At 34.2% G+C, this 56,182-nt stretch carries 68 protein-coding genes; 47 read left to right on the forward strand and 21 right to left on the reverse strand.

Going from position 1 to position 56,182, the window contains the following annotated elements; translation table 11 throughout:
- The first annotated feature begins 88 nt into the window (after positions 1-88).
- The 8 genes from HFD15_RS08845 to HFD15_RS08880 all read left to right on the forward strand — a co-directional run bounded on the left by HFD15_RS08845 (position 89) and on the right by HFD15_RS08880 (position 5,825).
- Complete coding sequence (locus HFD15_RS08845; protein WP_015427114.1) at positions 89-1,276, forward strand: acetate kinase; 1,188 nt, start codon at positions 89-91, stop codon at positions 1,274-1,276.
- A 133-nt stretch (positions 1,277-1,409) separates the two neighbouring features.
- Positions 1,410-1,862: a hypothetical protein gene (locus tag HFD15_RS08850; protein WP_012898517.1), complete on the forward strand. Its 453-nt coding sequence runs from the start codon at positions 1,410-1,412 to the stop codon at positions 1,860-1,862.
- Between the two features lie 84 nt (positions 1,863-1,946).
- The gene (pyrH, locus tag HFD15_RS08855; protein ID WP_004254608.1) at positions 1,947-2,663 is read left to right on the forward strand and encodes a UMP kinase; all 717 of its coding nucleotides are present in this window, start codon (positions 1,947-1,949) and stop codon (positions 2,661-2,663) included.
- A 212-nt stretch (positions 2,664-2,875) separates the two neighbouring features.
- Positions 2,876-3,433, forward strand: coding sequence for a ribosome recycling factor (frr, locus tag HFD15_RS08860; RefSeq protein WP_004254618.1), 558 nt, complete (start codon positions 2,876-2,878; stop codon positions 3,431-3,433).
- 92 nt (positions 3,434-3,525) lie between these two features.
- Positions 3,526-3,984, forward strand: a complete 459-nt coding sequence (locus tag HFD15_RS08865) for a GNAT family N-acetyltransferase (protein ID WP_010906262.1) — start codon at positions 3,526-3,528, stop codon at positions 3,982-3,984.
- 45 nt (positions 3,985-4,029) lie between these two features.
- The gene (locus tag HFD15_RS08870; protein WP_012898515.1) at positions 4,030-4,887 is read left to right on the forward strand and encodes a S1 RNA-binding domain-containing protein; all 858 of its coding nucleotides are present in this window, start codon (positions 4,030-4,032) and stop codon (positions 4,885-4,887) included.
- Between the two features lie 174 nt (positions 4,888-5,061).
- The gene (gene msrA, locus HFD15_RS08875) at positions 5,062-5,580 is read left to right on the forward strand and encodes a peptide-methionine (S)-S-oxide reductase MsrA (protein ID WP_012898514.1); all 519 of its coding nucleotides are present in this window, start codon (positions 5,062-5,064) and stop codon (positions 5,578-5,580) included.
- 35 nt (positions 5,581-5,615) lie between these two features.
- Positions 5,616-5,825 carry a YozE family protein gene (locus HFD15_RS08880; RefSeq protein ID WP_010906259.1) on the forward strand — a complete coding sequence of 70 codons (210 nt, stop codon included), beginning with the start codon at positions 5,616-5,618 and terminating at the stop codon, positions 5,823-5,825.
- 69 nt (positions 5,826-5,894) lie between these two features.
- Here the strand turns inward: HFD15_RS08880 and HFD15_RS08885 are convergent, their stop codons facing one another.
- Both HFD15_RS08885 and HFD15_RS08890 read right to left on the reverse strand, forming a co-directional pair.
- The gene (locus HFD15_RS08885) at positions 5,895-6,563 is read right to left on the reverse strand and encodes a Crp/Fnr family transcriptional regulator (protein WP_039116230.1); all 669 of its coding nucleotides are present in this window, start codon (positions 6,561-6,563) and stop codon (positions 5,895-5,897) included.
- Positions 6,564-6,626: 63 nt separating this feature from the next.
- The gene (locus tag HFD15_RS08890) at positions 6,627-8,504 is read right to left on the reverse strand and encodes a heavy metal translocating P-type ATPase (protein ID WP_058207940.1); all 1,878 of its coding nucleotides are present in this window, start codon (positions 8,502-8,504) and stop codon (positions 6,627-6,629) included.
- 224 nt (positions 8,505-8,728) lie between these two features.
- Between HFD15_RS08890 and rplK the strand changes: the two genes are divergently transcribed.
- The 3 genes from rplK to HFD15_RS08905 all read left to right on the forward strand — a co-directional run bounded on the left by rplK (position 8,729) and on the right by HFD15_RS08905 (position 10,604).
- On the forward strand, positions 8,729-9,154 hold the full coding sequence (gene rplK / locus HFD15_RS08895; RefSeq protein WP_004254643.1) for a 50S ribosomal protein L11: 426 nt from the start codon (positions 8,729-8,731) through the stop codon (positions 9,152-9,154).
- Positions 9,155-9,491: 337 nt separating this feature from the next.
- On the forward strand, positions 9,492-10,181 hold the full coding sequence (gene rplA, locus HFD15_RS08900) for a 50S ribosomal protein L1 (protein ID WP_004254644.1): 690 nt from the start codon (positions 9,492-9,494) through the stop codon (positions 10,179-10,181).
- Positions 10,182-10,259: 78 nt separating this feature from the next.
- Complete coding sequence (locus tag HFD15_RS08905; RefSeq protein WP_004254648.1) at positions 10,260-10,604, forward strand: hypothetical protein; 345 nt, start codon at positions 10,260-10,262, stop codon at positions 10,602-10,604.
- An 11-nt stretch (positions 10,605-10,615) separates the two neighbouring features.
- Here HFD15_RS08905 and HFD15_RS08910 read toward each other — a convergent pair whose 3' ends face one another.
- Complete coding sequence (locus HFD15_RS08910) at positions 10,616-10,837, reverse strand: hypothetical protein (protein ID WP_010906257.1); 222 nt, start codon at positions 10,835-10,837, stop codon at positions 10,616-10,618.
- Positions 10,838-10,849: 12 nt separating this feature from the next.
- The gene (locus HFD15_RS08915) at positions 10,850-11,251 is read right to left on the reverse strand and encodes an HIT family protein (RefSeq protein WP_004254651.1); all 402 of its coding nucleotides are present in this window, start codon (positions 11,249-11,251) and stop codon (positions 10,850-10,852) included.
- Positions 11,252-11,529: 278 nt separating this feature from the next.
- On the opposite strand from HFD15_RS08915, the gene HFD15_RS08920 reads away from it, so the two are divergent.
- Genes HFD15_RS08920 through HFD15_RS08930 form a run of 3 tightly spaced genes read left to right on the forward strand, consistent with a single transcriptional unit; the run spans position 11,530 to position 15,136 of the window.
- The gene (locus HFD15_RS08920; protein WP_058207939.1) at positions 11,530-13,335 is read left to right on the forward strand and encodes a glycerophosphoryl diester phosphodiesterase membrane domain-containing protein; all 1,806 of its coding nucleotides are present in this window, start codon (positions 11,530-11,532) and stop codon (positions 13,333-13,335) included.
- Between the two features lie 18 nt (positions 13,336-13,353).
- The gene (locus HFD15_RS08925; protein ID WP_004254655.1) at positions 13,354-14,124 is read left to right on the forward strand and encodes an ABC transporter ATP-binding protein; all 771 of its coding nucleotides are present in this window, start codon (positions 13,354-13,356) and stop codon (positions 14,122-14,124) included.
- The gene (locus HFD15_RS08930; RefSeq protein ID WP_004254656.1) at positions 14,117-15,136 is read left to right on the forward strand and encodes an ABC transporter permease; all 1,020 of its coding nucleotides are present in this window, start codon (positions 14,117-14,119) and stop codon (positions 15,134-15,136) included. Before HFD15_RS08925 ends, HFD15_RS08930 begins: the two co-directional genes overlap by 8 nt.
- A gap of 39 nt (positions 15,137-15,175) precedes the next feature.
- Here the strand turns inward: HFD15_RS08930 and HFD15_RS08935 are convergent, their stop codons facing one another.
- The 13 genes from HFD15_RS08935 to HFD15_RS08995 all read right to left on the reverse strand — a co-directional run bounded on the left by HFD15_RS08935 (position 15,176) and on the right by HFD15_RS08995 (position 24,425).
- Positions 15,176-15,802 carry a copper homeostasis protein CutC gene (locus HFD15_RS08935; RefSeq protein WP_017865091.1) on the reverse strand — a complete coding sequence of 209 codons (627 nt, stop codon included), beginning with the start codon at positions 15,800-15,802 and terminating at the stop codon, positions 15,176-15,178.
- 212 nt (positions 15,803-16,014) lie between these two features.
- Positions 16,015-17,196 carry a site-specific integrase gene (locus tag HFD15_RS08940; RefSeq protein WP_058207938.1) on the reverse strand — a complete coding sequence of 394 codons (1,182 nt, stop codon included), beginning with the start codon at positions 17,194-17,196 and terminating at the stop codon, positions 16,015-16,017.
- Between the two features lie 90 nt (positions 17,197-17,286).
- On the reverse strand, positions 17,287-17,592 hold the full coding sequence (locus tag HFD15_RS08945) for a bacteriocin immunity protein (protein WP_058207937.1): 306 nt from the start codon (positions 17,590-17,592) through the stop codon (positions 17,287-17,289).
- A gap of 44 nt (positions 17,593-17,636) precedes the next feature.
- On the reverse strand, positions 17,637-18,155 hold the full coding sequence (locus HFD15_RS08950) for a hypothetical protein (RefSeq protein ID WP_058207936.1): 519 nt from the start codon (positions 18,153-18,155) through the stop codon (positions 17,637-17,639).
- A 1,307-nt stretch (positions 18,156-19,462) separates the two neighbouring features.
- The gene (locus HFD15_RS08955; RefSeq protein ID WP_058207932.1) at positions 19,463-19,816 is read right to left on the reverse strand and encodes a DUF1648 domain-containing protein; all 354 of its coding nucleotides are present in this window, start codon (positions 19,814-19,816) and stop codon (positions 19,463-19,465) included.
- 79 nt (positions 19,817-19,895) lie between these two features.
- A complete protein-coding gene (locus HFD15_RS08960) occupies positions 19,896-20,255 on the reverse strand; it encodes a hypothetical protein (RefSeq protein ID WP_058207931.1) in 360 nt (119 codons plus the stop codon).
- 66 nt (positions 20,256-20,321) lie between these two features.
- Positions 20,322-20,756 (reverse strand): MepB family protein, encoded by a 435-nt coding sequence (locus tag HFD15_RS08965; RefSeq protein WP_058207930.1) that lies wholly within the window; start codon positions 20,754-20,756, stop codon positions 20,322-20,324.
- Between the two features lie 150 nt (positions 20,757-20,906).
- A complete protein-coding gene (locus HFD15_RS08970) occupies positions 20,907-21,110 on the reverse strand; it encodes a DUF6440 family protein (RefSeq protein ID WP_058207929.1) in 204 nt (67 codons plus the stop codon).
- Positions 21,111-21,224: 114 nt separating this feature from the next.
- Complete coding sequence (locus tag HFD15_RS08975) at positions 21,225-21,626, reverse strand: hypothetical protein (protein ID WP_058207928.1); 402 nt, start codon at positions 21,624-21,626, stop codon at positions 21,225-21,227.
- Between the two features lie 393 nt (positions 21,627-22,019).
- The gene (locus HFD15_RS08980) at positions 22,020-22,412 is read right to left on the reverse strand and encodes a tautomerase family protein (protein ID WP_058207927.1); all 393 of its coding nucleotides are present in this window, start codon (positions 22,410-22,412) and stop codon (positions 22,020-22,022) included.
- A gap of 58 nt (positions 22,413-22,470) precedes the next feature.
- On the reverse strand, positions 22,471-22,881 hold the full coding sequence (arr, locus tag HFD15_RS08985) for an NAD(+)--rifampin ADP-ribosyltransferase (RefSeq protein WP_058207926.1): 411 nt from the start codon (positions 22,879-22,881) through the stop codon (positions 22,471-22,473).
- Positions 22,882-23,207: 326 nt separating this feature from the next.
- Entirely contained in the window at positions 23,208-23,606 is a 399-nt protein-coding gene (locus HFD15_RS08990; protein ID WP_058207925.1) for a hypothetical protein, read from the reverse strand.
- Between the two features lie 156 nt (positions 23,607-23,762).
- Complete coding sequence (locus HFD15_RS08995; protein WP_058207924.1) at positions 23,763-24,425, reverse strand: helix-turn-helix transcriptional regulator; 663 nt, start codon at positions 24,423-24,425, stop codon at positions 23,763-23,765.
- Positions 24,426-24,585: 160 nt separating this feature from the next.
- On the opposite strand from HFD15_RS08995, the gene HFD15_RS09000 reads away from it, so the two are divergent.
- From HFD15_RS09000 to HFD15_RS09060, 13 genes are all read left to right on the forward strand, one after another.
- Positions 24,586-24,807 carry a helix-turn-helix transcriptional regulator gene (locus tag HFD15_RS09000; protein WP_054247270.1) on the forward strand — a complete coding sequence of 74 codons (222 nt, stop codon included), beginning with the start codon at positions 24,586-24,588 and terminating at the stop codon, positions 24,805-24,807.
- Between the two features lie 170 nt (positions 24,808-24,977).
- Positions 24,978-25,637, forward strand: a complete 660-nt coding sequence (locus HFD15_RS09005) for a Rha family transcriptional regulator (RefSeq protein ID WP_058207923.1) — start codon at positions 24,978-24,980, stop codon at positions 25,635-25,637.
- Between the two features lie 80 nt (positions 25,638-25,717).
- Positions 25,718-25,912 (forward strand): DUF1655 domain-containing protein, encoded by a 195-nt coding sequence (locus tag HFD15_RS09010; RefSeq protein ID WP_058207922.1) that lies wholly within the window; start codon positions 25,718-25,720, stop codon positions 25,910-25,912.
- A gap of 4 nt (positions 25,913-25,916) precedes the next feature.
- A complete protein-coding gene (locus HFD15_RS09015; RefSeq protein WP_058207921.1) occupies positions 25,917-26,522 on the forward strand; it encodes a hypothetical protein in 606 nt (201 codons plus the stop codon).
- Positions 26,519-26,728: a helix-turn-helix domain-containing protein gene (locus HFD15_RS09020; protein WP_058207920.1), complete on the forward strand. Its 210-nt coding sequence runs from the start codon at positions 26,519-26,521 to the stop codon at positions 26,726-26,728. The genes HFD15_RS09015 and HFD15_RS09020 overlap by 4 nt, the downstream gene beginning before the upstream one ends.
- Positions 26,721-26,999 (forward strand): hypothetical protein, encoded by a 279-nt coding sequence (locus HFD15_RS09025; protein WP_058207919.1) that lies wholly within the window; start codon positions 26,721-26,723, stop codon positions 26,997-26,999. The genes HFD15_RS09020 and HFD15_RS09025 overlap by 8 nt, the downstream gene beginning before the upstream one ends.
- Before the next feature lie 30 nt (positions 27,000-27,029).
- A complete protein-coding gene (locus HFD15_RS09030) occupies positions 27,030-27,272 on the forward strand; it encodes a hypothetical protein (RefSeq protein WP_098397334.1) in 243 nt (80 codons plus the stop codon).
- Complete coding sequence (locus HFD15_RS09035) at positions 27,269-27,520, forward strand: hypothetical protein (protein WP_058207918.1); 252 nt, start codon at positions 27,269-27,271, stop codon at positions 27,518-27,520. Before HFD15_RS09030 ends, HFD15_RS09035 begins: the two co-directional genes overlap by 4 nt.
- Positions 27,517-27,711 (forward strand): hypothetical protein, encoded by a 195-nt coding sequence (locus tag HFD15_RS09040; protein ID WP_058207917.1) that lies wholly within the window; start codon positions 27,517-27,519, stop codon positions 27,709-27,711. The genes HFD15_RS09035 and HFD15_RS09040 overlap by 4 nt, the downstream gene beginning before the upstream one ends.
- Positions 27,698-28,027, forward strand: a complete 330-nt coding sequence (locus HFD15_RS09045; RefSeq protein ID WP_058207916.1) for a hypothetical protein — start codon at positions 27,698-27,700, stop codon at positions 28,025-28,027. Before HFD15_RS09040 ends, HFD15_RS09045 begins: the two co-directional genes overlap by 14 nt.
- 108 nt (positions 28,028-28,135) lie before the next feature.
- The gene (locus tag HFD15_RS09050) at positions 28,136-29,809 is read left to right on the forward strand and encodes a hypothetical protein (RefSeq protein ID WP_238785345.1); all 1,674 of its coding nucleotides are present in this window, start codon (positions 28,136-28,138) and stop codon (positions 29,807-29,809) included.
- A gap of 464 nt (positions 29,810-30,273) precedes the next feature.
- On the forward strand, positions 30,274-30,855 hold the full coding sequence (locus HFD15_RS09055) for a hypothetical protein (RefSeq protein WP_167593402.1): 582 nt from the start codon (positions 30,274-30,276) through the stop codon (positions 30,853-30,855).
- Positions 30,856-31,426: 571 nt separating this feature from the next.
- Positions 31,427-31,735 carry a hypothetical protein gene (locus HFD15_RS09060; RefSeq protein WP_058207912.1) on the forward strand — a complete coding sequence of 103 codons (309 nt, stop codon included), beginning with the start codon at positions 31,427-31,429 and terminating at the stop codon, positions 31,733-31,735.
- 19 nt (positions 31,736-31,754) lie between these two features.
- Here the strand turns inward: HFD15_RS09060 and HFD15_RS09065 are convergent, their stop codons facing one another.
- Positions 31,755-32,606, reverse strand: coding sequence for a metallophosphoesterase (locus tag HFD15_RS09065; protein ID WP_058207911.1), 852 nt, complete (start codon positions 32,604-32,606; stop codon positions 31,755-31,757).
- Between the two features lie 198 nt (positions 32,607-32,804).
- Here HFD15_RS09065 and HFD15_RS09070 point away from each other — a divergent pair, with 198 nt between their 5' ends.
- The 5 genes from HFD15_RS09070 to HFD15_RS09090 all read left to right on the forward strand — a co-directional run bounded on the left by HFD15_RS09070 (position 32,805) and on the right by HFD15_RS09090 (position 36,363).
- On the forward strand, positions 32,805-33,344 hold the full coding sequence (locus tag HFD15_RS09070) for a GNAT family N-acetyltransferase (RefSeq protein ID WP_201012107.1): 540 nt from the start codon (positions 32,805-32,807) through the stop codon (positions 33,342-33,344).
- Between the two features lie 142 nt (positions 33,345-33,486).
- Complete coding sequence (locus tag HFD15_RS09075; protein ID WP_058207910.1) at positions 33,487-33,948, forward strand: N-acetyltransferase; 462 nt, start codon at positions 33,487-33,489, stop codon at positions 33,946-33,948.
- A gap of 47 nt (positions 33,949-33,995) precedes the next feature.
- Positions 33,996-34,319 carry a sigma factor-like helix-turn-helix DNA-binding protein gene (locus HFD15_RS09080; RefSeq protein ID WP_058207909.1) on the forward strand — a complete coding sequence of 108 codons (324 nt, stop codon included), beginning with the start codon at positions 33,996-33,998 and terminating at the stop codon, positions 34,317-34,319.
- Between the two features lie 456 nt (positions 34,320-34,775).
- On the forward strand, positions 34,776-35,240 hold the full coding sequence (locus tag HFD15_RS09085) for a hypothetical protein (protein WP_058207908.1): 465 nt from the start codon (positions 34,776-34,778) through the stop codon (positions 35,238-35,240).
- A gap of 301 nt (positions 35,241-35,541) precedes the next feature.
- Positions 35,542-36,363 carry a putative RNA methyltransferase gene (locus HFD15_RS09090; protein WP_012898508.1) on the forward strand — a complete coding sequence of 274 codons (822 nt, stop codon included), beginning with the start codon at positions 35,542-35,544 and terminating at the stop codon, positions 36,361-36,363.
- 22 nt (positions 36,364-36,385) lie between these two features.
- Here the strand turns inward: HFD15_RS09090 and HFD15_RS09095 are convergent, their stop codons facing one another.
- Positions 36,386-36,667, reverse strand: coding sequence for a DUF3270 domain-containing protein (locus HFD15_RS09095; protein ID WP_004254660.1), 282 nt, complete (start codon positions 36,665-36,667; stop codon positions 36,386-36,388).
- A gap of 220 nt (positions 36,668-36,887) precedes the next feature.
- Here HFD15_RS09095 and HFD15_RS09100 point away from each other — a divergent pair, with 220 nt between their 5' ends.
- The 5 genes from HFD15_RS09100 (at position 36,888) to HFD15_RS09120 (ending at position 41,964) form a co-directional block, all read left to right on the forward strand.
- Positions 36,888-37,811, forward strand: coding sequence for a peptidase U32 family protein (locus HFD15_RS09100; RefSeq protein ID WP_025016916.1), 924 nt, complete (start codon positions 36,888-36,890; stop codon positions 37,809-37,811).
- A gap of 135 nt (positions 37,812-37,946) precedes the next feature.
- Entirely contained in the window at positions 37,947-38,114 is a 168-nt protein-coding gene (locus tag HFD15_RS09105) for a hypothetical protein (protein ID WP_004254670.1), read from the forward strand.
- Positions 38,115-38,370: 256 nt separating this feature from the next.
- Positions 38,371-39,663 carry a U32 family peptidase gene (locus HFD15_RS09110; protein ID WP_023188646.1) on the forward strand — a complete coding sequence of 431 codons (1,293 nt, stop codon included), beginning with the start codon at positions 38,371-38,373 and terminating at the stop codon, positions 39,661-39,663.
- Positions 39,664-39,860: 197 nt separating this feature from the next.
- Entirely contained in the window at positions 39,861-40,838 is a 978-nt protein-coding gene (locus HFD15_RS09115; protein ID WP_010906252.1) for a D-2-hydroxyacid dehydrogenase, read from the forward strand.
- Complete coding sequence (locus HFD15_RS09120; RefSeq protein WP_058207907.1) at positions 40,825-41,964, forward strand: nicotinamide-nucleotide adenylyltransferase; 1,140 nt, start codon at positions 40,825-40,827, stop codon at positions 41,962-41,964. Before HFD15_RS09115 ends, HFD15_RS09120 begins: the two co-directional genes overlap by 14 nt.
- Positions 41,965-42,031: 67 nt before the next feature.
- On the opposite strand, the gene mgrA is transcribed toward HFD15_RS09120, so the two are convergent.
- Positions 42,032-43,036, reverse strand: coding sequence for an L-glyceraldehyde 3-phosphate reductase (mgrA, locus tag HFD15_RS09125; protein WP_058207906.1), 1,005 nt, complete (start codon positions 43,034-43,036; stop codon positions 42,032-42,034).
- 128 nt (positions 43,037-43,164) lie between these two features.
- Between mgrA and HFD15_RS09130 the strand changes: the two genes are divergently transcribed.
- From HFD15_RS09130 to HFD15_RS09170, 9 genes are all read left to right on the forward strand, one after another.
- Complete coding sequence (locus HFD15_RS09130) at positions 43,165-43,899, forward strand: MurR/RpiR family transcriptional regulator (RefSeq protein WP_004254700.1); 735 nt, start codon at positions 43,165-43,167, stop codon at positions 43,897-43,899.
- 279 nt (positions 43,900-44,178) lie between these two features.
- On the forward strand, positions 44,179-45,567 hold the full coding sequence (locus HFD15_RS09135) for a glycoside-pentoside-hexuronide (GPH):cation symporter (protein ID WP_004254704.1): 1,389 nt from the start codon (positions 44,179-44,181) through the stop codon (positions 45,565-45,567).
- Positions 45,568-45,696: 129 nt separating this feature from the next.
- On the forward strand, positions 45,697-46,716 hold the full coding sequence (gene galM, locus HFD15_RS09140; protein WP_023188648.1) for a galactose-1-epimerase: 1,020 nt from the start codon (positions 45,697-45,699) through the stop codon (positions 46,714-46,716).
- Positions 46,717-46,742: 26 nt separating this feature from the next.
- Entirely contained in the window at positions 46,743-47,942 is a 1,200-nt protein-coding gene (locus HFD15_RS09145) for a galactokinase (protein WP_167593401.1), read from the forward strand.
- A gap of 173 nt (positions 47,943-48,115) precedes the next feature.
- A complete protein-coding gene (locus HFD15_RS09150) occupies positions 48,116-49,597 on the forward strand; it encodes a UDP-glucose--hexose-1-phosphate uridylyltransferase (RefSeq protein ID WP_167593400.1) in 1,482 nt (493 codons plus the stop codon).
- Positions 49,598-49,637: 40 nt separating this feature from the next.
- Positions 49,638-50,261, forward strand: coding sequence for a sugar O-acetyltransferase (locus HFD15_RS09155; protein WP_023188650.1), 624 nt, complete (start codon positions 49,638-49,640; stop codon positions 50,259-50,261).
- Positions 50,262-50,266: 5 nt separating this feature from the next.
- Entirely contained in the window at positions 50,267-53,263 is a 2,997-nt protein-coding gene (locus HFD15_RS09160; protein WP_081040669.1) for a beta-galactosidase, read from the forward strand.
- A 51-nt stretch (positions 53,264-53,314) separates the two neighbouring features.
- Positions 53,315-54,295: a UDP-glucose 4-epimerase GalE gene (galE, locus tag HFD15_RS09165; RefSeq protein ID WP_017865083.1), complete on the forward strand. Its 981-nt coding sequence runs from the start codon at positions 53,315-53,317 to the stop codon at positions 54,293-54,295.
- A gap of 122 nt (positions 54,296-54,417) precedes the next feature.
- Positions 54,418-55,341: an alpha/beta hydrolase gene (locus tag HFD15_RS09170; protein WP_058220716.1), complete on the forward strand. Its 924-nt coding sequence runs from the start codon at positions 54,418-54,420 to the stop codon at positions 55,339-55,341.
- A gap of 12 nt (positions 55,342-55,353) precedes the next feature.
- Here the strand turns inward: HFD15_RS09170 and HFD15_RS09175 are convergent, their stop codons facing one another.
- Positions 55,354-55,731, reverse strand: coding sequence for a MerR family transcriptional regulator (locus HFD15_RS09175; RefSeq protein ID WP_015427093.1), 378 nt, complete (start codon positions 55,729-55,731; stop codon positions 55,354-55,356).
- An 81-nt stretch (positions 55,732-55,812) separates the two neighbouring features.
- Here HFD15_RS09175 and HFD15_RS09180 point away from each other — a divergent pair, with 81 nt between their 5' ends.
- Positions 55,813-56,178, forward strand: coding sequence for a carboxymuconolactone decarboxylase family protein (locus tag HFD15_RS09180; protein ID WP_167593417.1), 366 nt, complete (start codon positions 55,813-55,815; stop codon positions 56,176-56,178).
- Positions 56,179-56,182: the final 4 nt, after the last annotated feature.

Genomic DNA, 56,182 nt, shown 5'->3' on the forward strand with positions numbered 1-56,182 from the left:
TGGGAATCCTTGAGGGAGGAGAAATGAAATCAGACATAAAATATGATATAATTTTAAGAATAAAACGCATACATTAAGGAGAGTAAGTATGGAAAAAACGCTCGCTGTCAATGCAGGCTCCTCGTCATTAAAATGGCAACTTTACGAAATGCCGGAAGAAACCGTGATTGCTAAAGGAATTTTTGAACGTATTGGTTTGTCTGGCTCAATCTCAACAACTAAATTTAACAATGAAGAACACGTTAGAAAACAAGAAATTGTTGACCATCGTCAAGCTGTTTTGTTATTAATGGATGAATTAATTCACTTTAAATTAATTCATGAATTCCGCGAAATCACAGGAATTGGCCATCGTGTTGTTGCAGGTGGGGAATTTTTCAAAACTTCTACGGTTATTAGTCCTGAGGTTTTGGCTGAGATTAAAAATCTTTCAACTTTGGCTCCTTTACATAATCCTGCTAATGTTTTAGGGATTGAAGCTTTTCAACGTTTATTACCAGATGCACTTGCAGTTGCTGTTTTCGACACTGCTTTTCACAGTACTTTGCCAGAAAAGGCTTATCGTTATCCTATTCCAACAAAATATTATGAAGATTATTCAATCAGAAAATATGGAGCACATGGAACGTCACACATGTATGTCGCCCAAGAAGCGGCAAAAGTTTTAGGAAAACCATTGGAAGATTTGAAGCTAATTACGGCTCATATCGGAAATGGAGCTTCAATTACAGCAATTGAAGCTGGAAAATCTGTTGATACTTCAATGGGATTTACACCACTTGCTGGTGTAATGATGGGAACACGTGCAGGTGAAATGGACGCCTCAGTCATTCCTTATATGTTAGAGAGCGACCCAAGCCTTAGAAATGCTCAAGATGTGATTGACATTCTCAATAAAGAATCTGGAGTTCTTGGGGTGTCAGAACTCTCAAGTGATATGCGTGATCTTTCAGAAGCTGTGGCTAAAGGAAATCCTAAAGCGATTCTTGCTTATGAAATGTATGTTGACCGTCTCAAGAAATTTATTGCCCAATATTTTGGAGTACTAAATGGGGCTGATGCTCTTATTTTCACGGCTGGTGTTGGTGAAAATGATACAGCTGTTCGGACTGATGTAGTTAATGGACTTTCTTGGTTTGGCATGGAAATTGATGAAAGTAAAAATGTTCGTGGAGCATTTGGTATCATTTCTAAACCAGAGTCTAAAGTGAAAGTACTTGTTGTGCCAACAAACGAAGAATTGGTTATTGCTCGTGATGTTGAAGCTGCTAAATAATTAGATAAAATTTACTGACAGAAATTTGTCAGTAAATTTTTTTACTTATGAAAAAGCTGTCAGTAAAGTTTTGACAAATGGTTTGTCTTCTATAAAAGAAAGCGCTATAATTAGAGTAAATGGAGGGAAGGTTATGGAGGATTTACCAAAAGTTACAAAAGCTGAAATGTTGCCAGGAGTGCGTTTACGTTTAGAATTTGATAATGGACAAGTTCGATATTATCCTGTTCATGAGCAAATTGATTTGCTGATGAATCCTTTTGATGTGAGTAAGTTAAAAAAGACATATGGCGCAAATTTGTTTCTTGGGGGAATGGTTTCATGGATTGGAAATGAGATTAAGATTGAACCTAATGGAGATTTGTTACTTAATAAATCGGTGATTCCTGCTGAAATTCTTTGGAAACACAGTCTTAAACATGTTGACAGTCTGGACCCGGAAAAATTGAAAGAGTTAGAAGAAATCAAGCACCCAATTTGGCAAGGTTTTAAAAGTCTTAATTTAATCTTTTGGATTGCGGGGATTCTTTTTGTGATTTATTTACTTATTCAATTGTTGGGACACCTGGGTTTATTGACATCATGATAGTTTCTAAAAAGGCTTTGATTAGTCTTTTTTTCGTGAGCATTTTATGGTAAAATAGAGAAAATATAATAGAATAGGTGCAATATGGCTGAAATTAAATATAAACGCGTACTGTTAAAACTTTCGGGAGAGGCCCTCTCAGGCGAAAAAGGTTTCGGATTTGACCCTGAAACAGCAAAAGCTGTCGCTGAAGAACTCAAAGAAGTCCATGATTTGGGCGCAGAACTTGCGATTGTTTGCGGTGGTGGTAATGTTTGGCGTGGAGTTACTGGTGAGAAAGCCGGAATGGAACGTGCTCAGGCAGATTACATGGGAATGCTTGCAACAATTCAAAATGGGTTGTTCATTCAAAGTGCTCTTGAAAATATTGGGGTTGACACACGAGTGATGACAGCCATTGAGATGAAAGCTGTTGCTGAACCTTATATTCGTCGTCGTGCTGAACGCCATTTAGAAAAGGGACGTGTTGTCATTTTTGCTGGGGGAACTGGTTCGCCTTACTTCTCAACTGATACAACTTCTGCATTACGTGCTGCGGAAATTAATGCTGATGTCATTTTAATGGCTAAAAATGGTGTTGATGGTGTTTATAATGCTGACCCTAAATTAGTTGCTGATGCTATTAAATTTGAACATTTGACACATATGGATGTTATTACCAAAGGCTTGCAAGTAATGGACAGTACGGCTTCAACAATGTCAATGGATAATCATATTCCACTTGTTGTTTTCAACATGAATGAAGCTGGAAATATTACACGTGTCGTTCGTGGTGAAGAAATCGGAACAACGGTTGAATAAGATTTACTTACAAAAAAAGCTGTCAGTAAATTTATTCATTAAAAAATTACTGATGGAAATACTAGCATATTCGTAAACGCTGAAGCGTCAACGACTATCCTATGATGGAAATATTAGCATAACTGTAATCATTAAAATACTAACACTTATCTCTGACAAAATTTCTGTCAGTAAAATAAATAGAAGAATTAAAAGTAGAAAAAGGAAATAAAATGGCAAACGAAATTGTTACAACAGCTCAAGACCGGATGAAACAATCATTAGGAAGTTTACAACGTGATTTAGGACATATCCGAGCTGGTCGTGCCAACGCAAGTCTTCTTGACCGTGTTCAAGTTGTTTACTACGGCGCACCAACACCACTCAATCAATTAGCGTCCATCACAATTCCAGAAGCACGAGTATTAATGGTTACTCCTTTTGATAAATCAATCTTGAAAGATATTGAAAAAGCATTGTATGAATCAGATCTTGGGATTACACCAGCAAATGATGGTTCTGTGATTCGTTTAGTTATCCCAATGTTGACAGAAGAACGCCGTCGCGAACTTGTCAAAGAAATGGGTAAATATATTGAATCAGCAAAAGTAGCAATCCGTAATATCCGTCGTGATGCAATGGACACTGCTAAGAAATCAGAAAAAGCAAAAGAAATCACTGAAGATGATCTTAAAGATCTTGAAAACAACATTCAAAAAGTGACTGATGACGCGGTTAAAGAAGCAGACCGTCTTGCATCAATTAAAGAAAAAGAATTGTTGGATATCTAAGTAGAACAATCTAACAAATAAAGTAATCTGTAAAAGCATTAACGGCTCCATTGAGCCGTTTTTACATCAAAAATCTGTCAGGATGGATAAATTTGAGAGAACTAATCAAACTTAGAGAGCAACCGTCTTATCTCAAAGAAGCAATTCGATTTTTTCAGGAAAAATGGGGAAATACGGACAGTAACCCTGTATATGATGACTGTTTGAAGCATAGTTTAGAGAGTAACAAAAAGATTCCTCAGTGGTATCTGATTGTTGATGAAGGAAAAATTATTGCGGGTTGTGGACTGATTAGCAATGATTTTATTAGTCGAATGGACTTATACCCTTGGCTTTGTGCACTTTATGTTGAAGAAAAATTTCGAAATCAAGGTCTTGCTGGTCTGTTGATTGAAGCAGTAAAAGAAGATTGCAGAACTTTTGATATTGATAAACTTTATCTTGCAACGGATTTTGCTGATTTCTATGAGCACTTTGATTTTCATTATCTAGCTGACGGCTATCATCCTTGGGGTGAAAAATCACGGATTTACGAAGGAAATATCAATTAAACAGAGACAAATAGTCTCTCAATCACATTTTATAAAGAGGTACAAATGAGTATTATTGGACAAACAATCTCCGCGATAATCGTGGAAGAAAGTGAACGTTTCTATTTTCTCCAAAAGGGAGAAGATTTATTACGTTTAGATAAAACAGAAGGTGAACATACAGTTGGCGATGTGGTAACTGGTTTTGTTTATGCGGATAAAGATGACCATCGTCGTTTGACGACTTTGGAACAAAAAGCAACAAATGAGCATTATGGTTGGGGAACGGTAACAGCTGTACGTAAGGACCTTGGTGCCTTTGTTGACACAGGTTTACCAGGAAAAGATGTGGTCGTCTCTCTTGATGATTTGCCACTCGAAAAAGACCAATGGCCAAAAGTTGGTGACCAACTTTATGTGAAATTAATTATTGACAGAAAAGAGCGAATTTGGGGTCATTTAGCATGGCATGAAGATTTCTGGAATCTTGCAGGTCCTGGTTATGACAACATGCAAAACCAAGATTTACGAGCAATTGTTTATCGAAATAAAGAATCAGGAACATTTGTTTATTTGCCTGACAACAATATGCTAGGATTTATTCATCCAAATGAACGTTTCTCAGTTCCACGTGTCGGTCAAGAACTTCAAGTTCGTGTTATTGGTTTTAGAAAAGAAGACCGTAGTCTAAATCTGTCAGCAAAACCACGTGCTTATGAAATGCTTGATGCTGATAGCCAAATGATTTTAGCTTATCTTCAATCAATGGGCGGGAAAATGGCATTTAATGACAAATCAAATCCAGATGAAATAAAAGCAACTTTTGGAATCTCAAAAGGACAATTCAAAAAAGCGCTTGGTGGTTTGATGAAAGCTAAAAAAATCAAACAAAGTCCAGAGGGAACAGAATTAATCGGAGAATAATTTACTGACAGCTTCTTTAGAAATACTAAGCTTAATTTAAAAGCATTTGTCAGTAAATTCTGTCAGTCTTATGACTTATAAAAATTTCTGTCAGTAAAAAAGTAGCTTAATTGGCTACTTTTTTTTGAGCTATGCTATAATATTTCACAAGACAAACAAAGTGAAGGAGAAATAATGGCAACAGAAAGAGCAATATTTGCAGGTGGATGTTTTTGGTGTATGGTTCAACCTTTTGAAGAACGAGAAGGGATTTTATCTGTGATAAGTGGCTATACAGGTGGAAATGTTGAAAATCCAACTTATGAACAAGTAAAAAAACACTTGACTGGTCATACAGAAGCAGTAGAAATTATTTTTGATAATAGTAAAATTACTTATCAAAGTCTTGTTGAACTTTATTGGACACTCACGGACCCAACAGATGCTTTTGGTCAATTTGAAGACCGTGGGGATAACTATCGTCCAGTCATTTTTGTTGAAAACGAAGAACAAGAAAAAATTGCCAAAGAAAGCAAAGCGCAATTGCAAGCCAGCGGAAATTTTGATTCACCTATTGTGACAAGTATTGAAGCCGTTCAAAAATTCTGGCCAGCAGAAGACTACCATCAAGGATTTTACAAAAAAAATCCAGAAGATTATGCCCAATCAAGTAAAATTCGTCATGATTTTTTGGAAAAACAATGGGAAAAATAATTAATTTTTCGACTTAATGATAATAGAAAGAGAAAATGACTTTTTATAATTACCTTATGCGCCATCGCGCACCAGTAGAAAAAGATGATGCAACTCGTCTTGCAAATTTAGTTTTTCAAGACCCGCTTTTTCCAAAACAGTCTAAAGATTTCGATGAAATTTCGACTTATTTAGAAACCCAAGCCCCATTTTATTTTAATCTTACCCTGTTTGATAATATTTGGGAAAGTTATTTAGAAGCTTAAATTAAAGTAATTTGGAAATATGTTCTAAAAAAATAGGGTTGACTCACTCTATTTTTTTTTGTAAAATTTTTAAGCAAAATCATCTTCTAGTTTTTCCTTATCCAAAAGTTTAATCATTCGTCCTTGACGGCTAATAATTTTATTTTCTTCAAAAACCTTGATTTTACGTGAAATTGTTTCTGGACTGGTTCCGATATAATTGGCAAGCTCCTTGAGTTTCATTGGAATTTCAAAATAAATGCTATTAGAAGTGGCAGATAGATTCAAAAAGTAATGTGCAAGACGTGCTTCAACATCATCTAGTGCCAAAAATCCTGCTTGGTGCTCAGCAGCTAGATATTTTTTAGCATTAAGTTTTAAAAGTTGTAATGAAAGACTAGGATAAGTCGTTAATAATGTCTCAAAATCAGATTGACGCAAGAAACAAATCGTAGAATCAATCATGGCCTGACCGTAAAGTTGTCCGTTGGTCACGCCAAGTAAGGCTCCTTCGCCTTCATAATCACCTGCTTCGATGATTCTTAAAAGTTGCTCTTTACCACTTTGTGAAAGTTGTGAAATTTTAAGTGCACCTTGAGCTACAATGACTAATAAAGGTTCTTTGTCAGGGCTAATAATAATTTCACCTTTTTTAATTTTTTTGTGTTCAACAATTTTTTCGACCTTAGTTAAATCTTGTTCAGCAAGTTTTTCAAAGAGTGGAACTAATTGGACGCAATGATGATTATCTAAAGTCATTTTATTCTCCTTATTTGAGTAGATATTTTTCCTGAAAGATTTTCTTTAATTATAACCTTATTTTTAGTCATTTGCGACAGTGAAATTCTTGGATAGTATTTTTTTATGAGGAATTAAACGCATTGCGTTGAGAATAACCAATAAAATACTTGCTTCATGGACAAACATTCCAGTCGCCATATTGACATATTGTCCAATAAATCCTGAACTATTCCCCAAGATTAATCCGGAAAGAAGAAAGATTACAACAAAGAGAGCAATTAAAATATTTTGTCTCATATTTTTCCTTGTACTTTTTGCAAGGGAATGAGCATAAGAAAGGTTATCAAAATTAGAACTCATAAGGACAATATCCGAAGTTTCAATGGCGATGTCAGTCCCAGATGACATTGCGATTCCCACATCGGCAAGGGCAATACTAGGGCTATCATTAATACCGTCGCCTATAAATGCCACTTTTTTACCAGCTAGTTTATAGTCTTGCACGATTTTTGCCTTGTCTTCAGGTAGGAGATTAGCGTAAACCTGACTGATTCCCACTTGTTGTGCAATTGATTGAGCGGTACTTTCATTGTCGCCTGTCAGCATTATCAGCTCTTTAATCCCTTGTTTTTTGAGTCTGGTCAATGTTTCTTTTACATTTGGTCGGATTTCGTCAGTAATTCCATAAAGTAAACGCACCTTATCATCAGCAATTAATACTGTTGAAAGTCCATGTTTTTGAAGTTTCATTAAATCATTTTTTTGTTGAGCGTTTAAAAAAATTTGATGATTCTCAAGGAGTTTTTCGTTTCCAATCAATAAATGGTCAGCAGAAATCCCCTGTCCTTTTATGACTTCGATATTTTGAAGAGGTACTTTAGTAAATTCACCGATTTCATCAATGATTGCTTTAGCTAAAGGATGATCTGATTGACTTTCAAGCATAGCGACCTGGTTGATAAGTTCGGTAGAAGCGCCATAATTTTTAGTAATGGAGACCTGAGTCTTTCCTTTGGTAAGTGTTCCCGTTTTGTCAAAAAGAAGCAGGTCAGTCTGACTAAAATTAGTCATGATATTTCCACCTTTAATTAAAATTCCCTTTTTGGCTCCATTCCCTATCCCTGCGACATTACTGACAGGAGGTCCAATGACAAGGGCACCCGGACAACCTAAAACTAATAAAGTAATTGCCAACTTGATATCTTGACTGACAATGAAAATTAAAAAAGAGAGAACTAAAACACTAGGAGTATAATATTTTGCGAAACGGTCAATAAATTTTTCAGCAGAGGATTTTGTATCTTGAGCTTCTTCCACTAATTCAATAATTTTACCAAAGGTGGTATCCTCTCCTACCTTTTCAGCTTGAATCAAAAGACTTCCATTTTCAAGAAGTGTTCCAGCAAAAACCTTATCTCCGACTCCTTTTTTTATTTCAGCGGACTCCCCACTAATACTTGATTCATTGACAAAACCAGCCCCCTCATAAATAGAGCCATCTACAGGAATTTGAGCGCCAGTTTTTACTAATAATTCGTCATTAATCTTGACATCATCAATATCAATGACTTCTCCAGAAATCCGAAGAGCGGTCGAGGGAGTAATTTCTGTCAAAGATTTAATGGAAGAACGTGTTTTTTCTAAAGTTTTCTTTTCCAAAAAAGCTCCGAATGCGAAAAGAAAAGTAACAATTGCTGACTCCTCATACTCTTGAATAAAAAGAGCAGCAATAACAGCAATTGATACCAATAATTCAATTGAAACTTGTTTGAATTTAAGTGCTTGGACTGCTTGAAAAGCAATTGGGACAAGACCAATAAATGTAGCTAATAAGAGTGCAAAGGCCCAAAGAAAATAAGAATTCAAAAGATATTTTCCACTATAAGCGATTAAAATTAATAAGGCTGAAAGACCAGTTAATTGATTACTATATTTTTTTAGTAAAGCTTGAAGTTTCATGAATTAACCTTTCTTGGTTTGATAGTTCTATTATAGATTACTTGTAACTTAAAAAAATTGATAGCCATCAAGAAAATTAACCTTTCGTAAACAAAGAAAAGTTGACATCAGTCCTTTTTTTTGATAGAATACTCAGGTATGTGAATTTTCACATGCAAGGCGTGGAAGCTGTAAAATACAGCATCATACCACATCACGAAAACAAAATATAAGGAGAATTTATCGTGGCTAAACAAGTAGAAAAACTCGTTAAATTACAAATCCCTGCCGGTAAAGCAACACCAGCTCCACCAGTTGGACCAGCTTTGGGTCAAGCAGGTGTTAACATCATGGGATTCACAAAAGAATTCAACGCTCGTACAGCTGACCAAGCTGGTATGATCATCCCAGTTGTTATCTCAGTTTATGATGACAAATCATTTACATTCATCACAAAAACTCCTCCAGCAGCAGTTCTTTTGAAAAAAGCAGCAGGCGTTCAAAAAGGTTCTGGTGAACCTAACAAAACAAAAGTTGCTTCAGTTACAAAAGCACAAATCAAAGAAATTGCAGAACTCAAAATGCCTGACCTTAACGCGTCATCAGTTGAAACTGCAATGTCAATGATTGAAGGTACTGCAAAATCTATGGGATTCACTGTTACTGACTAAAAATTTAGACGAATTACTTCGTTGACAGAACCCTCACCTACTTAGGTAGGCTTCGGAACCTGTCGCCTCGTACTTCGACTAAATTTTCGAGATTTACATTTTGTAAATTCAGAAAAAGTCACACATGCAATCCACACATTTAGTGGAAGGCTGTTACTCTTGTTGTTATAAAAGAACTATTAGTTCATCTGAGCGGCGCGGAGCGAGAAAATAGCTTCCGACGTTTAGTATAAAGACCGTGTTTGGAGGGAATATTTTCCTTTGAGCGCAGCAGAGCGAATTTTCAGACGCAACAAGGAAGACAGACAACCGATATTACCACAAGGAGAAAATAGAAATGGCTAAAAAAAGTAAAGCATTGCGCGCAGCGATTGAAAAAATCGACGCAACTAAATTATACAGCGTAGAAGAAGCTGTAGCACTTGCAAAAGAAACTTCATTTGCAAAATTTGATGCAACTGTAGAAGTTGCTTACAACCTTAACATCGACGTTAAAAAATCTGACCAACAAATCCGTGGAGCAATGGTATTGCCAAACGGTACTGGTAAAACTGCTCGTGTTCTCGTTTTCGCTAAAGGTGCGAAAGCTGAAGAAGCTACAGCAGCTGGTGCAGACTTCGTTGGTTCTGATGAACTCGTTGCTAAAATCAACGGTGGATGGTTGGACTTCGACGTTGTTATCGCAACACCTGATATGATGGCTGTTGTTGGACGTCTTGGACGTGTCCTCGGACCACGTAACTTGATGCCAAACCCTAAAACTGGTACAGTTACTATGGATGTAACTAAAGCAGTTGAAGAATCAAAAGCTGGTAAAGTTAACTACCGTGCTGACAAAGCTGGTAACGTTCATGTTCCAATCGGTAAAGTTTCATTCGATACAGAAAAACTTGTTGAAAACTTTAAAGCTTTGAACTCTGTAATTGCAGCTGCTAAACCTGCTGCATCTAAGGGAGCTTACATCACAAACCTTTCTGTTACAACTACAATGGGTCCTGGTGTTAAAGTTGATTCTGCATCATTCTAATAACAATAAAAAAAGAGAAAAATATTTTTCTCTCTTTTTATTTATTGTAGAATATAAAAAAACATGCTAGAATGAGGTATGTTATTATTTCTATGGGCTTATACAACAATTATCTTTGCAATTGCCTATCTTTTTCAAGTTCTAAACCTGACGCTGATTGGATTAGAGGTCGTTACCATTCTCATTCTTTTTATCAGTTTTTGGGAAAGTACCAAAGGAAGACATTGGCGAATTATTGGAATGAATATTATTAATATTATATTCATAAGTATTCTATATTTTTCACAACATACCTTTACTTACATTCAACATCATGATGTCGAAAAAATGCTGGTCATAGTTGTTAGTTTTGTCTTGTCCCAATTATTGGGGATTTTCTGGGGGAGACAGTTTTATAAACATCAAGAAAAATCAAAAAAATAAAAGGGTTGAAATTATTCAACCCTTTTATTTATTTGATTAACAAGTTCATTAATTTTTTCAACTCTAGGTTGGATGGAAATTTGAAATTCATCTACTTTTTTTTGAATATCTTTTCCAACTTTTTCTGCTTTGATACCTTCTTCTTGAACGCGTTCCACATTTACTTTCATCGTGTTGACTTCTTCTGACAACTCGCCAATGATATTTTTTAAGTCTTTAAATAATTCAATCATAGTAATGTCCTTTTATTGGCCATTGATTTCTTTAGCAATTTCAGCTAAATCATAATCATGAGCAGTGAATTTTCCAACGAAACCATCATTTTCATCAAAACGAGGAATAAGGTGAATATGAGTATGGAAAACAGTTTGACCAGCGATTTCTTCATTATTTTGTAAAATATTCATCCCTTTAGCATGAAGATTATTAACAATTTTGTTGGCAATAAAAGGGACTTTGCTGAAAAGTTCAGCTGATTGTTCGCCTGTCATTGAAAGAATGTTACGATAATGTTTTTTGGGAACCACTAATGTATGCCCTTTAGTTGTTTGAGTGATATCAAGGAAGGCAAGAACATCATCATCTTCATAAATTTTGGTGCTAGGAATTTCACCAGCGATAATTTTGCAAAAAATACAATCTTCCATTTGATAGGTCCTCCAGTAGTAATAATGACTCTTTACTCAAAGTCAAAACTTATAATATACTTAGATTATATTATAAATAAGCTAAAAATCCCAGTAATAATGCTGAAACTTACTAAATCGTAAGGGAATTGCCGAAAAAGGGAAATTCAAATATGTTATAATAAATAAAACTTTTATTTATTATAACTTAAATTTAAGCATTTTTTATTTTATAAATTTGATATAATGTAATGAAAATTATTCTTCTGTTTAGAGAAAGTGTGGGGGAGTTTAGGAGTATGGTGAGAAAAAAAGCTAAGAAGAAAAAGAATGCTAATCAGCCACTTGGTTTGATTTTTAAATATTTGCGAGAGTTTTCTAAGTTTTGGTTTGAATATCTTTCGATTTTTGTTGGGGCAACTATAGTCATCACACTTGTTATTATTCCACTTTTAGAATCCATTTCTGAGCTTATTATGCGAGTTAGTGGAATTCCTTATGTTTCTTATAATAATCTTGGAAACTTGCTTCAGCAGCATTTCTTAGGAGTTTTGGGGCTCGTAGTTGTCTTATTTGTGCTCATCTTTTTGGTTTATCTGCAATTCATCGTTCAGTTTCAAGGAATTCGTTTGATTCAGGCGAGAACTTTTAGTTTAAAAAGTTTATTTAGGCAAGTTATTTCGGATCTTAAAAATGTCAGAATTCAACAATTAGTCTTTTTCGTATTTTATTTTCTATTAATTATTCCTTTTGGACGTTATGTCTTTAGTACGCCACTTTTGTCGAAAATTAAAATTCCTGTTTTTACATTTGAATTTTTCTTTAAAAGTTGGCAAAATATGCTAATTTTGTTCCTATTTTATGCTATAACATTTTGGATTAGTACCCGTTTAATTTTGACTCTTCCACTGATGATTTTAAAAGGTCAATCATTGAAAGTAGCAATAAAAGAAAGTTTAAAACGAACAAAAGGAGTTAGAAATTTTTTCAGACTATCTGTTTATTTTGGACTTATCGGTTTATTTAGTATAATAATGCAGGGGCTTCTTTTTATTGGCGGCTACTTTGCCCAAGATTATTTGGATAAAACTTCTTTTGCCCTTGTGGGAGCAGTGTCAATACTGGATTTGATTTGGTTGGGAAGCTCTATTATATCTACCTTGAGTTTGGTCATGCTTTTTAGTTACTTGATGAGAGAAGCTGACTTGGAAGCCTTTGAAATTTCAGAAGTAGTAAAAAAATCTCCGAAAGTTAGAAGAAAATATAAAATAATTTTTTCTACTTTAGCTGTTTTAATTTTTGCTTTAGTGAGCTGGACTTATGTTGAAGGATTTATGGATACTGTCCCTTTAACCATTTCACATCGGGGAGTTGATGAAGAAAATGGGGTGCAAAATACAATTCCAGCCATGGAAGCTACGGCTAAATCAAAACCAGATTATGTTGAAATGGATATTCAGGAAACAAAAGACCATCAATTTGTTGTTTTCCATGATCCAACTTTAAAAGATTTAGCCGGAATTGATATTCCGCCACAAAAACTTACCTTAGCAGAATTGACGAATACAGTTGTTTCGGAAAATGGGAAAAAGGCTTTAATCCCAAGTTTTGATGATTATTTAGCGGCTGCTGAAAAAGTTAACCAAAAATTACTGGTTGAGATTAAAGTTTCTCCATTTGATTCTCCAAAGATGGTTGAAAATTTTAGTAAAAAATATGGTGCACGTCTTTTAAAAGATAAGGCTATGATTCATTCTTTAGATTATAATGCTCTTTTAATTGAACAAAAAATTAATCCTAAGATTAAAGTGAGTTTCATCCTTCCGTTCAACTTACTTTTCCCACAAACTAAGATGTCGGCCTATACCATGGAGGCCACAACACTCAATAGTAGTTTTGTGGATAAAGCTCAGGCAAGAAAGCAGATGGTTTTTGCTTGGACGGTCAATGACGAAACGGATATGAGAGAACAGATGTTCAATGGAGTAGATGGAATTATTACAGATAATCTTGATGACTTAAAAGAAGTTATCGCCGAGGATGATGATAATCCGAGCTATGCGCAACGTATTTTAAGAATGACTTCAATAATAAATATAGAATAAGATTGAAAAGAGGAATGTATGTTAAAAGTAACAAATCTAACAGGTGGCTATTTGGGGCATCCTGTCTTAAAAGACCTTAATTTTGAAATTAAAGAAGGTGAGTTAGTTGGACTCATTGGTTTAAATGGTGCAGGAAAATCGACGACAATTCAAGAAATTATTGGACTTTTGACTCCTTATTCTGGACAAATTGAATTAGACGGCTTAACTTTACAACAAGATTTAGAAGGCTATCGTAGAAAAATTGGTTTCATTCCAGAAACACCAAGTTTGTATGAAGAATTGACTTTGCGTGAACATATTGAAGTGACAGCTTTAGCTTACGGGATTTCTGTTGACTTGGCTTTTGAACGTGCTGAAAAATTATTAGAAACTTTCCGCTTGAGTGATAAATTAGATTGGTTCCCTGTGAATTTTTCAAAAGGGATGAAACAAAAAGTGATGATTATCTGCGCATTCTTAGTGGAACCTTCGCTCTATATTGTTGATGAACCTTTTATGGGACTTGACCCGCTTGCGATTCAGGATTTGATTGACTTGATGATTGACATGAAAAAATCAGGAAGTTCGATTTTAATGAGTACACATATCTTGTCCACAGCTGAAAAATTCTGTGATAAATTTATTGTTTTGCATGAAGGTCAAGTTGTTGCTTTTGGAACAGTAGAAGAATTGCGTACTCAATTTAATCAGCCTAAGGCAAGTTTAGATGAAATTTATCTTGCCTTAACAAAAGGAAATATTCCAAACTCTAAAGAAGTTGTAGAGGCAGGAAAGTCAAATGAATGAAATTTTTAAAAAACGACGTAACCTTTGGTATAAGCAAAATATAAAATATCTTCGTTATGTTTTTAATGATCATTTTGTTTTGTTCCTGATGATTTTATTAGGAGCTTTGGTAGTTCAGTACATTAACTTTCTACAAATTCATCAGCTGAATTTATGGGGCAAAATTATTTTAGTTATTTTGATCAGTTTGGCTAGTCAAATTGTGGGACGTTTGGCAACATTTATTGAGAGTCCAGATAAAGTTTTTTTACTGACAAAAGAAATGGAAGTTCGGGCATATTTAGTAAAATGTTTAATCCGATCTTTGATTATTCCAGCAGTTGTGTCAGCACTTTTGGTTTTGATTGCTGCTCCATTATTAAGATTTAATCCTATTTTCTTAGTCCTTTGGTTCGTCTTACTTGTCGCAATCAAAGCGGCTTGGTTGGCTTACAAAATTTGGTCTTCTCAAAAAAGTGGACTTTTGGATTGGGCTTTCTTGATTGATTTAGAAGAAGGACGAAAAACAGGAACTTTAAGATTATTTTCACTGTTTACGAATGTTAAGGGACTTAAATCACACAGTCATCGTCGGAAATATCTTGATTTTCTACTGACGAAAACAAAAAGAACTTATGAGTATCTATTTACAAGAAGTTTTTTACGCTCAGGAGATTATCTTGGTTTAACGATTCGTTTACTTATTTTGTCAATTTTAGCGATGATTTTTATTAATAATGGAATTGTTGCCATTATTATGGTGGTTGTATTTAACTATTTGCTTATTTTTCAACTTTTATCATTACAAACGGCTTTTGATTATCAACTTTTAACAAGAATTTATCCACTGAAAAAAGCGGCTAAAACAGCTGGTTTACGGGTGCTTATTTTTAGAGTGATGATGTTTGTGACAATTGTTGAATTGATTCTGTCATTAATTTTTGTTCGACCATTTTTCTTGAGTTTGATTATATTACTTACGAACTTTTTACTGACAAAATTTTATGTTAGATTCCGACTTAAAAATAAATAAAAAAGTTACTGATAGAATATCTGTCAGTAACTTTTTTATTTATAATTTGATAATTTTTGTGCCATGAACATAATTTGTTCCGGTTAATTGAGCGAGGTTTTCAAAGTTTTCAGCATTGACACCCCCGCCAATAATAATGTTAATTTTTCCCTTAGCATAGTCAATGAGACTTTTAAGTTTGTCAGTATTTAAGGGTTGGTCAAGTGGCCCACCGTGCGTCAAAATTTTATCTACGCCAAATTCGACAAGTTGGTCAATTGCTTTTTCTTGATCAGTGACTTCATCAAAAGCCATGTGGAAAGTGATTGGGAGCCCTTGTGCGGCAATGCTCACTGTTTCAAGTGCGTCAGTATCTATTTCATTGTCAGGAGTAAGGGCACCAAATACAATGTTTTGGGCACCAGCTTCAACAGCTTTAAGGGTGTCAGTTTCAATAATTTTAAGTTCATGAGAATTATAAACAAAATTACCACCGCGAGGACGAATCATGACAGCAAGAGTTGTCTTACTTTCGGCAACATATTTGGCAGCTTCTTCAATGACACCATAAGAAGGAGTGGTTCCTCCAACGGCGAGGTTGTCGCAAAGTTCAATTCTCTCAACGCCGGCTTGAAGCGCTTGAGGAATTTTGGTAAAATTTTCAAGGCAAAGTTCTCGGATAATCATAATTTCTTCCTTTCATCTACTAAAATTATTATAACATGATTATCTTGTTTAACTTAAAAAAATTACAAGAATTATTTTAAATAAAAAGAATGAAAGTGATTATGCTAGAATAGAACTATGTTAAAATATAGAGCTTTAATCCTTGGTATATAAGGGTTGTGCTGATTATCAATATATTTTTTTACGCTTTTTACTACGTTCGACCCTAAAAGTCATAATGCTTTTAAGATATTGCTGAATTTTTCGGCAGTCTCTTTTTCTTTACTTTTCGCAAGGTGGCTATATGTGTTCATTGTGATAGAATAATCCGCATGACCTAATCGTCTTTGTATCTCTTTAGGGTTCACATCATTGTTCATTAACAAACTGGCGTGAGTATGACGGAAACCATGAAAGCCAATGTTAGGAACTCCAGCATGCTTGAAGTGACTAACTAACTTTAGCCTTTCTAATTCATAGGTCCTAGTTTTTTGATGATATGAAAATACCAAAGAATCATGTAAAGAGATAGCTCCGTCATTTTGGCTTTTTTGCCATACTTTTAAGAGCTGAATCGTCTCGCTATCTAAAAACAATATTCGATTACTTTCTTTCGTCTTTGTTCCTTCTTTTATCACGTTGCTTTGTTGAATCAATGTTTTTGTTATACTGACGGACTTATCACTAAAATTAATATCAGACCACGAGAGCGCCAAAGCCTCCCCAACACGTAACCCAGTGGCAAGAAGTAGCTTATATAAGGTTTTGCTTTTTTGATTGGTGACAGTCGGATCTAATGTATCAAGATACATTAAAAACTGCTTTAATTCCACGTTATCAAAATACTTGATTTTATTACTTGTCCTTGTTTTTAGCTTTGGAGGAAAGACCTTTGTGGCTGGATTGTCTTCAATTGCTCCTAGTTGCATGCCAAAATCAAGAATCCTTTTTATGAAATTAAGAAGTAGTTTATAATCTTTACATTTTCCTTTTTCACGTCTACCGTTTACTATTTCAGCCGTGTTGGCATTCTGAGCCCATTTATTGACAAGTTCCTGCAATAATACTGGCGTTATCTTAGAGAGCTTATATGAACCAAGAGGAGGTAGTATATAATTATGCAAGTAATTGTCAGCAACACTAACACTATTCTCTTTAACTGTCAGCTTATAACTCTCAAACCAACTCAAAGCCAAAGATTCAAAGTTATCAAAGACGACTTTTTCCCTTGCGATTGTTGATCCATTATTGATAAAATTATTTATAGATTGGTGTGCTTTGGTCTCACACATCTTACGACTTTTAGCAGTTACACTTGTTCGTACTTGCTTGCCAGTTAGACTATCTACACCCAAATAAACGTTTGTGCGGTACACTTTTGTACCGTCTTTTTTTGTATATTCTTTAATATTCATATTATTTCTTCCTTTCCATTTTGTACTAGTGTCAGGCAAGGCATGTACGAGGATTGAGAAATATTTTATATTAGAGATTACACAGATAAATTAGAGAGGAATTCCTAGACTTGAACCGGTACCTGGGAATGCTGGTAAAATCTCAGCAAGAGTTTTGGGCAATGTACTATAAAATTTACTCACACTTGAAGAGAGATTACTATTTATGGCATCTAACGTAAAATTTGTCTGCATACGCCTGATGACATTGGGGATATACTCTCCTTTTTCTATTAGATTCTTAGCTTTAGTCAGCACTCTACGTTCTTCTTCTGTTATACTTTCACTCAGTATAAGATCATAAAGTTCATTTAAAAATTGAGTCTTAATCCGAGAAGATTTTTCATTTTCTACCATATTATGCTCCTATCGTATCGTAATAGTCTTTACTATGGTTTTACTTATTCCGTTTTAGAATGATGTAACCCTTGTGCTAAAGCCTCACCTTCAGTCATCGAAATAACAGGATTTTTTGGTATAGGATGAATTGCAGTTTGACTGTACCAGTAAACATTAGTTGTCCCATTATTAACAACATAAACCGTTCTGCTATTTGGATCGCTCGCTGTGGTAGTCTCAGTATCTTGAGAGTTTCGTTCAAGAGCTATAGCTGCTTCTTGAGAGGATGAGGCCAACTCATTTGATTTAGAAATACTATCAGCCACACTAGCTGAACTTTCAGCAATTGATTTAGATTCTGACTCACTTTTAGCAATTGATATTGACGCAGATTGTCTCTCTATACTTTCTGACTCTGAAATAGAGTAACTTTTACTGAGAGATTCTGATTCTGATTGTAATGAAACTGATTCTTTAAAAGATTTGTCACTACTTGAGTTATCCTTTGTGGGTGATGTGGAACAAGCAGACAAAGAAACAACTGCTAATATAGTAATCATACACAACCAAATTTTTTTCATAAATACCTCCTATCAGCTTTTAACGTGGTTCAGGTTTGCACGAATTTAGCATTATTCACGCGCGTGATATGATATTTGTATTTTGTTGGGGCTATGTGACTATTCCAATCTATTCAGATTCGATAAAAATAATACACCTCCAATAATAGCTAAAATCCCACTAATTAATTTTCCTATAAAAGGAATAAAAAAGAGACCACTGGCAACAATAAATATTATAGGAGGAGATTTGTGTACATTTTCTAACGCATTATATTTTTTTTAAGATAATACCCCTATTACTAACAAAAGAATAACAACAGTGATATTAATAATAGCTATTCCAACAAGTAATGGAGCATGTCTTTGCACCATAAACTCTACTGTTTGCACGCTTGCTTCGGTTGAGGGAGAGTTATTAGAGGCAGAGGTTATTCTATGCCATAGGGCAAGATTAGTAACACTGGTAAATCCTCCGCCTATTATCCCGATTAGTCCGGAGTATTCTGTTAAGGTTCTAGTATCCATGAAAAGCACACAACTTCTTTCTTTAATGTAATGAGATTTTGACTAGGTAGAACTAGTAATGATTTACCTAATAGATAAGTATATCTTATAAGTTTGGTTTGTTCGGCCAAAAAGTTATGAAAAGAAATATTAAATAGATTAATATTGCTATTAAATATAAATAGGTTAAGTTACTTACTGCATAAACACCAAGTATTGTAAGAGGTAAATTTATCAATCCTTCATTTTTATTAGATGATTCAAAGATAAGAATGGGAGATATCGCTATTAACATCGTAGATATATAACCAGTAATGATAGATAATACACCAGTTAAAATAACTTTTTTCTTTGGTTTTAGTATTTTTTTCAATAGTAGTCTGTAAAAAATATTATGCATTATCATTATATCTATGAAAAATATTATGATAGTTATTAATGAGTAAGTAGACAATATTTAGCCTCCATTGTGGTTAGTTCAATCTTTAACTGACCTATAAACGGGATTAATCATAGGATTGTGAGTAGTATTTGGGATTGTAGGACTTATTAAAAAGGGAAACCCAAAGTTGTCGCACCCTTTGCAAGTCGCTAATTTGACGAATACAAAAATGAAAATTTCGGTGTCGCTCTTGTTCTGAACAATAGTTATACCAACATCACATAGGTTTTGAACAAAAATGTTCAACTGCTGTTTTGACCTAATGCAAGGATTATTTACGTCAGTTATCCTCAAATTGATGGGAATGAACATGCTAACTTCAAAGTTTCCTTATTAATTGTTGGCAAATGTTGGCATTGAATCGACTTGGTAAGACGTTTTAAATCATCTTAAAATAAAGATAGTAGGCTCCTATCATCATAATTAATATGACTGCAAGTACAATTAACATTATTATTTCCGTTGCTATTCTCCCAGTTATTGATTTCTCTTGTGAATTTATTGTTTTTTTTGACATGAAAGTTGGTACAAGCAATAAAACTATTGGAAATATAAAAATAGTTGCTTTGCTCCCCCAATTACTAGGAATTAATGTTATGCCCCATTGAATAGGTATAATATTTGGTAATTTCATATAAAGATATACAGATACCATAGCAAAAGGTATTGAAAGTAGTAAGAAAAAAATCACTATCTTAGAATAAACTTTATCAATGAATAACAAAAACTTCATAATTCATCTCCTACCAGTTTTTAGTGACTGGAAACACATAGATTTACAATATCATGTTTATAATCAATTGTTTGTTATATTAATACCAATAGAATACAATCAATGCAAAAATACAAGCCAAACTTAAAACTGTTGGAAACGTAAATTTGGTAAGCCAAGATATTTTTCCTTTAGTAGTACTTGGATTTACTGAATATCCTTTTTTTATTATTGATGGAACAGAAAAACTTATAGTATTGTCTTTATATTCTTTCTTTAGCGAAGTAAACTCAGATAAGTAGCTAGTTAATAATAGAATAGCTGTGAGAAGCATAGACATAAAACCTAATTTAAGGTTCATCATTAAAAAGCTGATGATTGTAATAGCACTAGAGATAAGCGAGCCTATTGTAGAACTCCAAAATAATGACTTATATTTTTTTATTTCTCCTTTATTCATTTATAATACGTTTCCCCTTCACGCGCCCAAGCGCTTTTTATTTTGCGTTCCTAAAAAATACATGCTTCAGTACTCTTTGAAATAGTTAAGTTGCCAGTTTTGAGTCTTTTGCGCAGTAGAGTTTAAATTCTTACACCAGGACGGGTAAAACCTCATAGCCATTTTTCCTTTTTGGTTTTCATTCGATAAAATCCTGTTTTTCACAGCGGCTTCTTTAGGAATTAAGAATATCCCTCGCTCATCTTCATCATTTATTAAAATCGCAAGCATCTCTATACTATCTAGTTCTGAAAATGGATGATTAACGTTTTGACTATCTTTTTCCCAAAATGCTACAAAGTATCCGTCTTTCTTAGGAGTTTTCTTAGCTAACCGAGAACGTACAATTTTGTTATTACTAGCAAGTTGAATAACCATGCCCTCATACTCGCTGTTTTGTTCCTCATAGTTAAGAATTTCAAAGTTTCCAATACTGTCTTTCAAAATGTTTATAGATTTCATAAAATCATACTCCTTCCAGCGCTTGTTTATTTTGTATTCCTAAAATTTAGAACTTGTTATATAGATTTGAACATTAGCATTTCTAAGCATGGATTTATACAAAAAAACAGATAAAAAGTAAGATAGAAATTGACAAATGTTACCACAAGGTTAATCGAAAGGAGTTTGATTTTCTGCATCAGTAAGTAAGGGTTTACCGTCTTTATCAACTATTACAGAGATACCACTATTATTTACAGCTAAATATTGAACACCCGTTTTGTTATCAGTAATAACAGAAATGCCTTGAGTTATTCCTCCAAGCTCAACATCAAAACGTTCTTTTACTCTTTTACTTTGTTGCACCGATTTCATTTTTCTCCTTGCCAGTTTTTAGTGACTGGAAACACATAGATTTACGAATTCACGCGACCAGGCGCTATTTATTTTGTACTCCTAAAATATAAGAATTGTATAATTCCAGTCAACTTATATTTTCTCTTCGTTATTCCATGGAATGCAAGCTAGTATAAGGATAAAATACCATAAGAAAACAATTGGAGATGAACGTAAAAAAGGGTAACACGCTAAATTTAAGACCACTAAAAAATAAGACAAGTAAGTCGCGCGGTCATCTCCTTCTTTATATTCTTCTTTAAATTTCTCCGGCAAGTCATCGCGTTTAGCCACACTTCGCCTCCCTAAGATATATATGACACTACCACCAAATACTAATATAAGCCATATCGTAACCCAAAATATGGAAGGAATCTCCAATTTATCTGTTAACAATAAATACAAAATATATCCAAATTCGATAAGTAGAGCAAGCCCAAGGAATAAATTTATTTTATTTTTAGCTTTGCGTTTCTGGACTCTCCTTTTTTTCATAAGTTTTTTACACTCCTAAATATTATTACAAATTTTTCTATGAACCTTAGCATTGCAAAGCATAAGTTGTCTGAAAAACACTAAAGTAATGCACAAAAAGTTACAGATACAGCTATTTTCAACTGTTTTAATATATCCGTCAGTCATTGATATTGCTGACTTTGCGCGTGTTTTATGATTTTTGGTAGTGTCACCTATTGCATTACCAGTACTAAATAATACTAAAGGTTTGAGCTTATAGTGAATTGCTATAAGCCTTTTGATGCGGGCAATTTTCCCTTGGTTACTTTTTGAAACTTTAGAGCTATGTTAAGAAATGTTAAGGTTCACATTATATATATAAATCTAAGCATTTCTAAGTATACTGGTGCTGGAACATTATAATTAAGCGTTTTATAAGTCTCCTGTAAGAAATTGCGCTTTTCCTCCAAAGAAACTCCAGTCTTCATCACTATTAACGGTCAGATTTATCATTATATCCTCTGGTCTTATTCCAAGATTTTCATTCAATCTAGAAACCAATTCTTTATAAAAATTAACTTTTTGTTCCACAGTTCGTGGGCGAGTGACTAAACTAAAAACTATTACTTTATCTGTGCGATTTACTCCCAAACCAGTATCAAGTATCTGCATTTCAAATATTTCATGTTGAGTTACAATTTGATAGCGGTCTCCCTCGGGTGCTTCAAAAGCTTCTAACATGACCCGATAAGAGATCTCAAGTATTTGCGTAATTTCATCAGTTGAATAGCTATCTTTAATCATATCAAGTTTCATTAATGGCATTTTTTCTCCTTTTAACCAGTTTTTAGTGACTGGGAACACATAATTAGATAGGTGGTAATCAGTTAATAATCTTTGATTGTTCATTAGCAATGCGTGAGGCTATCTTTTTCTGCAATGCTTCAATGTCTTCTTTGGGTCTTTTATTCCATTCTTTCACTTCTTCAATAACTTTTAAAGGAGAAGTGGAGCGATAGGAACGAGTAGGATTTCCCGGGAATTTTTTATCAGTAACATTTGGATCATCCTCAAATTCCCCCATAGGTTCAACTAAATAAACACGAGGAGGTTCACTACCAACAGCCATTTGAGCAGCAAAACCTGCACCATCTTTTATTGCTGTGAAATAAATATGGTTCATAACCACTCGTGAATCATAATTTGATACAAAACCAGGCTTCAAAAAAGCTCCTATACCTAGTTTTGCTTTTGTGCCATGATAAAACGGCCCACTATCAATAATACTTTTCAATTTCTTCCCCCTCTAATTTTTTCTTTTTGTCAAAATACCTAAAAATGTATACGATGTGAACCAAATCCAACTATCCATCCAATCACAATTAGAACTTTTAGCCAAAACATTATACGTTGATAATGCCTTTTTTCTTGAAGTTTAACTACTCTTCGCTTCATAAACATTTACTTTATCTCACCCCTTTTTATAGATACTTATTACTTTCTAAGTCTTTAGAGTTATATTAAAATCTATCGCAACTGTAACCTCTTAATATCCACTAATTTCCAGTGAATGTAACAGTGTAAACAAGACTTTCTTTTCTATAAAAATTTACATTGTATTCAATTCCAAACTCCTGTTTTTTTTACTTTACATTTATCGTAACCAGTTTCAGTATAAAAAGATTTAGCTAACCTCTCTATATCTTTATTAGAGGCGTATTTAAGTTTCTGTAAAGTTGAACCTTTCATATCCCACGATACAATCATGCTATTATCTTCTTTTTTGATTCTTGCTCCATGTTTAGAGGAGTCATCTATAATCTCAGTGATATTTTGGTGGGTATTAAGCTTATTACTCATGTTTTCTTGGGTTACTCCTACCCATATCACCGCAATAGGACTAAGGTAAATGACAAAAGCAATCAGAGGAATAATAAAAATTAAACAGCCAATAGTTATCCCAAATTTTGTATTTGATTTCGTTTTTACCAACTCAAGGTCATCTAAATCATCATTCATAATTTATCTTTTCCAATATTTCTAAACTTGCATACTTCCCCCACCAACTCAAACCAGCACAGCTCATACAGCAACGCACGCGCCTCGTCATAGGCGGTGTTGACTAATGAATTAAAATAAACTTTCTGCTAAATGATTATCACTTAATATTATTTTTTAAATATCAAAACCATTGAATGATAAATTAGTTTTCAGTCTTGAAATGATTTCTTTTTCAAGATTATTAGCATACCTTGTCATCTCGGTTGAACTGTCTACGATAAAGGCCATTTCTCTGATGTTCTCTTGCGCTTCATCTTTATAATAATCAAGCACAAAGTTATCAATTGCAGTTTTTACTTTTTGGAAAACCGTTTGTTTTATAGCAATCGAAATTGATGTAAAATCTTCTTTATCTACTTCTTTATTTAAATACTCAAGGAAATTTCTCATAGTTTCTGGAAAATCTAAGTTTAGAAATTCTTCTTTATGAAACGAATCATCATCATCTTGTATTGTTTCAAAATGTTTGGTTAGTTTCCCAACAAATTCGACTATCGTTACATTTGTATTGAATTTATTAATTTTTATATAAATTGATAATTCGCTATTTTCTACTTCTGTGGATATTTCAAAATCATAAGGAGTGTAATCAAAAAAGTCCTTAGGCTCTATTTGTAGTTGATTACATATTTTGTTTAAAGTATCATAGTCTATTTGAGACGAGGCGTTATTTGTTATTCTTGTTAAAGTGGATTGAGCTATTCCTGTTAAAAGGGATAGCTTTTTTGCTTTCATAGTTCTTTCAGCAAGTAATACATTGAGTCTATTTATTATCATTCTCAAATCTCCTTTTTTACAATATTAGCACATGCGCTAATTTAAGTCAATATATAATAATTAATTTTTACTATTGACTTATTAAATTAGTTTTGATATTATTGTTTCACGCTCAAATAATGAGCGGATGTGAAAATTAAAAACCAAAGGAGCTAACCAAATGCTTACAAATAATTTTTCTGTTTTACTAGCTAAAAATCAATTCAAAGCAAATTCATTTTCGAGTTGCACAGGTATATCTGAGAGCACGCTATCGTCTTTCGTAAATATTGCAGATAATGGAAAAGATATAAAATTATCAACTCTTATTAAGATATGCAACTATCTTGACTGTACTCTTTCAGAACTTATCGAATATATTCCAGAACCAAACTCAAAATAATCATCTTACTAAGAACAAACAGCACGGTTTGCGAAGCTTTCCGTAATGTGCTTACGCAACTATCCAGCCGTTGCAAGTATTGGTGGATGATTCTCACAGCCTACGCATGGCTATAAACTACTGTCCTAACATGACCGCGATGTCTTTAAACGAAGTAGAAATCGGGGAAAATGAAAGACTTAGCATTTTTAACCAGTCCAGATATGAGTAAAGCTGAGGTGGTAACTAACCATGTCGTGATTGCTCAATATGCAGGACTTAATAAAATTTCAGTTCGTAAACTGATTGATAACAATATTTCAGACCTTGAGGAACTCGGTAAAGTGTCATTTGAAATGACAAAAATAACCGAGGGGAGAGGACGGCAAACTAAGATTTATCAACTTAATCGTAACCAAGCAATGTTACTTATTACGTGGTTGGATAATACCGAACCAGTTCGAGCTTTTAAACTAGCTCTTGTAAAGCGTTTTGATGAGTTAGAGAAAACCATTCAAACCTGGACAAAAGAAAGAGCAGCCGAAAAGGCTACTACTCGAAGTTTAACAGACGCAGTTCAGAATTGGGAACATACCAACCCACACGCGCAAAGTAATTTCAGAAAGTTGTTAACCAAGTGTGCTACTGGCTTTCCTTATACCAAAGTGCAAGCACGAGGAGATAAAGGCGTTCCAATGGTTGACTTACTGACAGCCGAAGAATTACAGAAATATAAACGATTGAAAGCATTAGTCATTCCGCTACTAGATTTGGGAGAAGAATATAACGACATCAAAGCTACACTAGAAAAATACGCAACAAAAAAAGCCGTGAACGCTCCCCAGCAATAAACGACTTTAAAAAATTAGCATGATCACGCGCTAACGTGATTTCATGCTCTTATTTTACCATAATGGGAGGAATTTTCAACATGAACAAACCACTAAACAAAGAAACTTATATCCTAGACGATTCAATCGCTTTCGAACTCATGGACTTATTAAAAGCCAAAGCAAGACACTTTATACAGCTTAATGAGTACGTCTATCGCCTATTTGACGGTAAAAGCGTAGTGACATTTACAACTTTGTCAAATGACATTCAATTAGAAATAGTTCGAGGGTAAGGATATGACAACGATAGATATTACCGAACAAGCCCTAGGTACCCAATCATCTACTTTTAAAATAGAAGATTTAGAGAAAGCTCGAACTTTTGAAAATAAGCATTTTATGATTATGTCAGTAAAAATGAACTCTGAAACAGGTCATCAAGTAATTTTAAAAACTGAAAAAAATAAAAAACCTATTATATTTTTTAACCTAAATAAAGCCCCATTTCGTATTAAGATTACGCATGAATTTGCTGAAAACTGGAAAATCAGACGAGAGATTAAGCAATCTCAAATGAACAACAGAAGCCCAGAGGGGCTATATCCCCTAGTGGAACAAGTAGAAAACGGTATAGCGAAATTTTATGACCAAGAAGAAATTGAACATTGGGGAAACTGGCAACGTGCCTTTGCTTATGAGGATATTTACGAAGTAGCCTTTAATCGAGGTGTCCGTCACGAAAGAAAGCGAAGAAAAGCCAAAAACAACCCCCTAACTGCTTTTGACTTAATTAGCGCTGATGATGTTATAGAACTTTCTCATGATCTGGGAATTAGTGAAGATAAGCTAACTTATGCAGTTATGGAAGTTATTTCTAAAAGGAACAGTGGAGGCCAGCAATGAGGTTTGCGGAAAATATCCAGGCTTTAAGAAAATCGAAAAATATGACTCTTGAAGAATTAGGCGAGGTTTTAGGGAAAAGAAAATCTACTCTTTCAAATTGGGAAAATGGACACAGAACACCTAAATTAAGTGAACTACCAGCAATCGCCAAGTTTTTCAAAGTCATAATAAGTCAATTGTTAGAGGAGAAAATCAGCCATGAATGACGACACTCTAACGAAGCTTGTGGCGCGTGGCTTAGTAGATACTGTGATTACACTATTTAAAGTATATGCGCATAAATTACTTGACCTCAAAAAAGACCGCAAACTTCCTTACATTTCTAAACAACAAGTTATGAAAGAAATGGATATATCAGACGGAACACTTGATAATTGGGAAAAGCATGGCTTGAATCGATACAAACCGCGATATAAAACTTCACTTATTTACTATTTAATCGATGATATTTGTAAATTCATTGTATTAGATAACTAATTTTTCAGGCAAGGCAAAGAGGATTGAGGAATGAAAAATATTATTAGAGCTTGTTCTTATGTGACTGGAGTTGATAGTCCAGGTATGAGAAACTTAAAAGCCTATCATACAGAGCTGACAGACAAGCAGATTGAAGCATTAGACGCTTTAAACGTGAATCAAGGTATTTTATACGGTTATACTTATAAACCAAATAAAGCCAAAACTGGGACACGTTTTGAGGGAGAAAAAGAGGGCGGAGAAATTAGCCTATTTGACGAGGTAACGAAATGATAGAAAAATATCAGGGTTATACTGCAGTCAGAAAAGTTGGCCAAGGATTTCGGCCAGTAGGAAAACACTCATTTAAGATGATTTACAATGCACGAGCGGTCAAATATGACTTAATACAGCAGTTTGAAGCAAGTACAGGCATTCTCTTACCTAGCGGAGTGAAAAGCAACTTATGCACGCAACCAGTGCCGATTTTAGGTAAAGAGCTGGCTGTTATGAAATTACAGATAGAGGAAACTAAGCCATGAAAATTATGATTGATGTCCTTGAAAATGAAAGCAATAAGGACAATTTAGAGTATCTTATCAGCGATACAAGCAATGAAGCTATTACTGTTTTAATGTTTGCCTTGATTGGCGAAGCTAGACAGAGAGCAAGCTATGAGCAATTTTTGGAAACCATAACTAGAATTTGGGGGTATCTCAATGAAGATAACTGACTTACAAAAATTAGATCAAAACATTATTAAATTTCTTTCTGAACATCGAGGAATTGAGCAAGCTGTCAAAGGTAGAATTTTAGCACAAAACCTTAACATTGATTTTCGTACTTTGCAGAGCAGAATTGAGTACCTACATAAGCAAGGATGTGCAATTGGTTCAATTGATAATGGCTATTTTATCCCAGTGAATGAAGCAGAACGCAGAGCTGGAATCATCAAGAAACAACGGACAGGTATTGCGATTAATAATGCAGTCAATGGTTACATTCTTGCGGAGCTTGATTGGATTGACCAACTCTTTGAGGAGGACTGACACAATGAATTGTTATTTATGCGGTAAGCTCCTAAAAGAAAATGAGATTATCCCCTATCAAGAGCGACAAATTTGTGATGAATGCGAGTATCGTTTGGAGGTGGGTTATTGACAGAGTTAGAAGAACAACGTCAAGCGTGGGAACGACTAGAGAATAATCATAAGCGCGTGCTGGCGTTACCGTGGGAAGAGTTCGACCATATTGACAGTGCCAAAATACCAAGAGCGCTTGATTTTATCCATGTTTTACACCGTGATGAATTTGAATATCCTTATCTGTCAGTCAAAACAGCCGAGGGTAAAATCAGGATTAAACGCCCTACTTTTCATGTTAATAATGGGCTGAATCATTTCTCAGTCTTTTATGGCAGAACAAAAGCCAATAAAGACGAAACAGAAACATCAATCTCAGAAGAATCAAACGTGCCAAGATATATTCATGCCATTATGGACTATCTCGCAGGAACAATCTCCATTTATAAAGAGTGTTTCTATCTCGTTAATGATGAAGAACTTAATCTCCTTTCGCAAATGAAGCTGTCAGAGCGTTATCGACTGTCAAATCGCAGTACCTTTGATGTGGGCGCAGTTGAAGAAATGTTGTTATTTATTCATGAACACCTACAGCTTGAACCAATCAAAGCTATTAAAACAGCAGTCATTGCTTGTAATGATTTTCAAATGGATTTACATACTAAAAATATCTTAGTTGACACCCTACCAAATGAAAAAGAGTGCTATTTTAAACGCTATGAGTGTAATTATAATGATGTAATGAAGATTGTATCCACTTATGGCAATTACTTAGATATGGTTATTGATGATAAAGACAGCTTACACAATGCGAGCTTGCAGCCAATTTATACCATGTTAGTCGCTTGTCGTGAGGGAACAAAAGCAAAATTCTTTGTCAGTAAGTCCGCAGAGCGTACAGGTAAAGGATTAAGGCACAAGGTTATTTCAGCCCCATTCATCACGAAAGACATCTTACTTGATAACTTGGGCGGAGGTGGTTTTGAAGCCTTAAATGCTTGGGCGCAGTTAGACGGTGGCGAGTTCTTACTAGCAACTGAACAGGGCGATATTACAGGTAAAGCCATGGAGCGCGCTTTGAAAGTGATTGCGACAGAGGATACCCACCAAGCACGACAAACAGGAGGTAACACTAATAACGTCAATCTCACAGGGGTTCTCTCTATTGATAGTAATGCAAAGATTTTACTTGATGAGGGAATGAACTCACGCGCAGTCAATATCGCTTTTCGGAATCGCCCGGCACAAGAAAGTGATAACGAACGTGAACAGATTTTTTCTGAATACTGGGAGGCGTTTACCATACAGACAGCAACTAGTACCAGTAGAACAGCAAAAATAAGCGCAGGGGTGGCAAGTTTAGTCCATAGCTTTCTATATTGGAAGTCCGAGAAATTCAAGTTTAATTTTAAGATTGTAGAAATGAACAACTTACTCGATAACAGTATGCTCGATGACGTTCAGGAGCGGATTCTTGAAATATACACAAAAGCAAACCCGATTATCTACTTTGAGCATTTCCCCGACCTTGTTCAACTACTATCAGAAACTTACATAGGAGCAGGGAAAAAGGACAAGCGCAACAAGGCACTTGAATTTATCGGCTTTAAACAAGTTAATAAGACAGTTTTAAAAAAAGACGGTTCAGGATATACAAGTAAGAAAGCATTTGTCGTAAGAAACTCTAAACGAGTTCAACAGATTGTAACATCATACCTAGAAAACAAAATGGAAGATAACCAAATGTAGGTAAAAACAGTATTATGAATACCGTTTATATACCGTTTTGAGATATCTATAAACCCCAGTAATAAAGGAAACAATACCAATAATACAGATAATACTAATATATATAGGGTAATTATTTATAAATAACTAGAGTTAGAAATAATAGCTATACCAATTGTTAACTGGAAATATTATATATATTAGGGGTAGGCAAAAATCGTATTATTTGTATTTTCGGTATTAAAACGAGCAAAACAAAGGGTTTATAGGCGGTATTAAATTAGTATTGTTTTTAGTAAGAATTGTATTATTTCGCTTGTTTTTGATGAATCAGAAAACATTATAATCAAAAACCAGAGAAAACAGATACCAAAACCAACTATACCAGTTGTAAAAAGGAATAAAAACATGAAAAAAGCACGCTGTCCAACAAAATTTATTCACTGACAGAACCTAACATAAAAATAGAAATTGGAGAAAATCAAATGAGCCAAAATACAAAAACAATCTTATCTAACCTTTTTACACTAACCAGTGAACTTTCAGAACCCACTTCAAAACTTATCCATATTGAGGGAGCAAATGAAACGCCAGCCACTCAAAAAGACTTAGCGAAAGGATTGCATGAAAATCTTATTGATCTTACTGAAGTTTTGGGCTTATCTGTGGACGAACTGACAGAAGCGCAGGAAGATGAGCCACAAGAAACAGTAAAGTCAATTATTGAGGATATTAAGGAATTAGCTTTTAATCCTGATGAATTAGTTGGGGCAGATACTGAGGTTTTAGCTGACTTACTTACTGATAATGTTGAGCGGTTGATTAAAGTATTGGGCTTGACTGGCCTAAGTATAATAACAAATGATAAACAAGAATCAGAAGAAAATACACTCAAAGCACAAATACAAGAACTCTACTCGCTCAACGATTCAATGTTTAAAGATGATATTAACGAAGTGCCACGGTTCACAGACGCTACAGAAATCACAGCGAAAGATTTAGCAGATATGAATATAAACGCTTTAGATAATATCGCAGAATTAATCGGATTTGAACTAGAAGAATAAATAAAAATGCCTAGTCGAATGACTGGGCTTTTAGAGCTTTAGCCAAGTTGGCCATTCATATAAGCTTTTAATATAATAATTGCTAAACCGATAATTAAGAGAAGTGTACTAACTAGTAGCCACCCTTTATTTCGAGATTCATAGCGTCTAAACAAAAGACCATACCTAACCCGAGTATTGAGCATGAAAATTATTATACTTATAACAAATAGTACACATCCCACTAAAATAACTGGGTCACCGTTTAATATCTCTTTCACTCTATTTAATACCTTCTCTTTTTACTTTTGTAATAGTATAGCATATTGTTGTCTAAAAGAACTTACATTTTAGAAAGGTACGATATTGTCGATTCTGTCTCCCCTAAAAAAGAAAGTGTTAGGGAGATTTTGGGGAGGTAAACTGGTAAGGTTTTGGGGAGGTCATTCAATATGATAAGGTACGATATCTTACAAATCTTACACCCTAAAAAGGGTACGAATTGATGGAAAATGTTGGATATTATTTTATATAGATTGGGTACGAAAACCTGACAAAACTTGACATTTATTTTTAGTAGAAGGATAAAATTATGAGCAAAGCATTAATCACAGACGAGGAATACAGGCGGTTTGAAGATATTATCTTTAAAGTCTGGCGTATCTATGAGTTCGGAGAGAACGAGTTCACACAAACCGAGATGGAGCATATAAACAAAGTCTTTGGGCAACTCAATACGGAACATCATAGAGAGCATAAGATTATTGTCCGTCATCATCTTAAGCGTGTTTATTATACAACTATGGCGCGTGAACAAGGAGTGTCAGAGGGCTATATCAGAAAGTTGGTCAAGAACGGTGCTTACTATTTTTTACAGATCTATAATCACCAAAAATCTTAAAAAATAAATTCTAAACTTTTTATAACGACTTACTTATTTTCAGTTGTTCTAAAAAGTGTTTAACATCATTTTCATAATTGTTTTTCTGATTAATTGACTGTAATAACTCAATATCATGAGTATGGTTTATTCCTGTCTCTATCAGTTCTTTGTAGAGTTCAAAGTAAGGGAGGCTTTTTTGTTGAGCTAGCTCAATCTCGCACAAAGTATCATAAGTTACTTTTTTAAAATTTACATCCAATTTGCCAGAGTCATCTACTTCTAAAATAGCATATTGTGCTCTATTATCTGCTCTAAACTTATTCCAAAGCGAAAAAGGTTGTCCTACTGTTCCGGGATTGATAATTATTCTGTCATTGGTATCATATCTCATCATTTGGTGGTGAACATGTCCATAAATAGCTACATCAGTATCTTTATCAAATAGATGATCAAAGTTTATTTGTTCCGAACTAGGAATCAGTGCTCCTCCCCAATTTTTTTCAATTTGATTATGCGTTAAAGAAAAGTTCACTCCATTTATGGTATTTTTTACTCTTGTAGGCATATTTCTAAGAAACTCAATATCATCTTTTGATAAAGTTTCGCACAAATATTGACTTAATCGAGCCAAATAAATATCAGTTGCATCATCAATGTTAGAAACGTCTAATACTTCTAAAAAGCAGTCATCCCAATTACCCTTTATTTTTACAGTTATTGGGAGTTGATAGAGTAATTCAAGCAAATCCTTACTACCTGGACCAGGTAATAATATATCTCCCAACAACCAATACTCATGAACCCCTTGTTTTTCTGCATCAGAAATTACTGCTTTCAATGCATTAAAGTTCCCATGAATGTCTGATAATATAGCAATTTTCCTATTCATTTTATTCTCCTTTGAGTATATTATACAACTTCTAAATAGATTAATTAATTAATTAATTAATTAATTAATTATCTATTTACTTAATCTATTATCTACAGCATAACGACATATTAGTTCATTTTTTAGTATCAAGACTTTTCTTATTATTCAGAGTATGATATACTTTTTTAAAAAATAAGAAAGAAGATCATCAATTATATGAGCAAAGAAAAAATGAATAGAATAAAATTAGTTTTGCCAACACCAGATTTTAAAGAAAAGATAATGAATTACAAAAAAGAGTTTATAAAAAATGGGGATAGCTTAGATGGGACTGCAGATTTGGCAAATACTGAAAACTTAGAAGAATGGTACAGTGCACTTTATGATAATTCTAAAGAAGAAACTGTAAGAGAGGGTAGGGTTCCCGCAACAACTTATATGGCCCTTTCCACAACCGATAATCATTTGATAGGTATGATTGATATTAGGCATCGTTTAAATGATTATTTATTAAATTTTGGTGGACATATTGGATATAGCATTAGAAAATCAGAAAGAAGGCAAGGATATGCTACTGAAATGCTGTCATTAGCATTAAAAGAGTGTGAAAAATTAAATATTAACAAAGTTTTAGTCACTTGTGATAAAAATAATATCGGTTCTACAAAGACTATACAAAAAAATAACGGGAAACTAGAAAATGAAGTCTCAGAAGGAGACAGTATTACTCAAAGATATTGGATAAAATTAGTTTAAAACTCAGACCATTTAGGGTGGGTTAGTATGAATCTTACGTTTAGGAAAAGACATCTCTAACCAGAGGTATTTTTTGTTAATTTGATAAAATACAAGATTTATTGATACAATATAAAACATTATAAATAGAAGTGAGGAAATTATGGAAATAACTTTGAGAAAAGTTACTGATAAAAATTATCAAGCTATTTCAGATTTAAGTGTAGATCAATCGCAAAACCTTTGGGTAGCTCCAAATAGCAAAACTCTATTACAAGCTGCCTATGAACCTGAGCTTAATGTTATGGCAATTTATCAAGAAGAAAATCCAGTAGGATTACTCTTATATGACTATGATACGGATATGGGTGGTTGGACTCTAAGTCGTTTTATGATAGATAAGCACCACCAGCACAAAGGAATCGGGAGGATAGCATTAAATAAATTCTTGATTTTCTTTCATAATGAATATCCCATAGAAAAATTATACACGAGCGCAGAGACTGACAACTTGCCCGCTCAAACTTTATATGAGCAATTTGGTTTTGAAAAGAAAGAGGAATTTTCTTACATAAACGACGGCATCAATTTCTGTGAAGTTAAAATGGTCAAGGAACATTTTTAAAATAAAAAAGCTAACCTAGTTTATAGTTTAGATAAGGAATTAATACAATTAACGAGGTAGAGTTTAATATCAGATTATATCTTACAGGAATAATGAAGGCATGGACTGATAGGATAGACAGCACAGACCAAATCACACCGCAACGCTTTATATTAAATGCCATGACAGGGTTGTTTAATTCATTGAGCTCGGATGAGATAGAGATGATCAGGCTTAGATACTTGAAACGCTTGACACTATCAGAAGTCGCAAGTCGTTATCTGTTAAACGAACGTACTGTTAGAAATCATACCAACCCAACCGTTAAGCAAGTGAAAGAGATTATAAAAAAAGCCACAGAACAAGCACAGCACGCGCGTGAGGTTGATTGAATATAAATTATTATTGAACAATAAAAAAGCTCACAGTGATTAAACTGTGAGCTTATGTGATTGATTTATATCATTAATCTATAATGTCTTTTGACGCTCTCAAACTATTAGATTGTTTTTGAAACCCTCCCCCATACTTATACTAGGGAAAGCACACACATAGGTATTGTCTTGCGTGAAAACCCAATTTTGAAAATTTTTATATAGGGGGGGATAACATGAATAATAGCTCAATAGAGCCTTTTATCTTGCAAAAATCACAGTTTTTCTTCCCTTTCTTCCTTTTTTTAGAGTAGTTTAGAAAAGTTAACTGCTAATTATTGAATACTTTTAACAAATGGTTAGGGAAGTAATATAAGTATTGATTCATAATTTTGGTTTTCTTAGTATTATTAGTATATAATTTAGTTAGAAAGTTAAAATAATTATTCAAAAAATATTTATAGAGGAAATAAAGTGTTAAAAAAAGTTATCCATCATCCGGAGACTATTGGCTTAGTAATTATGGCTACAATGGTTTTTTTTATGTCAAATTATAATATGCTCTGGCGATTTGGTATTTATAACTATAGTGTAAAAAAGGAATTATTCATATTTCCTGTTATTTTTGTTGCAGTTTATATTGTAAAAAAAATATTTTCAGTCCCAGTTGTTAGATTACTTCATAATAAATCTCAGTGGTTATCTAATATTTCTAAAGACATCAGTTTCCCACTTCTTGTCATCATTTTCAATAGCACAATAATAATGGCTATTTCAACTTATTTAACACATAACTACATTGAAAATCACTTTTTCATAAGTTACTTAATAAATTGGTCTCGCTCAGCTATTGTAGCTATCCCTTTATTCTTTTTTGTGGTTCAACCCTTGATACATCGTTTATTTAATTGGCTAAAATCACATCATAAGTTTCAATAAAATTTTTACTTAAAAAATTGCATCGATAACGGTGTTTTTTTATAACAAATTTAAATATTAGGAGAAGTAACACTTAACAAAAATTAAAAGCCGTATATCGTGGATATACAGCCCCTTGCCTGACAAAAAATTATTCTTTTTTTATCGCTTTTTACTACGTTCGTGTTTTTTTACGTCTTTTACTCCGTTTAAAAAGTTGTATAATATGGTGTTTTGGGTTGCGTTTTTAGTGGATGATTGCATAAAGTGGGCTTTTTAGCCTCTATTTGCGCCTGCTGGGCTTATATGATAAAGTAGAACTATGTTAAAAAAAATTGAAAAAGCTTATTTACTTTTAGAAGAAAATGTGGAAATGTTGAGATGTCCAATTTGTCATGGTAAATTTCAATTGGCAGCCTATGCCTTAAAATGTGAAAATAATCATACTTATAATTTAAACAAGAAAGGTTATGTTAATTTTTTACAAACAAAAGCTGACACAGAGCATTATACGCGTAAAATGTTTGAACCACGTAGACGCCTAATTCAAGCAGGGATGTATCAAAATTTACTGACAGAAATTCAAAAATCATTTGTCAGTGGAAATTTACTTGATGTTGGAACAGGTGAAGGTTCATTTTTAGAACTCCTAGAGGGTGCGGGGGCGAAGTTTGCTTTTGATATTGCTAAAGATGGAATTGAAATGGCAACCGAATTAGATACGAAAAGTTTTCTGTCCTTAGCTGATTTAACTAATCTCCCTTTTGCTGACGAAAGTCTGTCAGTAATTTTGAATATTTTTACGCCTTCAAATTATGCAGAATTTCATCGAGTTCTGACAGAAAATGGCCGGGTTATTAAAATTATTCCTGACAGAAATTATTTACGTGAGTTGCGAGAAGTTTATCAACTTCCAGTTGATTATGATAATCAAGCAGTTATTGAGCGTTTTAAAGAAGAATTTCCTAAGAATACTCAACAAACAATTGATTATACTTTTGAAATTCCAGAAAATTTGCGTCAAGATTTCTTATTGATGAGTCCATTAGAATGGTCAGTTTCTGAGGAAAGAAAAAAATTTGCAAAGGAAAATCCGCCAAAAACAGCGAGAATTCATGTGCAAATTTTAATTGGAATAAAATAAAAAACTGTCTATTAGGCAGTTTTTATTTCATCATAAATTTAATCGCTTTAGCAATTCCTTTTTTCACGGAAATATAAAGAGCAAGCGAGAGAACAATAGAAACTGGAATAGCAATCCAGCTTGCCAATAAACTCACCAAAATGTAAGTAGTAAAAACAAGAAAAATTGAGAAAACAGCAATATTCGTGAAGAAGCTTAATTCTTCAATTCTTTTGTTGACTTGTCTTTGCTCAAAATTTTTACTTTCGTTATAATCGACATATTCTTGCTTCTCATAAAAATCTTTTAAATTCTTTAATTCCATAATTTTCTAGCACTTTCCTATATTATGTAATCAATTATAGTATAAAAAGCAAAGGTTTACGTTACTCGAAATTTAAATGCATTACTATTTAGTTTCGTTTGGGTTAAAATAAAATTAACCTATACTTTTTTATGAATAAATATCATTTTGAGTAGTAAATTTTAGTAAGAGGATGAATTAGAAAAAACGTGTAAGAGAACAATATGATATAATTATCACTATGATTACTATTACTTCTACGGCAGAAAGCCTAGAGCAAGCTAAAGCATTGCTCGAAGCTGGAGTCGACCGTTTATACATTGGTGAAAAAAATTATGGTTTACGCGTACCAACTGCCTTAACCAACGAAGAGATTCAAAAAATTACAGAACTTGCACATGATGCAGGAAAGACAGTGACTGTCGCGGTCAATGCTCTGATGCATACAGAGATGATGACAAAAATAAAAGATTTTTTAGATTTCTTAGTTGAAATTAAAGCTGACCGAATTGCAGTAGGTGATGCGGGTGTGATTTTTGTTTTGCAACGTGATAAATATGAGTTACCATTTACTTATGATGCCTCAACCATGGTTGCTTCTGCCCGCCAAGTTAATTTTTGGGCCAAACAAGGGGCAATTGAAGCTGTTCTTGCACGTGAATTGCCAAAAGAAGAACTTGCTGATATGACCGATGAACTAGTTGTACCAGGCGAAATTTTAGTTTATGGTGCAACAGTGATTCATCATAGCAAACGTCCATTGGTGCAAAACTATTATAATTTCATCAAGACTGAGGAAAAAGGCAAAGACAGAGAAAGAAATCTTTTTGTCTCTGAACCTAAGAAAGTTGATACACATTATTCAATCTTTGAAGATAATCACGGGACGCATATTTTTGCTAATGATGATTTAGATATGATGACAGAACTTTCAGATTTAGTAGCAATGGGTTATGACCATTGGAAATTGGATGGAATTTTTACTCGTGGTGAAGATTTTGTAGCGATAAGCAAACTTTTTGTAGAAGCTAAAAAGCTGATTGAAGCAGGCGAATTTACAGAACTTAAGGCTTTCCAACTAGATGAAGAAATCCGAAAAATACATCCAGCAGGACGGACACTATCACACGGTTTCTATGATTTGGACAAAGATGCCATTAAATAAAAAAAGAAAAGAAGTTGTTCATTTACTGACAGCTTTTTTTGATGAAAAACTATTGTCAAAGGTTCGTAAATCATTTATAATTAATTTTAAATAAAATTCATAAAAATTTAAATTAACTCTCTAGGAGAGAAAATAATGATTAAATTTCAAAAATATTTTTTTCCGTTGCTGATACTGATTGTCTGGCTCATTATTTTGTTCTTTGACCCAGGAACAAGAGAAAAAATAATTTTGACGCTCATATTGATTATTGGGGTACTTATTCTTTTCGTTATAAATGATATGAGAAAATCAGGAAAATAAAGTTGAAATAGAGGATTTACTGACAGAAATGTAAAAAGCTTTATCAATAATTCTGTCAGTAAAGATGAGAGATAAGCAGCATAATGTCAAAGAACTTTGTCACATTTGAAGGTTTAAATTTGGCAAGAAATCCTGTAAAATAAAGAAACAAAGAAGTTTTGGCTCGCAAATTTACTGACAATAAATTTGACTAAGATTTTTTCTTTTTGGAGCCTTTTCAAAATACTTACAATCTTGAAAATTGGAGAATTGAAACATGTCAATTACAAAAACACGTCCAGAGGTGCTTGCACCAGCAGGAACACTCGAAAAACTAAAAGTCGCTATTGATTATGGCGCAGACGCAGTATATATTGGTGGACAGGCCTATGGCTTACGTTCACGCGCAGGTAATTTTACTTTTGAAGAAATGGCTGAAGGGGTCGCTTATGCAAGTGCCCACAACGCTAAAGTTTATGTAGCAGCCAATATGGTGACACATGAAGGGAATGAAAAAGGGGCGGGCGAATGGTTCCGTACATTACGTGATTTAGGAATTTCAGCGGTTATCGTTTCTGACCCTGCTTTGATTGCCATCTGCGCTGCTGAAGCACCAGGTTTGGCCATTCACTTGTCAACACAAGCGTCTGCTACTAACTATGAAACCTTAGAATTCTGGAAAAATTTAGGACTTGAACGCGTTGTTTTAGCGCGTGAAGTTTCTGTAGAAGAGTTAAGAGAAATTCGTCAACATACTGATGTTGAAATTGAAGCTTTTGTTCACGGAGCCATGTGTATTTCGTACTCAGGACGTTGTGTCTTGTCAAATTATATGAGTATGCGTGATGCTAACCGCGGTGGATGTTCACAATCTTGCCGTTGGAAATATGATTTATATGATATGCCATTTGCTGGCGAGAGAAAATCGATTACTGGTGAAGTCACTGAAGAATTTTCAATGTCAGCCGTTGATATGTCAATGATTGAACATATTCCTGATATGATTGAAAATGGAGTTAATTCCCTCAAAATCGAAGGAAGAATGAAATCAATTCACTATGTTTCAACAGTTTCTAACGTTTATAAAGCAGCTATTGATGCCTATTTGGAATCACCAGAACGTTTTGAAGAAATAAAACCAGCCTTAGTTGATGAATTATGGAAAGTAGCTCAACGTGAATTAGACACTGGCTTTTATTATGGAACACCTGATGAAAATAAACAACTCTTTGGGGCTCGTCGTAAAATTCCTGAGTACAAATTCGTCGGAGAAGTCGTTGACTTTGATGCTGAAACAATGGTAGCTACGATTCGTCAAAGAAATGTTATCACAGAAGGTGACCAAATTGAATTTTACGGTCCAGGATTCCGCCACGTGGAAACAATGGTCAAAAATCTTCGTTTGGCAGAAACAGCTGAACATATTGACCGTGCACCAAACCCAATGACCCTTTTACATATTGATGTTCCTTTTGCGGTTAAAGCAGGGGATATGATTCGTAAAAACGGCTCAGGTTTGATTAATCTTTATGATAAAAAAACAGGTCTTGCTAAAACAGTACGAGCTTAATAAAAATAAAAAGAGAATTTTTGCTGAAATTCTCTTTTATGTCATTTTAGGACTGATAATTTCAGAATTGTCAAACTTCTATTTTTTATAAAATTAAGGCAAAGTGCTATAATCAAAGAAAGAAGATAAAGAAAACAAGGCTTGACTTTATTCTCTTTAAGTAGTCTTTAAAATTCATTTTATACAAAGGAGTCCCAATGATAAAAGCAATTGCCTTAGAAAATGTTTGGTTAAATTTTTCAGATGAAACAAAAGCGGCTTTCAAGAAAAATAAAGCTTACCAGTTTCAATTTAAAAAAGAAGAAGAGCTGACAGAATCAGATTTTCTGGAAACAGAAGTATTAGTTGGTCTGCCAAAGCCTGATTTATTAGCAAAATATAAAAATTTAAAATGGCTCCAACTTTTATCAGCTGGAACCAATGGTTATACTCAAGGAGCAAATTTTCCTCAAGAGGTAGTTTTGACAAATGCAACAGGAACTTATGGACTTACGATTTCTGAGCATTTACTAACAATGGCTTTCGTTCTTCTAAGAAAATTTGACCTTTATCAAAAACAACAAGAAAAAGAAATCTGGGAAAATATTGGTCAGATTCAATCTATTTATGGCTCAACAGTATTGGTTCATGGTTTAGGTGATATTGGAAGTCACTTTGCACAAAAGATTCAAGCTTTGGGAGGTCATGTCATTGCAGTCAAACGAACTGTTTATGGTGATGAAGAATTTGCTGATGAAGTCTATGCCGAAACTGACCTAGACAAAGTTTTACCGAGAGCTGATATTATTGCTTCAAGTGTCCCTGGGACCCATGAAACTTATAAATTATTTAATCAAGAAAAATTTGATTTAATGAAAGAAAATGCTATTTTCCTAAATGTTGGTCGGGGAACAAATGTCGATTTAGAAGCCTTGTGTGATGCTCTTGAGTCTAAAAAAATTGCTGGGGCAGGAATTGACGTGACCGACCCAGAACCATTGCCTAAAGGTCACCGGGCTTGGCATACAGAAAGACTATTAATCACTCCTCATGCTTCTGGCGGTTATACTCTTCCTGAAACATGGCGTCGCTTTATGAAAATATTGGAAAAAAATCTTGATGCCTATGCAAATGGTAAGGAATTGACAAATATTGTTGATATGAAAACAGGATATAAACGAAATGCTCACAAATAATATTTCAAAATCAAAATTAAGTGGAAAAAATATCGGTATTTATTTTGGAACTTTTGCTCCTCTACATACGGGGCATCAGCAACAAATCTATAAATGTGCGAGTTTGAATGACGGGGTCTTGCTTGTCATTTCCGGTTATGATAATGACCGTGGTGCTCAAATTGGCTTACCTCTTGAGAAACGATTTCGTTATTTGCGTGAAGCTTTTAATGATGAAGAAAATATTAAAGTTTCGATGCTTAATGAAAATGATTTACCAGAAATGCCTAATGGTTGGGACGAATGGGCAAATCGTTTATTTGAATTGATTCATCATAATACATTGGAGAGAGATTTATCAGTCACTTTTTATGTCGGCGAATTAGAATACGCAGCAGAATTGAAGAAACGATTTCCAGCTGACGGGAATCAATATGCTGTTGAAATTGCTGACAGACATGATATTTCACTATCAGCCACACAAATTAGAGAAAATCCGCAAGAACACTGGACTCACATTAATCGCGTCTTTAGAAGACATTTTTCGAAAATTGTAACCGTCATGGGTTCAGCTTCAACAGGTAAATCAACCCTTGTTCGCCGTTTGGCACGTTCCATTAATGCTCCGTTTTCAGAAGAATACGCTAGAGAATATGAAGAAGCTTTTAATATTGATGATGATGAGTTGAAAATGGATGACTATGCTCGAATGATTACAGGTCAATATGATGCAAATTCTCGCGAAGTCAATTCGCCTGCTAACCAAGGAATTGTCTTTTTAGATACTGATGCCATTGTGACCAGAGTGTACGCTAAATTATACTTACCTAGAGAAGATTTCGAGCAGCTTGAACCTCTATTCAAGAAAACAATTGCCGATGAACGAATGGATTTAATTTTAGTCATTCCACCAATTACAGAATATATTGATGACGGCTTTCGTCATATGGAATGGGAAGAATCACGTCATGAATTCCATGAAGAATTGATGCGTCAATTAGCTGAGTTTGGTTTAATGGATAAAGTTGTTATTTTAGATGACGAAGGAGACCATAGAGACCAAGAAGGTTATTTAACACGTTATCATCATGCAATTGATGCTGTTCACGAATATACTGGTGTAAAAATTGACCGATTGAGCTATTAATTTTACTGACAGCTTTATTTAGAAAATAAAAAGTTACTGACAGATTTGTCAGTAACTTTTTTATTCTTTATAAGAGCTTTTCAATCTTAATTAATTCTTCGTCAGTAAATTTCAAATGTTCTAAAGCTGCCACATTTTCAATGATTTGTTGCGGACGGCTTGCGCCAATTAAAGCAGAAGTGATGCCTTGAACCTTGTCATCTCTTTCTCGTAAAACCCAGGCCAAGGCCATTTGAGCTAAAGATTGTCCACGACTTTGAGCCAAATCATTAAGCGCTTGGACTTGTTCCAATCTTTCTTTCGTAAGACTGTCATCATGCAAAGTTGCATAATGAGGATCACGCATTCGCGAATCTTCAGGAATACCATGTAAATATTTTTCGGTTAAGAGCCCTTGGTACAAAGGTTTAAAGGCGATTGTTCCTATCCCCGCCTCCGTCAAAGTTTCTTGCAAATCATCTTCAATCCATCGATCTAGCATTGAATAACGAGGTTGATGAATCAAGAGTTTAAAGCCTAACTTTTCAGCCGCTAAGACCGCAGCTTCGGTTTCTTTGGCGGAATAATTGGACAAACCTACATAAAGTGCTTTTCCGCTATCCAGAGCGCTCTTTAAAGCCCCCATTGTTTCTTCAATCGGTGTATTTGGGTCAGGACGATGTGAATAAAAAATATCAACATAGTCAAGTCCCAAGCGTTCCAAAGATTGATCAAGACTAGCCAGCAAACTTTTTTTGCTGCCCCAGTTTCCATAGGGTCCAGGCCACATTGGATAACCAGCTTTAGTTGAGATAATTAACTCATCACGCAGTTTTTGGAAATCTTCTTTCAAAATACGACCAAAATTACGTTCTGCTGAACCGGGTTCTGGCCCATAATTATTGGCCAAATCAAAATGAGTAATTCCTAAATCAAATGCCGTATGAATCATGTCCCTCGCATTTTCAAAATCATCTACCGAACCACAATTATGCCAGAGTCCTAATGAAAGGGCAGGCAATAATAAACCAGAATTTCCAGCTGGGCGATAAATCATGTGGTCATAACGAGTGGGATTGGGAATATAAGTCATTACTTTCTCCTTAAAAATAGAAATAAAAACGATTTCAGGGAATTATAGCAAATGTAAGCGTCAAATGTTATAATTTTAGGATAGAAAACATTTTTTGATAACAACAAGTGAATCAATGGAGTAAAAATATGTCCAATTTAACCAATGCTGAATCCTATACTTGGCAAATTATTCAAGAAAACTATGAGAAAATTCCACAATTATCAATTTCAGAATTGGCAGAATTGGCTCATGTTTCTCTCTCAACTGTCAATCGAACAGTAAGAAAAAAAGGTTTTGAAGGTTATGGTGAATTTAGATATTCAATTCGTGAGAAAAAGCTTCCTGAAATCAATGGTTTTTCCAAAGAAGTCTTGGGGGCTATTGCTAAAAATCAAGAAGAACTTTTGAAAACAATAGAAAATATCTCTGCTGAAGAAATTGAAAAAGCTGTGGAGTTGATTCAAGAATCAGAGGAAATCTTAATTTTTTCACGAGGCTTATCAACAAACGTTGCTGACGAACTGATGAAAAAGTTGCAACTTTTCCGTAAGCCCGTCAGTTTGCATGATGATTCAAAATACATGGCTTACTATGCCCGTTTCGTTAATGAAAAAAGCCTAATCATCGTTTTATCACTTTCAGGAGAAACAGTAGAAATTTTAAATGCTCTAAATATTGCCAAAGGACAAAATCCCAAAATATTATCCTTAACTGTTAATGCTAATACCAGTCTGACCAATCTTTCGGATATAAGTTTGATTGGTTACAAGAGTAGTCTTGAGGTGAATTATTTTGATTTAGATGTTCATAGTAGACTCTCATTATCCATTTTATCAAGAGTTCTAATTGATGCTTACTCCATTTATACTTTAAAACAATAATGCTTCGATATCAAGTCATATCGAGCTTTTTTTTTATAAAAAGAGCAAAATAGAAAGGGTTTCCAAAAGATAAGCTGAAATTGGAAACCCTTTCTTAAATCAAAGTGTTATACTCTAAATGTGAGCGATTTCAAAATGAAATTGAAGACTGTTTCGCTTTTAAAAACTTATCCAAAATAAAAGTTTTCCCAACCAAGGATTACTCGTTTCAAAAGGCAAAACAGTAGCTTTGTAGATTTACTTATGAATTAAGTAGATTTAGTATAAAGGAGGATTCCCATGAAAGAGGGAAAAATGAAACAACGTTTATCGTACGCTTTTGGTGCATTAGGACATGATGTTTACTATTATTCAATTAGTACATTCTTCATCGCCTTTGTAACGGCACAAATGTTTGCTGGAACACCACATGAGGATGCGATGATTGCTTTAGTCACTAGTTTAGTCGTTATTATTCGTTTAATCGAAATTATTTTTGACCCAATCATTGGTTCAATTATTGATAATACCCACACAAGATGGGGAAAATTTAAACCTTGGTTGGTTGTTGGTGGGATTATGTCATCTTTGATGATTATGCTCATGTTTTCAGACTTCTTCGGACTAGCAAAAAGTGATAATCGTACATTATTTGCCATTGTCTTCATCATTGCCTTTATTATTCTTGACGCCTTTTATTCATTCAAAGACATTGCCTTCTGGTCAATGATTCCAGCGCTATCAGAAAAAAATTCTGAACGTGAAACACTTGGAACTTTCGCCCGTTTTGGCTCAGCAATTGGTGCGCAAGGGGCAACTATTTTAGCGATTCCAATCACAATTTTCTTTACTAAAGGTGGACATGCTCAAGGAGCAAGAGGATTCTTTGCTTTTGGTGTTATTGCCGCTTTGGTCCAAGGAATTTCGGCTTTGGTGACCGCTTGGGGAACTAAAGAACAAAAATCAGTTATTCGTCAAGAAGGAACCAAAACAAATACATTGGATGTATTTAAAGCGCTCCTAAAAAATGACCAATTAATGTGGTTGTCACTTTCATATATTTTATTTGCCATTGCTTATGTGGCAACAACAGCAACTTTAATTTTGAACTTTACTTTTGTTATTGGAAATGCTAGTCTTTATTCAATTACAGGAATTGTCGGATTCATTGGTTCAATCATTCTCGTTCCAATGTTTCCGATTTTAGCTAAAAAATTTGGGCGACGCAAAGTTTTGACTGGAGCAATCATTTCAATGCTTCTTGGTTATCTCTTGTTCGTTTTAGGAAGTTCAGTAGCAATGACTGTTGCTGGATTAATCTTCTTAACTGCCCCCTATCAACTTGTTTTCTTGTCAGTATTAATGACAATTACTGACTCGGTAGAATATGGTCAATGGAAAAATGGAGTACGTAATGAAGCCGTAACGCTTGCCATGCGTCCATTGCTTGATAAAATTGCCGGCGCTTTCTCAAATGGTATCTATGGATTTGTGGCAATTTCAGCCGGAATGACAGGTTCAAAATATATCGCTGGTCACACTTACGGTGTGGCAACATTTAAACTCTACTCATTTGTAGTTCCAGCCATTTTGATGATTATCGCTTTAGCAGTTTATTTATTCAAAGTTAAATTGACTGAAAAACGTCACGAAGAAATTGTTGCAGAACTCGAAGAACGTTTAAAATAGGTAAATAATTTACTGACAGCTTTTGTAAGATAGAAAATAAAAAGATGAAATTTGTTTAAACTGTCATCAGTAAATCTGTCAGTAGAATTTTTAAAATTTGATTAAAGGTCATTATAGTTAGGAAATATCATGGAAATTAAAATAAGAGATTTTGGCTTAGGAAGTGACTTAATTAGTCTAACCAATAAAGCAGGTGTCACAATTTCTTTTACAAATCTGGGCGCTCGGATTGTTGACTGGCAAAAAGATGGAAAGCATCTGATTCTAGGCTTTGATTCAGCTAAAGAATATTTAGAAAAAGATGCCTATCCTGGTGCAACAGTTGGACCTACAGCAGGAAGAATTAAGGATGGTTTGGTCAAAATTTCTGGAAAAGATTATATCTTAAATCAAAATGAAGGCCCTCAAACCTTACATGGTGGGGAAGAAAGTATTCATACTAAACTTTGGACATATGAAGTTACCGATTTAGGAGCTGAAGTTCAAGTCAAATTTTCCTTAGTTACTAATGACGGAACAAATGGTTATCCTGGTAAAATAGAAATGTCAGTAACTCATTCTTTTGATGATGACAATAAGTGGAAAATTCATTATGAGGCCATTTCTGATAAAGACACTGTGTTTAATCCAACTGGGCATGTCTATTTTAATTTGAATGGTGATGCTAGTGAATCTGTTGAAAATCATGGACTTCGACTGGCCGCTTCAAGATTTGTTCCTTTAAAAGACCAAACAGAAATTGTTCGTGGTGATATCGTTGATATAAAAAATACAGACTTGGATTTCCGTCAGGAAAAACAATTATCAAATGCCTTCAATTCTAATATGGAACAAGTTCAATTAGTTAAAGGAATTGACCATCCTTTCTTGTTAGACCAGTTAGGACTTGATAAAGAACAAGCTCGTTTAACGCTTGATGATACTTCAATTTCAGTCTTTACCGACCAACCAAGTATTGTGATATTTACAGCAAATTTTGGTGATTTAGGAACTCTTTATCATGAGAAAAAGCAAGTGCACCATGGTGGAATTACTTTTGAATGTCAAGTATCACCTGGGTCTGAGCAAATTCCAGAGCTTGGAGATATCAGCCTAAAAGCGGGAGAAAAATATCAAGCAACCACAATTTACAGCTTGCATACAAAATAAAGAAATAAATTTAGAGGAGAGAAGAAATGTCTATAGTTGTAGAAAATAGTACCGTATTATCAGCATTAACAGAAAAATTTGCAGAAGTTTTTGGAGATACAAAAGAAGTTGAATACTTTTTTAGCCCAGGACGAATTAATTTGATTGGTGAACATACCGATTACAATGGGGGATATGTTTTCCCAGCATCAATCACAATTGGAACAACAGGACTAGCTCGTCTGAGAGAAGATAAAAAAGTCAAACTTTACTCAGAAAATTTTCCTAAATTAGGCGTCATTGAATTTGATTTAGATGAAGTTGAAAAGAAAGATGGTGAGCTTTGGTCTAATTATGTTAAAGGAATGATTGTCATGCTTAAAGGAGCAGGATATGAAATTGACAAAGGTTTTGAATTGTTGATAAAAGGAGAAATTCCTACAGCATCTGGCCTTTCATCATCAGCATCACTTGAGCTTTTAGTCGGCGTTGTTTTGGATGATTTATTTAACTTAAATGTTCCACGTCTTGAATTGGTTCAATTAGGACAAAAAACAGAAAATGATTATATTGGTGTTAATTCTGGAATTTTAGACCAATTCGCTATTGGTTTTGGTGAAGTCAAAAAAGCAATCCTATTGGACTGTAACACTCTAAAATATGAGATGGTTCCTGTTGAACTTCGTGATTATGATATTGTTATCATGAATACTAACAAACCGCGGGCTTTGACAGAATCAAAATACAACGAACGTTTTGCTGAAACACGTGAAGCGCTCAAAAGAATGCAAACGAGATTGGACATTCAATCACTTGGAGAATTATCAAATGAAGAATTTGATGCCAATACTGATTTGATTGGGGATGAAACATTAATTAAACGTGCACGTCATGCCGTTTATGAAAATAATCGAACTAAAATTGCTCAAAAAGCATTTGTTGCAGGTAATTTGACAAAATTTGGAGAACTTCTTAATGCTTCACATGCTTCTTTGAAAGATGATTATGAAGTCACAGGACTTGAACTTGATACCTTAGCAGAAACTGCTCAAAAACAAGCCGGTGTCTTGGGGGCCAGAATGACTGGAGCCGGATTTGGCGGTTGTGCAATCGCTCTTGTTGCTCATGACAATGTTTCAGTCTTTGAAAAAGCCGTCGGCCAAGTTTACGAAGAAGTTGTCGGTTATCCAGCAAGCTTTTACGTCGCTCAAATTGGTGCTGGTTCAACAAAGTTGGATGTTGAATAAATCAAATAATATTTAAAAAATTTTATGAGTGATTTAAGTGAGTTAACATTAAATTAGTGATAGCAAATTCAAGCACTCAAAAGTAAGTGCTTGAATTTTGTATTCATTTCCAAAACTCACTAATCAAGACAAAGCAAGAACTTTACTTACAGAAGTAAATTAGAAAGTATTTTATGCCAATTTATCAATCAATTCAAGATTTTATTAGTCTTGCTTTACAAAATGGAACGATTGAGCCACTTGATGAGCTCTATCACAGAAATCAACTTCTTCATTTTCTTGGTCTAAATGATTGGGCAGAAGTCGATAAAGAAGTTCACGAGAAAGATTCCTTGATTTTAATGGACCAACTTTTAGCGATTGCAAATGAAAATAATGTGATTGAAAAAGGACAAGATGAATTTTATGAAGCCGCTCTGATGAATTTTATTACACCACGCCCAAGTAAAATCAATCATGATTTCTGGGAAAAATATAAGACTTCTCCAGATGCAGCAACTCAATATTTTTATGAACTGGCACAGCAAGTGAACCAAGTAAAAACTCGAGATATTGCACGTAATATTGCCTTTAGTCATTTGACAAAATATGGAAAACTTGAAATAACGATTAATCTCTCAAAACCAGAAAAAGACCCCAAAGCCATTGCGGCAGCTAAATTAGTAAAGGCTTCCTCTTATCCAGCCTGTCAACTTTGTTTGGAAAACGAAGGATTTTATGGCATAGGAAATAAACCTGCTCGTTCTAATCATCGAATCATTCAAGTTTCAATTAACGGCGAAGACTGGGGCTTCCAATATTCTCCTTATGCCTATTTTAATGAACACTCGATTTTACTAAATGCTAAACATCAACCAATGGAAATTAATAAACGTGCTTTTGATAATTTATTGGGATTTCTAGATCAATTTCCTGATTATATGATTGGTTCTAATGCAGATTTACCAATTGTTGGAGGGTCAATTTTGACTCATGACCATTATCAAGCTGGACGCTATGAATTTCCGATGGCAAAAGCTGAACTTCGAGAAGAAATTAAACTTCAACAATTTCCAGAAGTTTCTTGCGGAATTGTGAATTGGCCAATGTCTGTTCTAAGATTATCAAGTAAAAACCAAGTAGAACTTTCAAAAGCTGCAGATGAACTTTTAAGAAAATGGCAAGTTTATAGTGATGAAAGTCTTCAAATCAAAGCTAAAAGTGCTGACGGAAAGCTTCATCATACAATTACTCCGATTGCTCGAATTCGAGAGGGGAAATATGAATTAGATTTAGTTTTACGAGATAATAATACAAGTGAAATTTATCCAGATGGAATTTTTCATCCACATCCAGCCCTACACCATATTAAAAAAGAAAATATTGGATTGATTGAAGTGATGGGACTTGCAATTTTACCAGCCAGGTTAAAGACAGAACTTTTGGAAGTTGAAAAATATCTCTTGAATCAAGAAAATGAAATATCAGAAATTCACAGACCATGGGCTGAAGAATTGAAAGAAACAGAATATTTTTCAAAAGAAACAGTTCATGAAACAGTTCAGGAAGCAGTTGGAGAAGTATTTGAACAGGTGTTAAAAGATGCCGGAGTGTTCAAAGATAATGAAGTAGGACAAAAAGGTTTTTATGAATTTATAAATTTCGTAAATAATTAATTTTCATAAATCAAGAGAGTTTTAAAAAGGAGTTGATAAAATGCCTAAATTAGAAAGCTACAAACGAGTTCACACAGAAGAACTCTACTTTCCTAACGATCAAAAATTATGGAAAGAGCAACAAGAAGCTTTAGTTTTACTGGAAAAGTTTAATCAAACTTCAGTGACTCAGCCAGAGCAACAAATGGAACTTCTAAAAAAAATGTTTTCAGAAATTGGGGAAAATTGTTTTATTCAACCCCCTTTTTATGCTAATTTTGGCGGAAAAAATGTTCATTTTGGGACAGGGATTTACGCTAATTTTAATCTAACATTGGTTGACGATACAGATATTTTTGTAGGAAATCATGTCATGTTTGGACCAAATGTTACGATTGACACGGCGACACATCCTGTCTCGCCTGACTTACGTAAACGAGGGGCTCAATATAATAAAAAAGTTTATATTGAAGAAAATGTTTGGCTAGGTGCTGGTGTAATTGTTTTACCTGGTGTTAGAATTGGGAAAAATAGTGTGATTGGCGCAGGGAGTGTTGTAACTAAAGATATTCCAGATAATGTGGTTGCTTTTGGAACTCCTTGTATGGTTAAAAGAAAAATCAATGATTCTGACTTTAAAACTTATGATCATGGAAAAAAGATTGATTTAGATGAGTTCATCTGAAAGGAATGGCTATGATGACAATGATTGATGTACTAGAGCGTAAAGATTGGGAAAATCCAGTAGTTTCAAATTGGAATAGGTTGCCAATGCATACACCTATGGACTTTTTAGAAAAGCAATCACTGAATGGTCTTTGGAATTTTGATCATTTTTCTAGAATTTCAGATGTACCTAAAAATTGGTTAGAACTGACGGAGAGTAAAACGGAAATTATCGTTCCAAGTAATTGGCAAATAGAATTTAAGGATAAAAGCGATGTTCCAATTTATACAAATGTGACTTATCCTATTCCAATTCAGCCTCCTTATGTACCAGAGGCTAACCCAGTTGGAGCTTATAGTCGCTATTTTGATATCACAAAAGAATGGCTTGAGAGCGGTCATGTTCACCTTACATTTGAAGGGGTTGGATCAGCTTTTCATTTTTGGTTGAATGGGGAATACGGAGGTTATTCAGAAGATAGCCGCTTGCCTGCTGAATTCGATATCAGCAACCTGGCCAAAGAAGGTCAAAATTGTTTAAAAGTTCTAGTTTTTCGTTGGTCAAAAGGCACCTATTTTGAAGATCAAGATATGTGGCGAATGTCAGGTATTTTTCGTTCGGTGAACTTACAATGGCTTCCAGATAACTACTTGTTAGACTTTTCTATAAAAACAGATTTGGATGAGGATTTAGATTTTGCAAATGTAAAACTTCAAGCATATGCTAAAAACATGGATGATGCTTGTTTAGAATTTAAGCTTTATGATGACGAACAATTAATTGGAGAGTGTCATGGTTTTGATGCAGAAATTGGAGTAGTCAATCCAAAATTATGGTCAGATGAAATTCCCTATCTTTATCGTTTAGAATTAACTTTAATGGACCGGAGTGGGGCGGTATTTCATAAAGAAACAAAAAAAATTGGTATTCGAAAAATTGCTATTGAAAAAGGACAGCTAAAAATAAACGGGAAAGCACTTCTTGTTCGTGGAGTGAATAAGCACGAATTTACACCTGAGCATGGTTATGTCGTTTCTGAAGAAGTGATGATTAAAGACATCAAATTGATGAAAGAACATAATTTTAATGCGGTCCGCTGCTCTCATTATCCTAATGATTCACGCTGGTATGAATTGTGTGATGAATATGGATTGTATGTTATGGATGAAGCAAATATCGAAACGCATGGAATGACTCCGATGAATCGTTTGACAAATGATCCGACTTATTTACCATTAATGAGTGAACGTGTTACACGAATGGTTATACGTGACCGTAATCATCCATCAATTATTATTTGGTCTCTTGGTAATGAGTCAGGTTATGGAAGTAACCATCAAGCTTTATATGATTGGTGTAAATCATTTGATTCTAGCCGCCCTGTTCATTATGAGGGGGGAGATGACGCAAGTAGAGGAGCAACAGATGCCACTGATATCATTTGTCCGATGTATGCTAGAGTAGATAGTCCAAGTATTAATGCGCCTTATTCATTAAAAACCTGGATGGGGGTAGCTGGAGAGAATAGACCACTAATTCTTTGTGAATATGCTCATGATATGGGGAATTCATTAGGAGGATTCGGGAAGTACTGGCAAGCTTTTCGAGAAATTGACCGATTGCAAGGTGGATTCATCTGGGACTGGGTGGATCAAGGTTTATTAAAAGATGGAAATTATGCTTATGGAGGTGACTTTGGGGATAAGCCAAATGATCGTCAGTTTAGCCTTAATGGTCTTGTTTTTCCAAATCGTCAAGCAAAACCAGCTCTTCGTGAAGCAAAATATTGGCAACAATATTATCAGTTTGAATTGGAGAAAACTCCACTAGGTCAAGTTTTTGCCTTTACAGTTACAAATGAGTATCTATTTCGAAGTACTGACAATGAAAAATTATGTTACCAACTGACCAATGGCTTAGAAGTATTATGGGAAAATGAGCTTATATTGAATATGCCTGCTGGAGGGTCTATGAGAATAGACCTGTCTGAGTTGCCTATTGATGGAACAGATAATTTATTTTTGAACATTCAAGTTAAAACAATTGAGAAATATAATCTTCTTGAGTCTGATTTTGAAGTTGCTCATCAACAATTTGTTCTACAAGAAAAAATTAATTTTACTGACAAAATAGATAGTAATGAAGAAATTACACTTTTGGAGGATGAAGAGCTACTGACCGTACGATCAGCAAAACAGAAATTTATTTTTAATAAAAGCAATGGTAATCTCTCGCGCTGGCTTGATGAGAAAGGCAATGAAAAGTTACTGCATGAGCTCTCAGAACAATTTACAAGGGCTCCATTAGATAATGATATTGGTGTTAGTGAAGTTGAACATATTGATCCTAATGCTTGGTTAGAACGTTGGAAGGCTGTTGGCTTTTATGAGTTAAAAACGCTTTTGAAAAATATGATAATACAAGCAACAGAGAATGAAGTAATTATTTCTGTCCAAACAGACTATGAAGCAAAAGGAAAAATTGCATTTTCAACCATTCGAGAATATCATATTTTTAGAAACGGTGAACTTCTTTTAAAAGTTGATTTTAAAAGAAATATAGAGTTTCCAGAACCAGCTCGAATTGGCTTGAGTCTTCAACTAGCTGAAAAAGCAGAAAATGTTACATATTTTGGACTTGGCCCAGATGAAAATTATCCTGACCGAAGAGGGGCAAGTTTATTTGCCCAGTGGAATTTAAGGATTACTGATATGACAACCCCTTATATTTTTCCTAGTGAAAATGGGTTGAGGATGGAAACCAGAGAGTTAAATTATGGTCGTTTAAAAGTTCGGGCAATGGGTCAATCTTTTGCTTTTAATCTAAGTCCATATAGTCAAAACCAGCTTGCTAAAAAGGGACATTGGCATCTACTTGAAGAAGAAGCAGGAACATGGTTAAATATTGACGGATTCCATATGGGTGTAGGTGGAGATGATTCATGGAGTCCAAGTGTCGCTCAGGAATATTTATTGACAAAGGGAAATTATCATTATGAAGTTAGTTTTAAATTAACGTGATGATACAAATTTTCAAGAATTTGATATAATATAGAGAAAATGGAGGTTCTTATGACGGTTTTAGTTCTTGGTGGAGCAGGATACGTGGGAAGTCACGCGGTAGATATGCTTCTTAAACGTGGTTACGATGTGGCAGTGGTGGATAATTTAGTGACAGGTCACCGTGAATCTGTTCCAGCAAATGTACGCTTTTACGAGGGTGATGTGCGTGATCATGCTTTCTTAGCTAGTGTTTTTGAAAAAGAAAATATTGAAGGAATCATGCATTTTTGTGCTTACTCTTTAGTGGGTGAGTCAATGCAAAAACCTTTAATGTATTTTAATAATAATGTTGGTGGTGCTCAAGTAATTCTAGAAACGATGGAAGAATTTGGAGTAAAACATATTGTTTTCTCAAGTACAGCAGCTACATTTGGAATTCCAGAAAAAAGTCCAATTTCAGAAAAAACACCTCAAAAACCAATTAATCCTTATGGTGAAAGCAAATTAATCATGGAAAAAATGATGAAATGGCAATCGCAAGCAACTGATATGACTTATGTCGCTTTACGTTATTTCAATGTTGCAGGGGCTAAGGATGATGGTTCAATTGGTGAAGCTCATAAAAATGAAACACATTTGATTCCAATTATTTTGCAAACAGCACTTGGCCAAAGGGAATTCATTACTATTTATGGTGATGACTATCACACGCCTGATGGAACTTGTATTCGTGATTATATTGATATGGAAGATTTGATTGAAGCACACATCAAAGCACTAGAGTATCTTAAAGCGGGCGGTCAGTCTGACCAATTTAATCTCGGTTCAAGTAAAGGTTATTCAAATCTTGAAGTACTTGAAACCGCACGAAAAGTAACAGGTAAAGAAATTCCAAGCCAAATGGGTGAACGCCGTGCAGGAGACCCAGATGAACTAGTTGCTGATTCAACAAAAGCTGGTGAAATTTTGGGTTGGAAAGCACAAAATGATTTAGAGCACATTATTACGAACGCTTGGAAATGGCACCAAAGTCATCCAAAAGGTTACTAGTTAATTATCTAAAATTCGAAAAAAAAAGCTCAAATTTTTGAGCTTTTTTTGTATGTAATCGTCATGAAAATGTAATGGTAATTGTGATAATTATTAATAAAAAAATTGATATAATGAAGTGGATGAAAAAAAGACAGTTAAGAAGAAATAAAAATAAATTTAAAAGAGTATCACTAGCTTTTTTTGGTTTAGTGATTATTTTAGCGGGAGCTCTTTTTCTTTTTGGGCCTAAGGGGACAACCTCTCATACAAAAGATAATGATACAATTAATAATAAGACATTATCGCAGTCAAATAAACAAGTTATATATCCGACAATATATATTGGGGGCTCTGGTGGTAATGTGACATCAATTGATTGGTTAGTTGAGCGTCTCCTACCTATTAAGAATATATCCTCTCAGAAATCACTAGTGATGACATCGAATATTACTAAAAATTACGAGTTAAAAGTTGAGGGGCAAATATCACAAGATAATAAGTATCCTATTATTGAATTTGCAACAGTTAAAGGAACTAACTCAGGTGAACTTTTCTCAAAGGGATTACAAAAAATAATTGTATACCTGACAGAGAATTATCAAGTGCCATGGATTAATTTAGTTGGTTACTCATCGGGAGCTACTGGTGCAGTTTATTATATGATGGATACAGGGAATAATCCAAACTTTCCCCCAGTCAATAAATATGTATCTTTAGATGGAGAATATAATAATGAAACGAATCTTCAGTTAGGGGAAAGTCTATCTAACGTTTTAAAAGAGGGCCCTATAGTTAAAACAGAAATGTATCAATATATCGCTGATAACTATCAAAAAGTATCGTCGAAAACTCAAATGTTATTGTTGGAAGGGAATTTCAATTCAGAAAAACAAACGGATAGTGCAATTCCTTGGGCAGATAGCTTTTCAATTTATCATCTTTTCAAGAAGAATGGAAATGAAATAACAACTACTTTATATCCAACTAAAACGAGCCATTCACAAGCACCAAAAAATCCAACTGTAGTAAAATATGTTAAAAAATTTTTATATGGAACACCATAAAAAAACTCGGAATTAAGATTCCGAGTTTTTTTGAAGAGTTTCATAGTAATGATGTTTTTTTTGTAAAATAAAATCTAAGTGACCTTCTAAATCAGTAATTTGTTGGCGTAAAATTCGCTCTTGTTCAACTAAAAGTGAAATACGTTGAATAATTGTTGAATCGCCTTGTTCTCTTAAGCGAGAATAATCTTGGATTTTTGCTAGAGGCATTCCTGTTGCTTTAGCTCTTTTGATAAAGTAAATCCATTCAAGGTCAGCTTCTGTAAACTCTCGATAATTACTAGAGTTTCGAGCAGGTTTTAATAAATCAAGTTCTTCATAATAACGAAGAGTAGCGATTGGAAGTTCTGTCAGTAAAGCTATTTCTGAAATTTTATAAGTTTTAGTCATTTTTTTCTCTTTTTTGCTTGCCCTCAAGTTAACTTGAGGGTTTATAATGATTTTATCATAGAAAGCTGGTAAATAAAATGAATAAAAAAAGAAATTGGTTTAAAAAATTTAGCGAAAATTGATGGAGCAGCTGCTGAAGTTGTTTTTGATTCACTCAAAGACCTTGCACCAGACTTGAATAATCTGATGCTAGAATTTGCTTTTGGAACGATTTATGAGCGAGGAGTTCTCAATTTTAAACAGCGTCAATTGATTACTATCACCAGTTTGTTGACTCAAGGAGGCTGTGAAAATCAATTGCGCGTGCATATTCAAGCTTCGTTAAATGTTGGACTAACGCAAGAAGAAATTATTGAAACTTTTATTCACTGTGTTCCTTATGTCGGTTTTCCAAGAGTTTTAAATGCTATCTTTGTTGCTAAGGAAATTTTTACTGACAGAAAGTAAAAAA

This window comes from Lactococcus sp. EKM203L (genome assembly GCF_011800585.1).
GTDB classification, from domain to species: Bacteria; Bacillota; Bacilli; order Lactobacillales; family Streptococcaceae; genus Lactococcus; species Lactococcus lactis.

Excerpts from the sequence above, each read along its gene's own strand:
- HFD15_RS08845 (WP_015427114.1), top strand. The coding sequence starts at position 89 with ATGGAAAAAACGCTCGCTGTCAATGCAGGCTCCTCGTCATTAAAATGG.
- HFD15_RS08995 (WP_058207924.1), bottom strand. The coding sequence starts at position 24,425 with ATGATAATAAATAGACTCAATGTATTACTTGCTGAAAGAACTATGAAA.
- HFD15_RS09130 (WP_004254700.1), top strand. The coding sequence starts at position 43,165 with ATGTCCAATTTAACCAATGCTGAATCCTATACTTGGCAAATTATTCAA.
- HFD15_RS09005 (WP_058207923.1), top strand. The coding sequence starts at position 24,978 with ATGAAAGACTTAGCATTTTTAACCAGTCCAGATATGAGTAAAGCTGAG.
- HFD15_RS08870 (WP_012898515.1), top strand. The coding sequence starts at position 4,030 with ATGAGTATTATTGGACAAACAATCTCCGCGATAATCGTGGAAGAAAGT.
- HFD15_RS09145 (WP_167593401.1), top strand. The coding sequence starts at position 46,743 with ATGTCTATAGTTGTAGAAAATAGTACCGTATTATCAGCATTAACAGAA.
- HFD15_RS09100 (WP_025016916.1), top strand. The coding sequence starts at position 36,888 with ATGATTACTATTACTTCTACGGCAGAAAGCCTAGAGCAAGCTAAAGCA.
- HFD15_RS08945 (WP_058207937.1), bottom strand. The coding sequence starts at position 17,592 with ATGGTAGAAAATGAAAAATCTTCTCGGATTAAGACTCAATTTTTAAAT.
- HFD15_RS08925 (WP_004254655.1), top strand. The coding sequence starts at position 13,354 with ATGTTAAAAGTAACAAATCTAACAGGTGGCTATTTGGGGCATCCTGTC.
- HFD15_RS09075 (WP_058207910.1), top strand. The coding sequence starts at position 33,487 with ATGGAAATAACTTTGAGAAAAGTTACTGATAAAAATTATCAAGCTATT.
- HFD15_RS09015 (WP_058207921.1), top strand. The coding sequence starts at position 25,917 with ATGACAACGATAGATATTACCGAACAAGCCCTAGGTACCCAATCATCT.
- HFD15_RS09030 (WP_098397334.1), top strand. The coding sequence starts at position 27,030 with ATGAAAAATATTATTAGAGCTTGTTCTTATGTGACTGGAGTTGATAGT.
- HFD15_RS09045 (WP_058207916.1), top strand. The coding sequence starts at position 27,698 with ATGAAGATAACTGACTTACAAAAATTAGATCAAAACATTATTAAATTT.
- HFD15_RS08885 (WP_039116230.1), bottom strand. The coding sequence starts at position 6,563 with ATGACTTTAGATAATCATCATTGCGTCCAATTAGTTCCACTCTTTGAA.
- HFD15_RS08975 (WP_058207928.1), bottom strand. The coding sequence starts at position 21,626 with ATGAAAAAAAGGAGAGTCCAGAAACGCAAAGCTAAAAATAAAATAAAT.
- HFD15_RS09095 (WP_004254660.1), bottom strand. The coding sequence starts at position 36,667 with ATGGAATTAAAGAATTTAAAAGATTTTTATGAGAAGCAAGAATATGTC.
- HFD15_RS08880 (WP_010906259.1), top strand. The coding sequence starts at position 5,616 with ATGACTTTTTATAATTACCTTATGCGCCATCGCGCACCAGTAGAAAAA.
- mgrA (WP_058207906.1), bottom strand. The coding sequence starts at position 43,036 with ATGACTTATATTCCCAATCCCACTCGTTATGACCACATGATTTATCGC.
- msrA (WP_012898514.1), top strand. The coding sequence starts at position 5,062 with ATGGCAACAGAAAGAGCAATATTTGCAGGTGGATGTTTTTGGTGTATG.
- HFD15_RS09135 (WP_004254704.1), top strand. The coding sequence starts at position 44,179 with ATGAAAGAGGGAAAAATGAAACAACGTTTATCGTACGCTTTTGGTGCA.
- rplA (WP_004254644.1), top strand. The coding sequence starts at position 9,492 with ATGGCTAAAAAAAGTAAAGCATTGCGCGCAGCGATTGAAAAAATCGAC.
- HFD15_RS09025 (WP_058207919.1), top strand. The coding sequence starts at position 26,721 with ATGAATGACGACACTCTAACGAAGCTTGTGGCGCGTGGCTTAGTAGAT.
- HFD15_RS08935 (WP_017865091.1), bottom strand. The coding sequence starts at position 15,802 with ATGATTATCCGAGAACTTTGCCTTGAAAATTTTACCAAAATTCCTCAA.
- HFD15_RS09010 (WP_058207922.1), top strand. The coding sequence starts at position 25,718 with ATGAACAAACCACTAAACAAAGAAACTTATATCCTAGACGATTCAATC.
- HFD15_RS09155 (WP_023188650.1), top strand. The coding sequence starts at position 49,638 with ATGCCTAAATTAGAAAGCTACAAACGAGTTCACACAGAAGAACTCTAC.
- frr (WP_004254618.1), top strand. The coding sequence starts at position 2,876 with ATGGCAAACGAAATTGTTACAACAGCTCAAGACCGGATGAAACAATCA.
- HFD15_RS08930 (WP_004254656.1), top strand. The coding sequence starts at position 14,117 with ATGAATGAAATTTTTAAAAAACGACGTAACCTTTGGTATAAGCAAAAT.
- HFD15_RS09115 (WP_010906252.1), top strand. The coding sequence starts at position 39,861 with ATGATAAAAGCAATTGCCTTAGAAAATGTTTGGTTAAATTTTTCAGAT.
- HFD15_RS09000 (WP_054247270.1), top strand. The coding sequence starts at position 24,586 with ATGCTTACAAATAATTTTTCTGTTTTACTAGCTAAAAATCAATTCAAA.
- HFD15_RS09110 (WP_023188646.1), top strand. The coding sequence starts at position 38,371 with ATGTCAATTACAAAAACACGTCCAGAGGTGCTTGCACCAGCAGGAACA.
- HFD15_RS09070 (WP_201012107.1), top strand. The coding sequence starts at position 32,805 with ATGAGCAAAGAAAAAATGAATAGAATAAAATTAGTTTTGCCAACACCA.
- HFD15_RS09060 (WP_058207912.1), top strand. The coding sequence starts at position 31,427 with ATGAGCAAAGCATTAATCACAGACGAGGAATACAGGCGGTTTGAAGAT.
- HFD15_RS09040 (WP_058207917.1), top strand. The coding sequence starts at position 27,517 with ATGAAAATTATGATTGATGTCCTTGAAAATGAAAGCAATAAGGACAAT.
- HFD15_RS09065 (WP_058207911.1), bottom strand. The coding sequence starts at position 32,606 with ATGAATAGGAAAATTGCTATATTATCAGACATTCATGGGAACTTTAAT.
- HFD15_RS09105 (WP_004254670.1), top strand. The coding sequence starts at position 37,947 with ATGATTAAATTTCAAAAATATTTTTTTCCGTTGCTGATACTGATTGTC.
- HFD15_RS08965 (WP_058207930.1), bottom strand. The coding sequence starts at position 20,756 with ATGAAATCTATAAACATTTTGAAAGACAGTATTGGAAACTTTGAAATT.
- HFD15_RS09160 (WP_081040669.1), top strand. The coding sequence starts at position 50,267 with ATGGCTATGATGACAATGATTGATGTACTAGAGCGTAAAGATTGGGAA.
- HFD15_RS08960 (WP_058207931.1), bottom strand. The coding sequence starts at position 20,255 with ATGAATAAAGGAGAAATAAAAAAATATAAGTCATTATTTTGGAGTTCT.
- HFD15_RS09150 (WP_167593400.1), top strand. The coding sequence starts at position 48,116 with ATGCCAATTTATCAATCAATTCAAGATTTTATTAGTCTTGCTTTACAA.
- HFD15_RS09175 (WP_015427093.1), bottom strand. The coding sequence starts at position 55,731 with ATGACTAAAACTTATAAAATTTCAGAAATAGCTTTACTGACAGAACTT.
- HFD15_RS08990 (WP_058207925.1), bottom strand. The coding sequence starts at position 23,606 with ATGAATGATGATTTAGATGACCTTGAGTTGGTAAAAACGAAATCAAAT.
- HFD15_RS08980 (WP_058207927.1), bottom strand. The coding sequence starts at position 22,412 with ATGCCATTAATGAAACTTGATATGATTAAAGATAGCTATTCAACTGAT.
- HFD15_RS08920 (WP_058207939.1), top strand. The coding sequence starts at position 11,530 with ATGGTGAGAAAAAAAGCTAAGAAGAAAAAGAATGCTAATCAGCCACTT.
- HFD15_RS09120 (WP_058207907.1), top strand. The coding sequence starts at position 40,825 with ATGCTCACAAATAATATTTCAAAATCAAAATTAAGTGGAAAAAATATC.
- HFD15_RS08905 (WP_004254648.1), top strand. The coding sequence starts at position 10,260 with ATGTTATTATTTCTATGGGCTTATACAACAATTATCTTTGCAATTGCC.
- HFD15_RS09055 (WP_167593402.1), top strand. The coding sequence starts at position 30,274 with ATGAGCCAAAATACAAAAACAATCTTATCTAACCTTTTTACACTAACC.
- HFD15_RS08970 (WP_058207929.1), bottom strand. The coding sequence starts at position 21,110 with ATGAAATCGGTGCAACAAAGTAAAAGAGTAAAAGAACGTTTTGATGTT.
- HFD15_RS08940 (WP_058207938.1), bottom strand. The coding sequence starts at position 17,196 with ATGAATATTAAAGAATATACAAAAAAAGACGGTACAAAAGTGTACCGC.
- galM (WP_023188648.1), top strand. The coding sequence starts at position 45,697 with ATGGAAATTAAAATAAGAGATTTTGGCTTAGGAAGTGACTTAATTAGT.
- HFD15_RS08955 (WP_058207932.1), bottom strand. The coding sequence starts at position 19,816 with ATGAAGTTTTTGTTATTCATTGATAAAGTTTATTCTAAGATAGTGATT.
- HFD15_RS09170 (WP_058220716.1), top strand. The coding sequence starts at position 54,418 with ATGAAAAAAAGACAGTTAAGAAGAAATAAAAATAAATTTAAAAGAGTA.
- HFD15_RS09090 (WP_012898508.1), top strand. The coding sequence starts at position 35,542 with ATGTTAAAAAAAATTGAAAAAGCTTATTTACTTTTAGAAGAAAATGTG.
- pyrH (WP_004254608.1), top strand. The coding sequence starts at position 1,947 with ATGGCTGAAATTAAATATAAACGCGTACTGTTAAAACTTTCGGGAGAG.
- HFD15_RS08850 (WP_012898517.1), top strand. The coding sequence starts at position 1,410 with ATGGAGGATTTACCAAAAGTTACAAAAGCTGAAATGTTGCCAGGAGTG.
- HFD15_RS08910 (WP_010906257.1), bottom strand. The coding sequence starts at position 10,837 with ATGATTGAATTATTTAAAGACTTAAAAAATATCATTGGCGAGTTGTCA.
- HFD15_RS08950 (WP_058207936.1), bottom strand. The coding sequence starts at position 18,155 with ATGAAAAAAATTTGGTTGTGTATGATTACTATATTAGCAGTTGTTTCT.
- galE (WP_017865083.1), top strand. The coding sequence starts at position 53,315 with ATGACGGTTTTAGTTCTTGGTGGAGCAGGATACGTGGGAAGTCACGCG.
- HFD15_RS09035 (WP_058207918.1), top strand. The coding sequence starts at position 27,269 with ATGATAGAAAAATATCAGGGTTATACTGCAGTCAGAAAAGTTGGCCAA.
- HFD15_RS09020 (WP_058207920.1), top strand. The coding sequence starts at position 26,519 with ATGAGGTTTGCGGAAAATATCCAGGCTTTAAGAAAATCGAAAAATATG.
- HFD15_RS08890 (WP_058207940.1), bottom strand. The coding sequence starts at position 8,504 with ATGAAACTTCAAGCTTTACTAAAAAAATATAGTAATCAATTAACTGGT.
- HFD15_RS08915 (WP_004254651.1), bottom strand. The coding sequence starts at position 11,251 with ATGGAAGATTGTATTTTTTGCAAAATTATCGCTGGTGAAATTCCTAGC.